Annotated in this window: 51 protein-coding genes and 3 pseudogenes (2 of these 54 running past the window's edge); 21 read left to right on the top strand and 33 right to left on the bottom strand. The window is 71.1% G+C overall.

What is annotated here, in order from left to right; genetic code table 11:
• The 7 genes and pseudogenes from ACYUED_RS43795 to ACYUED_RS43765 form a co-directional block, all read right to left on the bottom strand.
• Positions 1–453 carry the 5' portion of a 4Fe-4S dicluster domain-containing protein gene (locus ACYUED_RS43795; RefSeq protein WP_491289952.1) on the bottom strand. 375 nt of this gene lie to the left of the window's left edge, so only the first 453 of its 828 coding nucleotides appear in the window; its start codon is at positions 451–453; its stop codon lies off the left edge, out of view.
• Positions 450–3,695 (bottom strand): formate dehydrogenase, encoded by a 3,246-nt coding sequence (fdh, locus tag ACYUED_RS43790; protein WP_491289951.1) that lies wholly within the window; start codon positions 3,693–3,695, stop codon positions 450–452. Before fdh ends, ACYUED_RS43795 begins: the two co-directional genes overlap by 4 nt.
• An 18-nt stretch (positions 3,696–3,713) precedes the next feature.
• A complete protein-coding gene (locus tag ACYUED_RS43785; protein WP_491289950.1) occupies positions 3,714–3,947 on the bottom strand; it encodes a hypothetical protein in 234 nt (77 codons plus the stop codon).
• 348 nt (positions 3,948–4,295) lie between these two features.
• Complete coding sequence (locus ACYUED_RS43780; RefSeq protein ID WP_491289949.1) at positions 4,296–5,588, bottom strand: ROK family protein; 1,293 nt, start codon at positions 5,586–5,588, stop codon at positions 4,296–4,298.
• A gap of 91 nt (positions 5,589–5,679) precedes the next feature.
• Positions 5,680–6,663 carry a phosphotransferase family protein gene (locus ACYUED_RS43775; protein WP_491289948.1) on the bottom strand — a complete coding sequence of 328 codons (984 nt, stop codon included), beginning with the start codon at positions 6,661–6,663 and terminating at the stop codon, positions 5,680–5,682.
• 23 nt (positions 6,664–6,686) lie between these two features.
• Positions 6,687–7,643: pseudogene (locus ACYUED_RS43770) on the bottom strand (ferredoxin reductase domain-containing protein); the annotation flags it as partial.
• A gap of 113 nt (positions 7,644–7,756) precedes the next feature.
• Positions 7,757–8,809, bottom strand: coding sequence for a LacI family DNA-binding transcriptional regulator (locus ACYUED_RS43765; RefSeq protein ID WP_491289947.1), 1,053 nt, complete (start codon positions 8,807–8,809; stop codon positions 7,757–7,759).
• A gap of 515 nt (positions 8,810–9,324) precedes the next feature.
• Between ACYUED_RS43765 and ACYUED_RS43760 the strand changes: the two genes are divergently transcribed.
• Positions 9,325–10,968: a glycoside hydrolase family 13 protein gene (locus tag ACYUED_RS43760; RefSeq protein WP_491289946.1), complete on the top strand. Its 1,644-nt coding sequence runs from the start codon at positions 9,325–9,327 to the stop codon at positions 10,966–10,968.
• A gap of 196 nt (positions 10,969–11,164) precedes the next feature.
• Positions 11,165–11,743, top strand: coding sequence for a PAS domain-containing protein (locus ACYUED_RS43755; protein ID WP_491294715.1), 579 nt, complete (start codon positions 11,165–11,167; stop codon positions 11,741–11,743).
• On the opposite strand, the gene ACYUED_RS43750 is transcribed toward ACYUED_RS43755, so the two are convergent.
• Entirely contained in the window at positions 11,695–12,597 is a 903-nt protein-coding gene (locus tag ACYUED_RS43750; RefSeq protein ID WP_491289945.1) for a DUF3626 domain-containing protein, read from the bottom strand. The two genes, ACYUED_RS43755 and ACYUED_RS43750, sit on opposite strands and share 49 nt — an antisense overlap.
• A gap of 57 nt (positions 12,598–12,654) precedes the next feature.
• On the opposite strand from ACYUED_RS43750, the gene ACYUED_RS43745 reads away from it, so the two are divergent.
• Entirely contained in the window at positions 12,655–12,984 is a 330-nt protein-coding gene (locus tag ACYUED_RS43745) for a hypothetical protein (RefSeq protein ID WP_491289944.1), read from the top strand.
• Here ACYUED_RS43745 and ACYUED_RS43740 read toward each other — a convergent pair.
• Positions 12,915–13,511 (bottom strand): TIGR03086 family metal-binding protein, encoded by a 597-nt coding sequence (locus ACYUED_RS43740; protein WP_491289943.1) that lies wholly within the window; start codon positions 13,509–13,511, stop codon positions 12,915–12,917. The genes ACYUED_RS43745 and ACYUED_RS43740 overlap by 70 nt on opposite strands.
• Before the next feature lie 121 nt (positions 13,512–13,632).
• On the opposite strand from ACYUED_RS43740, the gene ACYUED_RS43735 reads away from it, so the two are divergent.
• The 3 genes from ACYUED_RS43735 (at position 13,633) to ACYUED_RS43725 (ending at position 17,677) form a co-directional block, all read left to right on the top strand.
• Positions 13,633–14,904 (top strand): FUSC family protein, encoded by a 1,272-nt coding sequence (locus ACYUED_RS43735; protein ID WP_491289942.1) that lies wholly within the window; start codon positions 13,633–13,635, stop codon positions 14,902–14,904.
• A 71-nt stretch (positions 14,905–14,975) separates the two neighbouring features.
• Complete coding sequence (locus ACYUED_RS43730; protein WP_491289941.1) at positions 14,976–16,022, top strand: hypothetical protein; 1,047 nt, start codon at positions 14,976–14,978, stop codon at positions 16,020–16,022.
• A gap of 416 nt (positions 16,023–16,438) precedes the next feature.
• The gene (locus ACYUED_RS43725; RefSeq protein WP_491289940.1) at positions 16,439–17,677 is read left to right on the top strand and encodes a lactonase family protein; all 1,239 of its coding nucleotides are present in this window, start codon (positions 16,439–16,441) and stop codon (positions 17,675–17,677) included.
• On the opposite strand, the gene ACYUED_RS43720 is transcribed toward ACYUED_RS43725, so the two are convergent.
• On the bottom strand, positions 17,645–18,370 hold the full coding sequence (locus ACYUED_RS43720; protein WP_491289939.1) for a DUF2470 domain-containing protein: 726 nt from the start codon (positions 18,368–18,370) through the stop codon (positions 17,645–17,647). The two genes, ACYUED_RS43725 and ACYUED_RS43720, sit on opposite strands and share 33 nt — an antisense overlap.
• 84 nt (positions 18,371–18,454) lie before the next feature.
• Positions 18,455–19,063 carry a TetR/AcrR family transcriptional regulator gene (locus tag ACYUED_RS43715; RefSeq protein ID WP_491289938.1) on the bottom strand — a complete coding sequence of 203 codons (609 nt, stop codon included), beginning with the start codon at positions 19,061–19,063 and terminating at the stop codon, positions 18,455–18,457.
• Positions 19,064–19,181: 118 nt separating this feature from the next.
• Between ACYUED_RS43715 and ACYUED_RS43710 the strand changes: the two genes are divergently transcribed.
• Positions 19,182–20,738, top strand: a complete 1,557-nt coding sequence (locus ACYUED_RS43710; RefSeq protein WP_491289937.1) for a cytochrome P450 — start codon at positions 19,182–19,184, stop codon at positions 20,736–20,738.
• Here the strand turns inward: ACYUED_RS43710 and ACYUED_RS43705 are convergent.
• Entirely contained in the window at positions 20,700–21,530 is an 831-nt protein-coding gene (locus ACYUED_RS43705) for a pentapeptide repeat-containing protein (protein ID WP_491289936.1), read from the bottom strand. The two genes, ACYUED_RS43710 and ACYUED_RS43705, sit on opposite strands and share 39 nt — an antisense overlap.
• 63 nt (positions 21,531–21,593) lie before the next feature.
• Entirely contained in the window at positions 21,594–22,394 is an 801-nt protein-coding gene (locus ACYUED_RS43700) for a phosphotransferase enzyme family protein (protein WP_491289935.1), read from the bottom strand.
• A gap of 49 nt (positions 22,395–22,443) precedes the next feature.
• On the opposite strand from ACYUED_RS43700, the gene ACYUED_RS43695 reads away from it, so the two are divergent.
• On the top strand, positions 22,444–23,184 hold the full coding sequence (locus ACYUED_RS43695) for a Clp protease N-terminal domain-containing protein (protein ID WP_491289934.1): 741 nt from the start codon (positions 22,444–22,446) through the stop codon (positions 23,182–23,184).
• Here ACYUED_RS43695 and ACYUED_RS43690 read toward each other — a convergent pair.
• Positions 23,090–23,641 carry a GIY-YIG nuclease family protein gene (locus ACYUED_RS43690; protein WP_491289933.1) on the bottom strand — a complete coding sequence of 184 codons (552 nt, stop codon included), beginning with the start codon at positions 23,639–23,641 and terminating at the stop codon, positions 23,090–23,092. The genes ACYUED_RS43695 and ACYUED_RS43690 overlap by 95 nt on opposite strands.
• 193 nt (positions 23,642–23,834) lie before the next feature.
• On the opposite strand from ACYUED_RS43690, the gene ACYUED_RS43685 reads away from it, so the two are divergent.
• Positions 23,835–24,035, top strand: coding sequence for a DUF5999 family protein (locus ACYUED_RS43685; RefSeq protein ID WP_266524268.1), 201 nt, complete (start codon positions 23,835–23,837; stop codon positions 24,033–24,035).
• 35 nt (positions 24,036–24,070) lie between these two features.
• On the opposite strand, the gene ACYUED_RS43680 is transcribed toward ACYUED_RS43685, so the two are convergent.
• From ACYUED_RS43680 to ACYUED_RS43635, 10 genes are all read right to left on the bottom strand, one after another.
• Positions 24,071–24,706, bottom strand: coding sequence for an FxLYD domain-containing protein (locus tag ACYUED_RS43680; RefSeq protein ID WP_491289932.1), 636 nt, complete (start codon positions 24,704–24,706; stop codon positions 24,071–24,073).
• Between the two features lie 74 nt (positions 24,707–24,780).
• Entirely contained in the window at positions 24,781–25,524 is a 744-nt protein-coding gene (locus ACYUED_RS43675; protein WP_491289931.1) for a PIG-L deacetylase family protein, read from the bottom strand.
• Positions 25,525–25,552: 28 nt separating this feature from the next.
• Positions 25,553–26,863, bottom strand: coding sequence for an alpha/beta fold hydrolase (locus ACYUED_RS43670; RefSeq protein ID WP_491289930.1), 1,311 nt, complete (start codon positions 26,861–26,863; stop codon positions 25,553–25,555).
• A 99-nt stretch (positions 26,864–26,962) separates the two neighbouring features.
• Positions 26,963–27,988: a LacI family DNA-binding transcriptional regulator gene (locus tag ACYUED_RS43665; protein ID WP_491289929.1), complete on the bottom strand. Its 1,026-nt coding sequence runs from the start codon at positions 27,986–27,988 to the stop codon at positions 26,963–26,965.
• 79 nt (positions 27,989–28,067) lie between these two features.
• Positions 28,068–29,480 carry a BNR repeat-containing protein gene (locus ACYUED_RS43660; RefSeq protein ID WP_491289928.1) on the bottom strand — a complete coding sequence of 471 codons (1,413 nt, stop codon included), beginning with the start codon at positions 29,478–29,480 and terminating at the stop codon, positions 28,068–28,070.
• Positions 29,481–29,515: 35 nt separating this feature from the next.
• Positions 29,516–29,836, bottom strand: a complete 321-nt coding sequence (locus ACYUED_RS43655) for an L-rhamnose mutarotase (protein ID WP_491289927.1) — start codon at positions 29,834–29,836, stop codon at positions 29,516–29,518.
• A 32-nt stretch (positions 29,837–29,868) separates the two neighbouring features.
• Entirely contained in the window at positions 29,869–30,948 is a 1,080-nt protein-coding gene (gene rhaS / locus ACYUED_RS43650; RefSeq protein ID WP_491289926.1) for a rhamnose ABC transporter substrate-binding protein, read from the bottom strand.
• Positions 30,949–31,062: 114 nt separating this feature from the next.
• A complete protein-coding gene (locus ACYUED_RS43645) occupies positions 31,063–32,046 on the bottom strand; it encodes an ABC transporter permease (RefSeq protein WP_491289925.1) in 984 nt (327 codons plus the stop codon).
• Entirely contained in the window at positions 32,039–33,079 is a 1,041-nt protein-coding gene (locus tag ACYUED_RS43640; protein ID WP_491289924.1) for an ABC transporter permease, read from the bottom strand. The genes ACYUED_RS43645 and ACYUED_RS43640 overlap by 8 nt, the downstream gene beginning before the upstream one ends.
• On the bottom strand, positions 33,076–34,593 hold the full coding sequence (locus ACYUED_RS43635; RefSeq protein ID WP_491289923.1) for a sugar ABC transporter ATP-binding protein: 1,518 nt from the start codon (positions 34,591–34,593) through the stop codon (positions 33,076–33,078). Before ACYUED_RS43635 ends, ACYUED_RS43640 begins: the two co-directional genes overlap by 4 nt.
• A gap of 271 nt (positions 34,594–34,864) precedes the next feature.
• On the opposite strand from ACYUED_RS43635, the gene rhaI reads away from it, so the two are divergent.
• Positions 34,865–36,025, top strand: coding sequence for an L-rhamnose isomerase (gene rhaI / locus ACYUED_RS43630; protein ID WP_491289922.1), 1,161 nt, complete (start codon positions 34,865–34,867; stop codon positions 36,023–36,025).
• A gap of 45 nt (positions 36,026–36,070) precedes the next feature.
• Here rhaI and ACYUED_RS43625 read toward each other — a convergent pair whose 3' ends face one another.
• Together ACYUED_RS43625 and ACYUED_RS43620 are read right to left on the bottom strand one after the other, a co-directional pair.
• Complete coding sequence (locus tag ACYUED_RS43625) at positions 36,071–36,364, bottom strand: YciI family protein (protein WP_491289921.1); 294 nt, start codon at positions 36,362–36,364, stop codon at positions 36,071–36,073.
• A gap of 36 nt (positions 36,365–36,400) precedes the next feature.
• A complete protein-coding gene (locus tag ACYUED_RS43620; RefSeq protein WP_491289920.1) occupies positions 36,401–39,040 on the bottom strand; it encodes a family 78 glycoside hydrolase catalytic domain in 2,640 nt (879 codons plus the stop codon).
• A 269-nt stretch (positions 39,041–39,309) separates the two neighbouring features.
• On the opposite strand from ACYUED_RS43620, the gene ACYUED_RS43615 reads away from it, so the two are divergent.
• The 6 genes and pseudogenes from ACYUED_RS43615 to ACYUED_RS43590 all read left to right on the top strand — a co-directional run.
• Positions 39,310–41,349, top strand: coding sequence for a bifunctional aldolase/short-chain dehydrogenase (locus ACYUED_RS43615; RefSeq protein WP_491289919.1), 2,040 nt, complete (start codon positions 39,310–39,312; stop codon positions 41,347–41,349).
• A complete protein-coding gene (locus ACYUED_RS43610) occupies positions 41,346–42,809 on the top strand; it encodes a rhamnulokinase (RefSeq protein WP_491289918.1) in 1,464 nt (487 codons plus the stop codon). Before ACYUED_RS43615 ends, ACYUED_RS43610 begins: the two co-directional genes overlap by 4 nt.
• A gap of 73 nt (positions 42,810–42,882) precedes the next feature.
• Positions 42,883–43,638 (top strand): (Fe-S)-binding protein, encoded by a 756-nt coding sequence (locus ACYUED_RS43605; RefSeq protein ID WP_491289917.1) that lies wholly within the window; start codon positions 42,883–42,885, stop codon positions 43,636–43,638.
• Positions 43,635–45,137 (top strand): LutB/LldF family L-lactate oxidation iron-sulfur protein, encoded by a 1,503-nt coding sequence (locus ACYUED_RS43600; RefSeq protein ID WP_491289916.1) that lies wholly within the window; start codon positions 43,635–43,637, stop codon positions 45,135–45,137. The genes ACYUED_RS43605 and ACYUED_RS43600 overlap by 4 nt, the downstream gene beginning before the upstream one ends.
• The gene (locus ACYUED_RS43595) at positions 45,134–45,802 is read left to right on the top strand and encodes a LutC/YkgG family protein (RefSeq protein WP_491289915.1); all 669 of its coding nucleotides are present in this window, start codon (positions 45,134–45,136) and stop codon (positions 45,800–45,802) included. Before ACYUED_RS43600 ends, ACYUED_RS43595 begins: the two co-directional genes overlap by 4 nt.
• Before the next feature lie 20 nt (positions 45,803–45,822).
• Positions 45,823–45,976: pseudogene (locus ACYUED_RS43590) on the top strand (ABC transporter ATP-binding protein); the annotation flags it as partial.
• Positions 45,977–46,019: 43 nt separating this feature from the next.
• Here the strand turns inward: ACYUED_RS43590 and ACYUED_RS43585 are convergent.
• A complete protein-coding gene (locus ACYUED_RS43585; protein ID WP_491289914.1) occupies positions 46,020–46,616 on the bottom strand; it encodes a hypothetical protein in 597 nt (198 codons plus the stop codon).
• A gap of 258 nt (positions 46,617–46,874) precedes the next feature.
• Here ACYUED_RS43585 and ACYUED_RS43580 point away from each other — a divergent pair, with 258 nt between their 5' ends.
• Together ACYUED_RS43580 and ACYUED_RS43575 are read left to right on the top strand one after the other, a co-directional pair.
• Positions 46,875–47,732 (top strand): AAA family ATPase, encoded by an 858-nt coding sequence (locus ACYUED_RS43580; protein WP_491294713.1) that lies wholly within the window; start codon positions 46,875–46,877, stop codon positions 47,730–47,732.
• Positions 47,729–49,084, top strand: a complete 1,356-nt coding sequence (locus ACYUED_RS43575; protein ID WP_491289913.1) for a vWA domain-containing protein — start codon at positions 47,729–47,731, stop codon at positions 49,082–49,084. Before ACYUED_RS43580 ends, ACYUED_RS43575 begins: the two co-directional genes overlap by 4 nt.
• Positions 49,085–49,175: 91 nt before the next feature.
• Here the strand turns inward: ACYUED_RS43575 and ACYUED_RS43570 are convergent, their stop codons facing one another.
• Positions 49,176–49,538, bottom strand: a complete 363-nt coding sequence (locus tag ACYUED_RS43570) for a cupin domain-containing protein (protein WP_491289912.1) — start codon at positions 49,536–49,538, stop codon at positions 49,176–49,178.
• A gap of 173 nt (positions 49,539–49,711) precedes the next feature.
• On the opposite strand from ACYUED_RS43570, the gene ACYUED_RS43565 reads away from it, so the two are divergent.
• On the top strand, positions 49,712–50,107 hold the full coding sequence (locus ACYUED_RS43565; RefSeq protein ID WP_491289911.1) for a nuclear transport factor 2 family protein: 396 nt from the start codon (positions 49,712–49,714) through the stop codon (positions 50,105–50,107).
• Positions 50,108–50,380: 273 nt separating this feature from the next.
• On the opposite strand, the gene ACYUED_RS43560 is transcribed toward ACYUED_RS43565, so the two are convergent.
• The gene (locus ACYUED_RS43560; protein ID WP_491289910.1) at positions 50,381–51,706 is read right to left on the bottom strand and encodes a competence protein CoiA family protein; all 1,326 of its coding nucleotides are present in this window, start codon (positions 51,704–51,706) and stop codon (positions 50,381–50,383) included.
• Positions 51,707–51,784: 78 nt separating this feature from the next.
• Positions 51,785–51,925, bottom strand: a complete 141-nt coding sequence (locus ACYUED_RS43555) for a hypothetical protein (RefSeq protein ID WP_491289909.1) — start codon at positions 51,923–51,925, stop codon at positions 51,785–51,787.
• 135 nt (positions 51,926–52,060) lie between these two features.
• On the opposite strand from ACYUED_RS43555, the gene ppk2 reads away from it, so the two are divergent.
• Positions 52,061–52,867, top strand: a complete 807-nt coding sequence (ppk2, locus tag ACYUED_RS43550; RefSeq protein WP_491289908.1) for a polyphosphate kinase 2 — start codon at positions 52,061–52,063, stop codon at positions 52,865–52,867.
• Between the two features lies 1 nt (position 52,868).
• Here the strand turns inward: ppk2 and ACYUED_RS43545 are convergent, their stop codons facing one another.
• The 3 genes and pseudogenes from ACYUED_RS43545 to ACYUED_RS43535 form a co-directional block, all read right to left on the bottom strand.
• On the bottom strand, positions 52,869–53,741 hold the full coding sequence (locus tag ACYUED_RS43545; protein WP_491289907.1) for a universal stress protein: 873 nt from the start codon (positions 53,739–53,741) through the stop codon (positions 52,869–52,871).
• A 14-nt stretch (positions 53,742–53,755) separates the two neighbouring features.
• Positions 53,756–53,881 (bottom strand): annotated as a pseudogene (locus ACYUED_RS43540) (zinc-dependent alcohol dehydrogenase); the annotation flags it as partial.
• Between the two features lie 27 nt (positions 53,882–53,908).
• Entirely contained in the window at positions 53,909–54,820 is a 912-nt protein-coding gene (locus ACYUED_RS43535) for a universal stress protein (RefSeq protein WP_491289906.1), read from the bottom strand.
• A gap of 295 nt (positions 54,821–55,115) precedes the next feature.
• Between ACYUED_RS43535 and ACYUED_RS43530 the strand changes: the two genes are divergently transcribed.
• Positions 55,116–55,417 carry the start of a SulP family inorganic anion transporter gene (locus tag ACYUED_RS43530; protein WP_491289905.1) on the top strand. 1,411 nt of this gene lie beyond the right edge of the window, so the window shows 302 of its 1,713 coding nt (coding positions 1–302); the start codon lies at positions 55,116–55,118; its stop codon lies beyond the right edge, outside the window.

The following is a 55,417-nucleotide window of genomic DNA, read 5'->3' as shown; positions in this document are numbered from 1 at the left end:
GCACTTGAACGCCCGCCCGTCCTGCGGGCGTTGCTCGATGACGCCGTACGGGCAGGCGGGGACGCAGTAGCCGCAGCCGTTGCAGATGTCCTCCTGGACGACGACGGTGCCGAACTCGGTGCGGAACAGCGAGCCGGTGGGGCAGACGTCGAGACAGGCGGCGTGGGTGCAGTGCTTGCACACGTCCGAGGACATCAGCCAACGCATGTCTCCGTCACCCATATCCCCTTCGGCCAGCGGGAGTTGGGTGCGCCCTTCCGGCCGGGGCTGCTCGATGAAGGCCACGTGCCGCCAGGTGGAGGCGCCGAGCGCCTGTGTGTTGTCGTAGGACATGGCGCTCAGGGAAAAGCCGTCCTCCGGGATGGCGTTCCACTCCTTGCAGGCGACCTCGCATGCCTTGCAGCCGATGCAGACGGAGGTGTCGGTGAAGAAGCCGACGCGTTCCTCGCTCACTTGTGCACCTCCGTCCCGGTGGCCGGCGTGATGCCGGCCCGCTTGCGGTAGTCGGCGACCAGTTTGGGCAGGTCGGGTCCGCGCGGGCGTCGTCCGGGACGGATGTCGGCGGTCAGGGCCTTGTCCTCCTGGATCTGGGCGTTGGGGTCGAGGGCGATGGCCGTCAGCTCGTTGGCGGCGTCACCCTTCGCGACACCGTTCGGGCCCCAGTGGAAGGGCAGGCCGATCTGATGGACCACGCGGCCCCGCACCCGCAGGGGCCGGACGCGCTCGGTCACCAGGACGCGCGCCTCGACCGCGTTGCGGGCGGTGACGATCGTCGCCCAGCCGCCGTTCTCCAGACCCCGCTCGCGGGCCAGGGCGGGTGAGACCTCGCAGAAGAACTCCGGTTGCAGCTCGGAGAGATAGGTGGACCAGCGGGTCATTCCGCCCGCCGTGAAGTGCTCGGTCAGCCGGTGCGTGGTGACGACGTACGGAAAGACGTCGGCGCCCTTCTCGTCGCCGCTGGGGTGGTAGCGGTTGCCCTCGCGGGGCAGCAGGTGGCGTACCGGGTTGCGCGGGGTCGAGGGGTGCAGGGCGTTGGCGAACGGGGAGTCCTGCGGCTCGTAGTGGGTGGGCAGCGGCCCGTCCTCCAGGCCTGCCGGGGTGTACAGCCAGCCCTTGCCGTCGGCCTGCATGATGAACGGGTCGTCACCGCGCAGCGCGTCGACTCCGACGGCGTCCTCGTCGGGTACGTAGTCGGGGGCACGGTCGGGCACGAAGTCGGGGACGTCGTGGCCGGTCCACTCCCCCGCCTCGGCATCCCACCAGACGTACTTCTTGCGTTCGCTCCACGGGGTGCCGTCGGGAGCGGCGGAGGCCCGGTTGTAGAGGATGCGCCGGTTGGCGGGCCAGGCCCAGGCCCATTCGGCGGCGACCCAGTCCTGTTCCCACTCGGGCTTCTTGCGGGCGGCCTGGTTGACGCCGTCCGCGTGGACGCCGCAGTAGATCCAGCAGCCGCAGCGGGTGGAACCGTCGTCCTTCAGCTCGGTGTAGGCCCCCAGAGGGCGCCCGTCGGGGCCGTGGCCGCTGATCTCGGCGAGCACGGCGTCGGCGACCGGCTCGTCGAGTGCGCCGCTGACCGGGTAGTCCCAGGCCAGGTCGAGGACCGGCCGGTCCATCGGGTCGCTCGAACCGGCCAGCTTCTCCCTGATGCGGCGGCCCAGGTGGTACATGAACCACAGGTCGCTGCGCGCGTCGCCCTGCGGTTCGACGGCGGCGTGGTGCCACTGCACCCAGCGGTTGGTGTTGGTGAAGGAGCCCGACTTCTCGGTGTGGGCGGCGGCCGGGAAGAAGAACACCTCGGTGCCGATGTCCTCGGTGCGCAGCTCGCCGGTGTCGATCTCGGGGCCGTCCTTCCACCAAGTGGCCGATTCGATGAGCGAGAAGTCGCGCACGACCAGCCACTCCAGGTTGGCCATACCGAGGCGCTGCAGGCGGGTGTTGGCGGACCCGACGGCCGGGTTCTCGCCGAGCAGGAAGTAGCCCTTGCAGTCGCCGTCGAGCTGGGCCATGACGGTGTCGTAGGTGGAGTGGGAGCCGGTCAGACGCGGCAGGTGGTCGAAGCAGAAGTCGTTGTCGGGCGTGGCGGCGTCGCCGTAGTAGGCCTTGAGGAGGCTGACGACATACGCCCGCATGTGGGACCAGAAGCCCTTCACGGTGCGGCTCGCCTCGACGAAGTTGTCCAGGTCCATGTCGGCGTGGGCGTGCGGCATCGGGATGTAGCCGGGCAGCAGGTTGAACAGGGTGGGGATGTCGCTGGAGCCCTGGATGGAGGCGTGCCCGCGCAGTGCCTGGATGCCGCCGCCGGTGCGGCCGATGTTGCCGAGCAGGAGCTGGAGGACGCTGGCGGCGCGGATGTACTGGGCGCCGGTGGTGTGCTGGGTCCAGCCGACGGCGTAGCAGAAGGCGCTGGTGCGCTCGGGCCCGGAGTTCGCGGTCAGCTCGTCGCACACGCGCAGGAAGATCTCGCGGGGAATGCCGCAGACGTCTTCGACCAGTTCGGGCGTGTAGCGGGCGTAGTGGCGTTTGAGGACCTGGTAGACGCACCGCGGGTGCTGGAGCGTCTCGTCGGTGGGCGCGCGGTGTCCGGTGCGGGCGCCACCGGAGCCGTGGGCCTCGGCGCCGGCCGCCTTGCGGGTGCGGTCCTCGTACAGTTCGTCGGCCTCGCCCGCGGGCTGCTGCACCTCCACGCCCTCGTACTGCCAGCTGGCGGGGTCGTAGTGCGCCTTCTCGTCGTCGAGGCCGGAGAAGACGCCGTCGAGGTCCTCGGTGTCGCGGAAGTCCTCGCTCACCAGGGTGGCGGCGTTGGTGTAGTTGAGGACGTACTCGCGGAAGTCCTTCTCCTCGGTGAGGACGTGGTTGATGATGCCGCCGAGGAAGGCGATGTCGGTGCCCGCGCGGATCGGGACGAACAGGTCGGCCAGGGCGCTGGTGCGGGTGAAGCGCGGGTCGACGCTGATGATGCGGGCGCCGCGCTTCTTGGCCTCCATCACCCACTGGAAGCCGACCGGGTGGCACTCGGCGAAGTTGGAGCCCTCGATGACGATGCAGTCGGAGTGCTGCAGGTCCTGCATGAACGTGGTGGCGCCGCCCCGGCCGAAGGAGGTGCCAAGGCCCGCGACGGTGGACGAGTGACACACCCGGGCCTGGTTCTCCACCTGGACCACGCCGAGGCCGGTCAGCAGCTTCTTGATGAGGTAGTTCTCCTCGTTGTCGAGGGTGGCGCCGCCCAGGCTGGCGATGCCCATGGTGCGGGCGGTGCGCATGCCCTCCTGTTCCCACTGCCAGGTCTCGCGCCGGGTGCGGAGCACCCGCTCGGCGACCATGTCCATGGCCGTGTCGAGGTCGAGCGGTTCCCAGTCGGTGCCGTGCGGGCGGCGGTAGAGGACCTGGTGTTCGCGGGCGGGGCCGGTGGTCAGCTGGAGGGTCGCCGAGCCCTTGGGGCACAGACGGCCGCGGCTGATGGGGGAGGCGGGGTCGCCCTCGATCTGGACGACCTTCTCGTCCCGCACGTAGACCTGCTGGCCGCAGCCGACCGCGCAGTACGGGCAGATGGACTGCACGACCCGGTGCGCGCTGTCGGTACGCGGGCGCAGGCTCTCGGTGTGCGGGGATTTCGCGGCGGCACCCCGGCCCGTACGGTCGGGGCCGGTGAGCTGTCGGTACACGGGCCAGGAACGGACCCGGTCGGCCATACCCATGATGGCTCCCTGTCACGGTCAGGCGGAGGACTCGTCCGGATCGGGATGCTCGGGGTGGACGGTGGCGGGGCGGGGGCCGCCCTCGCGGCCGGTGCCGGCCTCGTCCGTGTCCGGCACGTCGGCGTCGGACCGGTCCTCCTGGGCGTTCGGGCTCGGTATGTCCAGTGGATCCTCGCCCTCGCTGACCTGCTGGTCCGGCAGATCCCGCGGCACGGGCTCGCCGTCCTGGCCTGTATGACGCCGATCGGCCACGTCGTACTCCCTTCACGTCGTCCAGCGACGGGCGAGTACCTCCACCGGAGAGCGGCGAAACGTCGGTCTGCCATCACCGCCCGGACCCTCGGCTCCGCGATGCGCCTAGGGCCCGCTGCGAAAGCGGCGTCTGCCGCGCGACGCCCGGCACACTCCCCCACTGCCTCAAGGACGTGGGGGGTGCCCCACTCGCCGCACCGCCCGAAAGCCCGAGTACGCCCAGTACGAGGGCTTCCGGACGGCACTCCCCAGCCTCCGGCCGGGGGACCCCCAGAGCACGCACCGACGGTGACACCAGCCGCTGCCGCTGCCGCCCTTCGGGCGACGACGCCGCTTTCGCAGCAGGCCCTAATGCGGAGCGCGCTCCTCCAACGCCGTCCGCCAGGCGGGAGCCGGCCCCTCGGGCTCCGGCTCCGGGCGACGCCCGCCACGGGTGAAGAAGTCGGCCAGAGGAAGAATCGCGGCACCGACGGTGACCGCGTCGGGACCCAGGCGGCCGAGGTCGATGGTCACCTTCTCCGCCGGGTGCCGCAGGGCGTACGAGGTCGCGTGCCGGCGCACGGCGGGCAGGAACCGCGCACCGAGCTGAAGCCCCGCCCAGCCCCCGATGAGAATGCGTTCGGGCTGGAAGAGGTTGATCAGGTCGGACAGCCCCGCGCCCAGATACTCCGTGGTCTCCTCCAGCACCGCCCGCGCCACCGGATCGGCCGCCTCGACGCCGGAGGGATACGCGGCGGCCAGCATCGCCGTCAGCGCCGTCTCCTCGTCGACGCCCCGCGGCGGTCGCCCGCCCTCCTCGCGCCAGCGGTCGAGAAGCGACTCGGCCCCCGCGTACGCCTCCAGGCAGCCGAGCGCACCGCACCGGCAGCGGCGCCCCCTGACCCGTACGGTCAGATGCCCCCACTCGACGGCCCGGCCGTGCTCCACCTCGGGGGTGACGAGGCAGGCGCCGACTCCGGAGCCGAACAGGACGACGACCGCGTTGCGCGCGCCGCGTCCGCCGCCGAACCACATCTCGGCCTGGCCGAGGGTCTTCGCGCCGTTGTCGATGAAGTACGGGACGGTGTCGGGGAGTTGGGAGGTGGAGCGGAGCAGGTCTTCCAGGGGGACGGCTTCCCAGCCGATGGTCTGCCCGTGTACGACGGCGCCGCGGTCCGGGGTGCGTTCCACGATGCCCGGGACGCCGATGCCGACTCCGAGGAGCTGCTCGGGGGCGATGCCGGCGCCCATGAGCACCTCGGCGATGCCGTCGCGGATGTGGCCGACGATGACGTCGACCTCGTAGCGCTGTGTCTCCAACGGGCGCTCGGTGCGGGCGAGTTCGGTGAGCGTCAGGTCGAACAGCTCGATCCGCACCCGGGTCTCGCCGACGTCGACGCCGATCATGTGGCCGCTGGCGGGTGCCACACGCAGCAGGGTGCGGGGGCGGCCGCCGTCGGAGTCGACGCTGCCGGCCTCCTCGAGAAGACCGTCCGCGACCAGGTCCGCGACGACGTTGCTCACGGAGCCGGAGCTGAGCCCGGTCGCCGGGCCGAGCTCGAAGCGGCTGAGGGGGCCGTCGAAGTAGAGCCGCTGCAGCACGGCCGTGCGGTTGGCCCGCCTGAGGTCGCGTACCGTGCGCCCGTTCCGCCCCGTAGCCATGTGGCCCCCTTCACACCCTGTTCGACCTGCAACATACCTCCGGGTGCGGGCGTGGCGCGATATTCCTCCAACCCTTAGTTCACGATGTGAGCTAAGACGCGCCCAGGTCCTCGATCTCGTCGAGGGCCGCGACGAGTTCCGGGGCGACGACTTCCTGGACCCAGCGGTCGTGGTCCGCACCGGTCCCCCGTGGGATCGTCTCGGTGAGCATGATCAGGTAGAGGTAGGTGCGGTAGAGGGCGAGGCGGAGCAGGGCCGGGGTGTCGAACACGGCGCGTCCGCCGGCCTCCCGGTAGCCCGCCAGGAACGCCTCGTCCTTCTTGATGTCCCCGAGCAGCGCGAGAGAGACGAAGTCGGCCAGCGGGTCGCCCCAGAACATGCGCTCGCCGTCGATGAGTCCGCCGATGCGGGGCTCCCCCGCCGAGCGGTCCAGCAGGATGTTGCCCCTCCACAGGTCGAAGTGGACGAGGTTCGGGACGGTGACGTCGTCGAGCGCGGGGTAGGCGGACCGGACCGTGCGGGCCACGTCGTCGGCGGGGCGGGGCAGGCGGGCCCGGTAGTCGCGCGCGTCGTCCAGTACGGCGCCAAGTATGGCGGTGAACGCGGTGCGCCAGTCGTCGGCGAGCGGGCCGAGCGCCCCGGAGGGATAGCCGTAGCCCGGCCCTCTCACGCGGTGCAGGCGGGCCACCTGCCGACCCAACTCCGTGCGCAGGGGCACCTGTTCGGCCTCCGTGACCGAGTCGTCCCATGGTTCGCCCGGGCAGGCCGTCATCAGCAGATGACGTGCTGCGCCGTCGCCGTCGCCGCCGCCGACGGCCACGACCCGCGGGGCCGGTACATCGGCCTCGGCGGCGCCACGGTAGAACTCGGCCTCCGACAGCAGCAGGCCACTCTCGTAACGCAGTCCCGGAGCGTCCGGCGCGACCTTGAGCACATAGCGGCTGCCGTCGGTGAGCCGGAGTTCCTCGACGGCGTTGTAGGTGCCGCCGCTGAGGGGGCGCCGGTGCGTGAGACGTTCGGGAGGTATCTGCGAGCCCTCCAGGATGCGTCGGGCTCTTTCCCAGGAGTCCACCACCGTGCGCCCACCCCTCACCTCGGTCAGCCGGCCGCGTACACGTCCTCGATGTAACGCCCGTCCGCGATCAGTCCGTCCAGCCAGGCATCGGCCGCCGGGCCGTCCGCGTCCGGCGTGCGGTCCCGGTACAGCGTACGAAACGCGTCCCGCACTCCGGGCGCCATTCGCGAACCGTCGCCGCAGACGTACACCCGGGCCCCGCACCGAGCAGTTCCCACACCTCGTCGGCCTCGGCGACGACGCGGTGCTGGACGAACGTGCCCGCGGTGCTGAACGCCGGGCGCAGCGAAACGGCTCCGGCGGCCTCGGCGGCGCGCAGCTCCCCGGCGTGCAGGAAGTCGGCGTCCGGCGCGTCGCAGCCGAAGTAGCAGAGCGCTGGGGCGAGTTCGGCTCCCTTGGCGAGGGCGGCCGTGGATGTCGAGGAGCTGCGGCCAGTCGAGGGTGCCGCGCAGGGCGGGGTGGTCCTCGATGACCTCGATGAGGGTGAGCGGTTCGTCGCCGGTCAGGGCCGCCAGGGCCGTCCGCCCGGGCGGGCAGGGGTTGGCGGCGGCCAGCTGGGCTGCGGTCGGCCGCTCCTGCAACTCGACGTGGTGTGCCGGGAGTTGGCGTGCCGTCAGGGGCCGGTCGACCGCGAGGCCGTCGCGGCGGGGACGGGTGGCGCGGATGTCCAGGACGGTGGCGGGGTCGATGCCGAGTGCGGTGGCGACGCGGTCGACCAGGGCCGGGGCGTTGACGGGGAGCACGGTGAGGTGGTCCGCGGTGCGGTAGGCGGTGCCGGCGGGGAGGGCGACTCGGACGAAGCGCTTGCGGCGCGGGTGGCCGGGTGCGGTGAGGTCGTGGGCCTCGGTGACCGTCATGGGGACGAGCCCGTGCCGCTCGGTGAGTGCGTCCAGGGGGCCGCCGGTGAGGGTGCGCACCTCGTACGACGTGGTGCGCTCGGCGGTCGTCGGGGCGGTCGCGTCCGGGTCGCCGTACCGCTCCGGAGTACTGCGATCAAGGGTGGTCGAGCGGGCCCGGCCGCCCGCGCCACGGGACTACACGATCGTGTAGTCAAGAGGCCCGCGGGGGCTTGCGCAAGTCCCCGACCTGCGACTCACTCGGGTTTCGGGAGGTCGGTGCGCTGTCCGGGGGCGGGAGCGGTGGTGGCCCGCGGGATGAGATGTGTCGGCAGGACGATGTGCCGCGTGGGGTCCGCGTCGGGGTCGTTGATCAGTTCCAGGGCCAGTTCGCCGACCATGCGGCCCATGTCCGAGGGCGACTGGGCGACCGTGGACAGGTCGAACCACTCGGCGACCGGCTGGTCGTCGAAGCCGAGGACGGACATCCGCTCGGGGACCTCGATCCTGGACTTGCGCAGCGTCCAGATGACGGAGGCGGCGAGTTCGTCCTGCTCGGCGAAGAGCGCGGTGGGCGGCTCGCGCAGGCTGAGCAGTTTCCCGAGCGCCTCCGTGACACCGCGCTTGTAGGGGAACGGGGTGGCCACGACGAGGGAGTCGTCGAGGGGAACGTCCGCCTCGGTGAGTGCCTGCTGGTAGCCGAGCAGCCGCTCGTGCGAGCTGAAGGAGAAGCCGGTGGCGCCGGCCGTCTGGACGAAGGCGATCCGGCGGTGTCCCAGGTTCAGCAGGTGCCGGGTGCCGTGGCGTGCCCCGGCCACGTCGTCGACGTACACGCTCGGCCGCTCGTCGGCGTGCTGGCTGGCGTAGATGACGGGCATGCCGAGGTCGTCGAGGCGGGCGCTCTCCTCGTCGGTGAGGTCGAAGGAGAACACCAGCAGTGCGTCGGCGTTGCGCCGGGCCGGCAACTGCTCGAAGAACGAGGCGCGTTCGGCGAGGTCGGGTATCACGTAGACGGCCAGCTCCAGGCCCGCCGCCCGCAGCAGCGGGGCCAGGCTGGACAGGGCCGAGCCCATGAACCACGAGTTGAGCGTGGGTACGAGCACCGCGACGACGCCCGTCCTGCCGGTCACCAGGCTCGACGCGTGCCGGGAGATCGCGAAGTTCAGCTCGCGCGCGGCCTGTTCGACCCGGACGCGGACATCCGGCGACACGTTCGACAGTCCCCGCAGGGTGCGCGAGACGGTGGATGCGGAGACCCCGGCCCGTTCGGCGACATCGGCCATCGTGGGGTGCCGTCGAGCAGCTGGCATGCGCGGACGCTAGCACAAGCGTGCACGCATCCACACGGTCCGGTGACAGCGCTGTCAGCGAATTACCGGCGTGTAACGCATTGACGTGTCCTCGGCCTGGCTCCTAGCTTGCAAGCGTTGTCTCGCTGAGCCGAGGGATGCTTCGATCATTGCCCCGGGGGTAGTCATCAGATGCTCTGAACTGCGCGGCGCAACCATCGTTGCAAGCAGCATGACAGCGCACCCATTGCCTCGGTTCCGTTCGACCCGGGAGCGACAGTGAAGATCGGAACGACCGAAGCATTGCGGCGCTCTGGCGCCTTGTGCGCAGCGCCGGCCGCGCGCGGCTCGGGCGGCGGCTCGATGTCGAGCGGGGGCGGGCCGTCCGGGCACTCCTCCTTCGAGGGCGGGGCCCCGTCACCTATGCCGCCGGTGCGGACAAGACCGGCACGGTGCGGGCGGTGACACGGCCGGCGCGGCGAAGCAGCCCTTTCGGCCCACGTATTCCCACACCAATCCGAGGAGCAGACAGCACCATGTCCACCAGCACCGCACCTTGGTGGCGCGACGCCGTCATCTACCAGGTCTACATCCGCAGTTTCGCCGACGGGAACGGGGACGGCGTCGGCGACATCGCCGGCATCCGCTCCCGGCTGCCGTATCTCAAGTGGCTCGGCGTGGACGCGATCTGGATCAATCCCTGGTACAAGTCACCGATGGCCGACCACGGTTACGACGTCGCCGACTTCCGGGAGATCGACCCGCTGTTCGGCACGGTCGCCGAGGCGGAGCAGCTCATCGAGGAGGCGCACGCGCACGGGATCCGTGTCATCCCCGACATCGTACCCAACCACACCTCCGACCGGCACGCCTGGTTCCGGGCCGCGCTGGCTGCCGGGCCCGGCAGCCCCGAGCGCAGGCGCTACGTCTTCCGGCCCGGCCGCGGGCCCGACGGCGCCGAGCCGCCCAACGACTGGGTGTCCTGCTTCGGCGGCCCGGCCTGGACACGGTTGCCCGACGGCGAGTGGTACCTGCACCTGTTCGCCCCCGAGCAGCCGGACCTCAACTGGGAACACCCGGACGTACGGGCGGAGTTCGAGTCGGTCCTGCGCTTCTGGTTCAGCCGGGGCGTGGACGGATTCCGTATCGACGTCGCGCACGGTCTCATCAAGCACCCCGAGCTGCCGGACCTGCCGCCCCGCCCGGAAGTGGCGCCCGAGGGGGCCCGCCGGCACGTCGACCATCCGCACTGGGACCGGGACGAGGTGCATGACATCTACCGCGCGTGGCGCCGGGTGGCGGACGAGTTCCCGGGTGACCGCTCGTTCGTCGCCGAGGCGTGGGCGGACACCCCGGAGCGACTCGCCGCGTACGTCCGCCAGGACGGCCTGCACACGGCGTTCAACTTCGACTTCCTGATGTCGAGTTGGGATGCGCAGGACCTGCGTGCCGTCATCGACGACTCCCTCGCCATGCTCGGCGCGGTGGGCGCGCCGGCCACCTGGGTGCTGTCCAACCACGACGTGATGCGCCACCCCAGCCGGTACGGCCGCAAGGTGGTGAAGCGGTGGGTGGCGGGCGAGACCTACCGGCCCGAGGGCCCGCTGGATCTGGAACTGGGCACGCGGCGGGCCCGTGCGGCTGCCCTGCTGATGCTCGCCCTGCCCGGCGGCGCCTATGTCTACCAGGGCGAGGAGCTCGGGCTGCCCGAGGTCGAGGACCTGCCCGAGGCGGTGCTGCAGGACCCGGTCTGGGAGCGGTCCGGGCACACCGATCGCGGGCGCGACGGCTGCCGGGTGCCGATCCCGTGGTCGGGGTCGAGCGCGCCGTACGGCTTCAGCGCCGAGGGCAGCGAAGCCGCGCCCTGGCTGCCGCAGCCGGCCGGGTGGGCCGGCCTCGGGGTGGCCGAGCAGACCGGCGCGGAGAACTCGACGCTGGAGCTGTACCGCAGCGCCCTGCGTCTGCGCCGCGAGCATCCCGCCCTCGGAGACGGCGCCCTGACCTGGCTCGACTCCCCCGCCGGCGTCCTCGCCTTCGGACGCGACCCCGGCTTCCTGTGCGTGGTGAACCTGTCGGCCGACGCCTACCGGCTGCCCGAGCACTCCTCGGTTCTGCTGGCCTCCGGGCCCGTGCCGGACGGACTGCTGGCACCGGACCACGCGGTCTGGCTCGCGGTCTAGCGGGCGCCGTACGGGGAGGTCAGGGCAGGTCTGCCACCGGGCGGGGCCTCCCCGTCACCGCCGCCCGGGAATTCACCCCCGGCCCGCGCCGCATGATTGTGTGGTGCACGCAGTGAGCTCCCCTCGCGCGGGGTGGCAGGAGGGGTGGGTGGAAGAGGCCAGCCGGGAGGCCGTGGTGTCGCGCAATCGCGCCCTCATGCTCTTCGACCGGGTCGCCGTGCCCGTCGCCGTGTGCGATGCGCACGGAGTCGTCCTGCTCGCCGATCCCGCGATGGCGGCCGAGTGCGGTACGGCCCCGGGGCGGCTGCGCGGCCGTGCCGTGCTGGAGTTGTTCCGGCCGCAGGAGACGACGCAGGTGGAGCGGATCGCGCAGGCGCTGCGGCTGCGACACCGGTCGCGGTACGAGGTGTCGGTGCGGTGGGAGGCGCCGGGCGGCACCGAGCGGTTCGGGGAGCTGACGGCCGATCCGGTGAGCGACACCGTGGAGGACACGCCCGCCCTGCTGGTGATGCTGCGGGTGCAGGGCGAACGCGACGAGCCACTCCCGGACGCGTCCGCGCCCGTCGCACCGGTGGAGGCCCGCATCCTGGCGCTGCTCGCCGCCGGTGCCACCACGGCCAGGACCGCCAAGGAGACCGGCCTCAGCACGGACGGAGTCACCTATCACCTGCGGCGGCTGTCGGCACGCTGGGGCGCGTCGAACCGTACCGAACTGGTCGCCCGGGCCTACGCGCTCGGAGTTCTCACATCCGGAGTGTGGCCGCCCGGCAGGTAGGCGGTGCCCGCTCCCTCGGGTGCGCCGAAGCGGGCGAGCGTGTGCCACACCATCTTCAGGTCCTGCGGCGCGTGCCGGCCGGTGCGGACCGCGTCTCCGATGATCCGCGGGTCCAGGTGGCCGTCCTCGGCGATCCGGGCGCCCAGCTCCACGTACTCCTGGCCCCGGTAGTCCGCGTGGCGCCGCAGCTGCGGCACGGTGAGCCGGTAGCCGGGGTGCCACTCGACGGCGCAGGGCAGGAGACGGGCGGCGGCCTCGACCGATGACCCGCGGTAGCTCTCGTCCAGGACGAGCGCCTCCACGTGCGCGGCGAGGAGGACGCCCCCGTGGACCTGGGCCTCGACGTAGTCGTTGAGGGCGTCCTGCTCGTCGGCCTCGGCGAGGGCGATGAGCGACATGCCCGCGGCGACCCCGAAGTCGGTCGGCTCGGCCGCACTGTCCGGATAGCAGAAGGTGGCGCGGGCCACGGCGTCCGCGCCGAGCCTGAAGTGCGACGAGCCGAACCTCGGTGCCGCGCCGACCACTTGGCGCCGGAAGTTCAGCGCGCCGTACACGGGCCGGTCGTGCGGGTCCGCGGCGTCGTAGGCACCGCCGAAGATCCGGGTCTCCCAGCGATGGCGATCGCCGCCGGGGTGTGCGGTGAGGCCGCCGTTGCTGGTGCCGGTGACGAACTGGGAGTGGTAGGCACCGTCCTGGGCCAGTGCCCGGAGGATGGGCAGCCCGCCGATGAGCCGGTCGGGATGGAAGTTCAGCGTGATCCGAAGGTCCTGGCCGACGGCCGGGCCCGTGGAGCGGGCGGCGACGTGACGCAGCGCCGCCCGTGCCCAGGGCGTCCGGGCGTTTACGAAATCCACTGGCTTCCCTCCACGGGATTCTTGGTGTCCGGCGGGCGCGGGCCCCTGAAGGACCTCGTGACCTCCCCCAGGAGATCGCTCACCGGGCAGCGCCTCCGCAACTCCTTTGTCGCCGGCCCGAACCTACCGGTCACGGAGCCGGGCGGCCACCACCCGGTGACGATGCATCAGGACGTCCTGAACGGGAGCGAGTTCGGCCGGGACGTGGCGGCCGGGCAGCTCTTCGGCTTCGCCGTCAGCCAGTTCTCGGCGGTGGCGAACGGGTTGATCGGGCTGTGTCTGCAGACCGTCGTCACCGTCGCCCTGCGCCACGGGCGTCAGACGCCCGCCGGGGTCCAGTGCGGGTCGCGGCCCAGGAAGGCGAGCAACGCCTCGGCCCTGTCGTAGCCCTGTGCCGGCTCCAGCGCGGGCGCGAACACCCGGTAGGAGTCGCGGAGATGGTCGACGAGCCGCTCCGCCACCGGCCAGATCCCCTCGGCCAGTTCCCCGGACAGCGGTCGGTCCTGGCCGGTCGCGACCGCGATGTCCCAGGCGTGCACGGCCGCGTCCATGGCGGCTGCCGCGGCGGCGAACGGCAGGGGCAGCGGGCCGAGCGGCGTCGGCACCTGCTCGGCGTCGGCGGGCAGGCCGGTATACGCGTCCGCCACCGTGCGCAGCACCTTGTCGAGCTCCGCCACCGGATCCCCGTCGAGGGCGTCGTCCGGGTGGAAGGGGTCGGAGTCCGGGCGGCCGCCGGTGATCGCGAACCCGTAGCCCTGCTGGTCGATCCGGGCGTGGTTGAGGACCTGCCGGACCGTCCACGCGCTGCACGGCGTCGGCGCTCCCCACGCCCCGTGCGGCACCGCGGCGACCACCTCGGCGAGATAGTGGTGCGCACGCGTGAGAACCTCGATGCCCTGGGAGTTCTCCATCATTGTTCCTCTCCTGTCACCCTTTGACCCACACCAACAATCTAGGCTTCCTTGCGGACAGTTACGGTCCTCAATGGCAGTTCGGGCCACACCGGCCGCGTCCTGGAAGGAGTACGCCCCGCGCATGCGAGTGATAAGTGAGTGGACGGCGTCCCTGGCGCTCCAGGTGAAACGACGCCGGGACCCGGTGGTCGTACAGACACTGCGGTCGGCGGTCGCCGCGACGGTGGCCTACGTCGTCGCGCTGCGCCTCAGCCCCGAATCCGCGCCGCTCACCGCGCCGCTGACCGCTCTGCTGGTCGTCCAGGTCACGCTGTACGCCACGCTCACCAACGGGATCCGGCGGGTGAACGCCGTGGTGGCGGGCGTCCTGGTCGCCATCGCCTTCAGCATGCTGGTCGGTCTGACCTGGTGGAGTCTGGCCCTGCTGATCGTGGCCTCGCTGGTGGTCGGGCGTCTGGTGCGGGTCAACGAGTACGTGCCCGAGGTGGCGATCAGCGCGATGCTGGTGCTCGGGGTCACGACCGTCGGGGACACGGCCTGGGCGCGGATCGTGGAGACGCTGATCGGCGCGGTCGTCGGGTTCGGCTGCAATCTGCTGCTCGCGCCGCCCGTCTGGGTGGACGAGGCGGGCGAGTCGATCGAGGGGCTGGCCCGCCGGGTGCGGCAGCTGATGCTGCGCATGGGCGAGGAGGCGGCAGGCCGCACGCCGGTCGAGCGGGCGACGGAGCGGCTGCACGAGGCACGCAGGCTCGACCACGACATCGTCGAGGTGGACGCGGCGCTCAGACAGGCCGAGGACAGCCTTCGGCTCAATCCCCGCGTGAGTGAGGGCCTGCTGCACCGGGTGGTGCTGCGTACGGGGCTGGACACGCTGGAGATCTGCACGGTCGTGCTGCGGGTGCTGGCGCGGACCTTCACCGACCTCGCCAAGGAACGTGAGCCCGAGCGGCTGTTCGCGCCCGAGACGGGTGCCGCCGTGGAACGGTTGCTTTCCGAGATCGCCGACGCCGTGGTCAGCTTCGCGGTGCTGGTCACCAGCCATGTCAGTGCGAGCGCCGAGTCCGCGGAGTCCCGGCTGGCGGCCGAGCTGCGGCAGGCCGCGGCCACCCGCGACAAACTGGCTCAGCTGCTCCTGGAGGACGTACAGCGGGACGCCCGTACCTGGCAGCTGTACGGGGCCGTGCTGACCGAGGTCAACCGCATCCTCGACGAGATGGACACCGAGCACCGCTCGCGGCGCCTCTTCGAGGAGCTGGACCGCACGTCCCGCGAGCAGCGCGAGCGCATGCCGCGGCTGACCAGGCTGCGGGAGGGGCTGCGCGACTCCGAACGGTTGCGCGTCCCGGACGTGCTGCGCCGGAACCGCGGCGACGCCGCCCGTCGTTCCAAGTGACGAGGGGGCCGGGGCGGCGTACGTTTCCGGCACCGGAGGCGAAGGGGCGGGCTGGGATGAAGGGGGCGGGGATGACCGACTCGACTGTGCGGATCGACGGGAACACACTGCGGTTGCCGGGCGGGGTGGCGGTGCGGTTCGTGCGTACACTGCGGCTGCCCGAGACGGGGACGCATCCGCTGCCGCCGGGTCTGGGCGAGTTCCCGGTCCGCCGGGTCACCGACTACCCGGACACGGTGCCCGAGCAATGGCGTGCGCGGGGCGGTGTGATGCTGCCGGTGTATCTGCGCGAGGCGATGTGGCTGAGCTTCGCGGGCACGGCGGAACCGGCCGCGCTGCAGGTCGGCGTGGGCAAGGTGTGCGCGGTCTCGGGCCGGAAGTGGAGCGACCGCCTCTCCCGTGAGCCTCAGAACTACCTCGTACTGCCACGCCAGCCCTGGCTCGACGGAATCAACTCGGGAAAGGGCACGGTCCGCCAGTTCGTGGCGGTGCCGCTGGGCCTGGGGGCGACCGTCGAGGGCCAGGTCACCGGCGAGGAGACCTGGGGCGGCGTACAGCTGCAGTCCTTCCCACTCGTCGAGCCGAGGCTGGCCGAGTGGCGGGAGGAGGAACGGCGCCGCTCGGAACTGCAGCGGATGAGCTTCACGGGCGGGGGCTACGGCGCGGCGATGCCGATGGCGGCGCCCGCGCCGGGGCCGGCGCCAGGGGCCGCTCCTGCGGGTCGTCCGCGGCCCGCGGCGGCCATGGGTCTCGGTGTCGGCGGTTCGATGCGCCAGGAGGTCTACCGGGACGACCGGCCACTCAAGGACTGGGCCGAGCAGCCGGCCGGGCGGGTCTTCGTGCACCTGGTGACGCCTCCGGAGTGGCGCCGCATCACCGGCGAGGCTCCCCCTCCGTCGCCCGTGGACCGCGCGGCGTACACCCGGGCCGGACTGCCCTGGTACGACTACTTCGACCAGGAGGCCGAGGACCTCGCGCCCACGGAGGCACTGGAGGGCGTACAGCCGGTCGGCGACTGGCTCGGCGACGACCACGAACCGTGGCAGAATCCCGCGCCCCACCAGGTGAAGCCGCTGAAGGACGCGCCGGGCAAGGCGGTCGAGGACGGCGACTGGTAACCGGCCGCGACGACGGCTGCAAACCGGCGGACGGACGCTGGTAACCGTTCGAGGACGACGGCCGGCAAGCCGAGACCCCGAACAACGCCTCCGAGCACGTCGGGCTGAGCGGCCGTCGAGCGCACCCGGCTGACCGGCCGTCGGCCACGTTGCTCGGCAGTCGCGCCAGGCCTGGCCCGGATCTCCCTCTCCGCCACCGCCGCCAGGCCGGTCAGCGACGAGGGCTCCTCGGGCATCCGCGATGCCCGGTCCGCTCGCCCTCGTCGTGGTGCCGGTCCTGGTCTCGGTGGGCGGGGTGGGCGGGGTGGTCACCCATTGCACCCTGCGCAACGCCCGTTGCCGGTCTTGCGTGGAGCGGCGGCGCGCGTCATGGTGGCTTGTCACGAGCGCGGCGAGCGACTACCGGAGGTGCGGACATGGGCAGTGGGGCAGGCGCGACGGGCGGCGGCCTGAGCAGGCGCCGCTTCGTCGGCACGCTCGCGGGAGCGGCCGCGGTGACGGCACTGCCGGCACCCGCGCCACCCAGGTCCGCGTCCGCTCCCACGGCCCCCGAGCTCGCGGCGGCCGATACCGGACAACCGTCCGCCGGGCGGTCCGCACCCCGCCCGTCGGCGAAGCCTTCCTCCGGGCCCCGCCCGCTCTACCTCGGCACCTACACCACCGTCGAGGGCGGCGGCACGGGCATCGGCCTCGCCACCTACGACTCAGCGACCGGACGTGTCACCGGCACCGGCACCCTCACCGGCGTAGCCAACCCGTCGTACCTCGCTATCCATCCGAACGGCGGCACGGTGTACGCGGTGAACGAGCAGGACAACGGCGCCGTGACCGGCGTACGTCTCGCCGACCGCAGGATTCTGGGCGCCCGCAGCACCGGAGGGGCGGGTCCCTGCCATCTCTCCGTGCATCCGAGCGGCCGCTGGCTGCTGAGCGCCAACTACACGTCGGGCAGTGTGGCCGTGCATCCGATCGACGGCTCGGGCGCGCCGGGCGAGCGCACGGACGTGGTGACGCACTCGACTCCGTCGCCCGGCCCCGGTCAACAGGGGCCGCACGCCCACCAGTTCATCACCAGCCCGGACGGCGGCCATGTGCTCGCCGTGGACCTGGGCACGGACACCGTCTACACGTACCGGCTCGACGAGCGCCGTGGCACCCTCACCGAGGTCGCGCAGGCGCACACCCGGCCGGGCGCCGGCCCGCGCCACCTCACGTTCCACCCCGGCGGCCGGCACGCCTATCTGGCCAACGAGGTGGACGACACGGTCGCGGTCTGCGCGTACGAGGCCTCCACCGGCCGTCTGACGATCGGCGAGCCGCAGTCGACGGGCTCCGGCTCGGGCACCAACTACCCGGCGCAGATCCTGGTGACGGCGAACGGCTCCTACGCCTATCTCGCCAACCGCGGCCACAACAGCCTCGCCCGCTACGCCGTCGAGGCGGACGGCGCGAAACTTCGGCTGCTCGACACGGTGCCGGTGTCCGGCGACTTCCCCCGCCAGATCGCCTTCTCGCCGGACGGCACGCTGCTGTTCGCGGCGAACCAGAAGTCCGGCACTGTCAGCGTCTTCCACGTGGACGGCAAGAGTGGTGAACTGCGGCTCGCGGGCAAGCCGTTCGCCTCACCCGTCGCCGTCTGCGCGCTGCCGCTGTAGGGCGCGCGGACAGGAAGCGGCGCCGGCCTGCGCGAGCAGGACGTGCATGCGCTCGGTGAGCCGGCCGACGTCGTCGGCGGGAGCGTGGAACGGCAGTCGTACGTCGCCGTGGGCGCGGTTGCGCTCGATGCGCAGCGTCAGTCCGTGCCGGTCGACGGCGAGGGGCTGGACGCGGACCGCGCCGTGCAGGCCGGCATGGTCGACGAGCCGGGTGAGTCGTTCGACGGCGTCGGCGTGGCAGTCGGCGAGATGGGTCAGCAGATGGGCCTCGGCGAGGGCCAGCGGGTCGGGCTCGGCCGCGGCGAACTCGTCGAGGTCGACGACCACCGCGCCGGACGACTGCCACAGCACGATCCTGGTGGCCCGCAACGCCAGATGGCCCTCCTCAGGGATGAAGTACCCCGCCAGCCACAACCGGGCCCGGATCCGGCTCCGAACCGGGACGGGTGCCACGTCGGCGAACTCCAGCACGGCGTGCGGCTCTCCGCGGGGCGCACAGATCGCGGCCGCGAGCAGGGCGCTGTCCTCGGGCACGCGCAACAGAACCCGGCCCTCCTCGTCCACGCTGTGCGCACCGACGAACTCCTCGCGGCCGCCGTCCCCGGTCACCGCGCAGGACCATGCGGCGGCGAGCACCGAGCGGGCCCGTTCGGCCGCGGCAGGCACGACCGTCCCGCTGGGGCTGTCACCCATCCCAAACCTCCTTAGGTAAGCCTTGCCTAACCTACCGAAGATCGGGGTGGACGCCAACCATGGGGTCGCGGAAACAAGCACGCCTCAGGGCGCGATGGCACCCAGCAGCGTCCGGGCGCACAGATCGCGCACCTGCTCCCGGGTCAGGTCCGAACCCCGCAGCCACTCCAGACAGACGGCCGTGGTGAAGGCCAGCCAGCCGCGGACGGCCAGCCGGAGGTCGGGGCGCTGCTGTGCGAGAAGGCCCAGTTCGGGATCGGCGGCGAGGGTCGCCAGGATCTGTCGTTCCTGCGCGGCCACCGCCAACTGGTAGACCCTGCGGACGGCCTGGTCCCCCGCCGCGTCCGCGCGGTGGAAGGCGCGGAAGCCGTGCGCGTGGGCGTGGACGTACTCCAGGAAGGTGTCGAGACCGGCGGCCAGTTGCTCCCGCGCCGGGACCCCGGGCACAGCCGCCGTCATTCGCAGCATCCGCCCGCTCTCGCGCTCTACGACCGCCGCGAAGAAGTCCCGCTTGGTCGGGAAGTAGTGGTACAGCAGCCCGCGTGAGACACCGGCGATCTCGGCGACCTGCTCGATCCACACCTCGTCGTAGGGACTCTCCGAGAACAGCCGGGCCCCCACCGACAGCAACTGCTCCCTGCGCTCCTCGGTGCTGAGCCGACGCCGTGTGCGCCCGCCCTGGTTCGCGGCCATCCCAGCACTTTACTTGACGTCGGTTCAACGACGGGACCAGACTGGGGATCGCTATTGAACCCACGTACAACAGCTGTACGACAGCTCAACCTGCCGCTGATTCAAGGGAGATCGCGTCATGGCGCAGACGACGTCAGGGGCCGGACCGGCGACGGAGGCCGCGCTTCCCAAAGGCTTCCGGGGCGCCGAGCTGGGCTGGCCCGAGCTGCACCGCATCCCGCATCCCCCGCACCGGCTCCCCCTCCTCGGCGATGTGATCGGTGCCGACCGGCGCACTCCCGTCCAGGACTCCATGCGCCACGCCCTGCAGCTGGGGCCGGTCTTCCGGCGCAAGGCGTTCGGCAAGGAGTTCGTGTTCGTGTGGGGCGCCGGGCCGGCGGCCGACCTGGCGGACGAGTCGCGCTTCGCCAAGCACGTCGGTCTCGGGGTCGCCAATCTGCGGCCGGTCGTCGGGGACGCGCTGTTCACGGCGTACAACCACGAGCCCAACTGGCAGCTGGCGCACGACGTCCTGGCCCCGGGTTTCAGCCGGGAGGCCATGGAGGGCTACCACCCGATGATGCTGGCGGTGGCCGAGCGGCTCACCGACCACTGGGACCGCGAGCTGAGTGCGGGCCGGGCGGTGGACGTGCCCGGCGACATGACCAAGCTGACGCTGGAGACGATCGCGCGCACCGGATTCGGGCACGACTTCGGTTCCTTCGAGCGCTCCCGGCCGCATCCGTTCGTGTCCGCGATGGTGGGCACCCTGTCGTACGCCCAGCGCCTGAACACGGTGCCGTCGCCGCTGGCCCCGTATCTGCTGCGCCGGGCCTCTCGCCGCAACGAGGCCGACATGACCTGTCTCAACCGCACGGTCGACGACCTGGTCCTGGCGCGCCGGGCCGCGGACGGGGGCGGGGACGGGGATCTGCTGGACCGGATGCTGGAGACCACCCACCCGCGGACCGGGGAGCGGCTGTCGGCCGAGAACGTGCGCCGCCAGGTCATCACCTTCCTGGTGGCCGGGCACGAGACGACCTCGGGCGCGCTCTCCTTCGCCCTGCACTACCTCTCCCGGCATCCCGAGATCGCCGCCCGTGCCAGGGCCGAGGTGGACGCCGTCTGGGGCGACACCGCGGTGCCCGGCTACGACCAGGTGGCCAAGCTGCGGTACGTGCGCCGGGTCCTGGACGAGTCGCTGCGGCTGTGGCCGACGGCGCCGGCCTTCGCGCGGGAGGCCCGCGAGGACACCGTGCTGGCCGGGGACCATCCGATGAAGCGCGGTGCGTGGGCGCTGGTCCTGACGATGATGCTGCACCGCGACCCCGAGGTGTGGGGCAGCGACGCCGAGCGGTTCGACCCGGACCGCTTCGATCCGAAGGCCGTACGGGCCCGCGCGCCGCACACCTTCAAGCCGTTCGGGACGGGGGCGCGGGCGTGCATCGGACGGCAGTTCGCCCTGCACGAGGCCACGCTGGTGCTGGGACTGCTGTTGCGCCGCTACGATCTGCGGCCCGATCCGGACTACCGCCTGCGGGTCACCGAGCGGCTCACGCTGATGCCCGAGGGACTGCGGCTGCACCTGGAGCGGCGCCCGGTCCCGGCCGGCGCCGACGGCGTGGCCGCCCCCGCGGCGACCGTCGACGAGGCTCCCTCAGGTCCGCGCTGTCCAGTGCAACGGGCGGGTGAATGAGTCCGGCAGCCGGGTGCCAGCACTGCCGCGGGCGGCGTTGAGCTGGGGCTGGGTGAGGAAGAAGGCGCCGGTCAGGTCGGCATCGGTGAGATCGGCGTCGCGCAGGTCCGCACCGATCATGTCCGCGTCGCGCAGGTCGGCGCCGGTCAGGTCGGCGGCTATGAGATAGGCGCCGCGCAGGTTCGCACCGCGCAGGTCGGCTCCCTTGAGGCGGGCGCCCATCAGATCGGCACCGCGGCGGTCCTTCCTGCGGCCGCGGGTGCCCGACCGCACCAGCTCGCTGGTCTTCAGCAGGAGCACGTTGACCTCCTGACGGTGCGCGCGCACGTCCAGCGCGGCCAGCTGTTCATGAGTTCCACGGGTGATGTCCTCGGTCTTCTCCAGGGCGCGGCGCAGATCGTCGTGGACCGGGCGGGCCGGGGACAGGGCGAGTGCCTCGGTGAGATACCAGAGCAGTTCGTGCAGCTGCCGTACGACCGGGAAGACGTCGAACATGCGCCGGGCGTCCTGCGCCGGGCCCATGCGCCAGTCCTGCCCGCCGAAGGTGACCTGCGAGACCTTCTGTCCCGCGCCGAAGCAGTCGTAGACCGTGCAGCCGGTGAAGCCCTTGTCCCGCAGGCGGGCGTGGATGCCGCAGCGGTGGTCCTCCCGCAGGTTCGGGCAGGGCTTGCCGGCCTGCTTGTCGATCGCGAAGTCGGCGGAGGCCTGGAAGGGCAGGGCGACACAGCACAGCCCGAAGCAGCTCTCGCAGTCGCCGCGCAGGCCGGCACGGTCGGCTATGTGATCTGGCATGCGGCCCAGCCTATCGAGGTACGGCAGACCGCCTGTCCTGCGGGGATCACCGGCGTACCGTGTTCAGGCCGAGAGGAGGGCCCGCTCCCACTGGTCTTCCCGCTGCTCGATGTACTCGGCGTCACCTCGCCAGGCGTCGCCGTGGCCCTGGGCCCACAGGGTCGACCAGGGCTGAACGCCCAGGGCGGACCGGTCGCGCAGGAAGTCGTGCATGGCGCGGGTGCGACGGCCCAGCATCGGCACGAGGGCACGGCGCTCGGTCTCGTCCAACCCGTACGCGTCCGCGAAGACGCGCAACCGGTCAGCGGCGTCGGGGCACTGCCAGTCGGGGTGCGCGGACAGCGGCACGAAGCCGCGGATGGCGTAGGCGACGTCCCACAGGCGGGAGCCGGGGGCAGCGGTGTCCCAGTCGATCAGGGACAACTCGTCCCCCTCCGCGACCACGAGGTTCCACGGCGCCAGGTCCTGATGGGCGATGATGTCGGCTCCCTCCGCGGGAACGAGCACCTGCCAGCACGCGTCCGACGGCGGAGTGAAGTCCCGTACGGCATCGTGGAGATCCCGGACCAGACGGGCCACTCGGGCCAGCTGCTTTCGGGGTTCCACCACGGCGAACCGGTCCGGCCAGATCACCTCGCCCGGCATGAAGGTCAGCACCTCGCGGCCCTGCTCGTCGATCCCCAGAGGGCGGGGGGCGGCACGGAAGCCGGCCTCGTGCAGATGGGTGAGCAGCGCGTGCACCGCCGGTGTCCAGGGACCCGCGGGCCGCCGGACCGTGTCGCCGACGCGGACGACGCCGGCACTGACGTTGCCACCCGACAGCGGCTGCTCCTCCTCGTGTGCCGGGTTCTTCTCAACTCCCATGAGGCAAGTGCACGTTGACAAATCCATTTTGTCAACGTGCACTTGCCTCATGACGCTTCCCGATCTGGATGAACTCATCGCCGAAGTGGACCGCACCTGTGCCACCGCCCACCGCCCCGGCGGCGAGGATGAACAGCCCGACTGGCTGGCCCTGTTGACCGTCGCCTCCCGGATATCGGGACGCCTCCAGGCCCTGGCCGACGATCTGGTCGAGGACTACGTCGAGCACTGCCGGATGCACGGCTCCTCGTGGACGGACGTCGGTGCCGCTCTGGGCGTGACCCGGCAGGCGGTGCAGCAGCGCTTCCAGGCACCCCACAAGCGCTACGCCCCCGAGACGATGACCGAGGACCTGCGGCAGGCCATGGCCCACGTCAAGGAGGCCGCCGTGCGACACCACAACAACTACATCGGCACGGAGCACCTGTTGTGGGGGCTGACCGTGCGGGACAACAGCGCCACCCGTCTGCTGCGGGCATCGGGTGTCTCGCCCGATGCCGTGCACCGCGCCGTCGGCGACCGGTTCGGCATGGGCGCCTCCCGGGCGGCCGAGCGGATCGCGTGGACTCCCTACTCCCGCAAGGCGATCGCGCTCGCCGAGGCGCGCGCCGCGCAGACCGGCTCCGAGCTCATCGACTGCGCCGACCTGCTCATCGGCCTCGCGCAGGTGGGTCGCGGAGTCGCGGCAGCGGTACTCAGGGAGAGCGGCGCGGAACTGGGCGCGGCGCGCCCGGATCCGGATCCAGGTCCGGTTCAGCCGTCCGCGCGGGCAGCGCCTCGACCCCCCTGACCTCCTCGGTCAGCTTCGCGATCCTGGCCCGCTTCGCCCTGATCCCGCGCTCGATGAGGCGCAGATGGGTCGGCGACACGGGGACCGCGGCCTCGAACTGCTCCAATCGCCGCCGTTCCACGGCGAGTTCGGTCCGGAGCCGGGAGGCGGGGTCCGGGGGCGGGGATGGGTTGCGGCCGTTGAAGACCACGTTGTACTTGGGGCGCTCGGTGAAGACGGCCTCCCGTTCGGCGGCCTCGGGGTCATCCGGATAGTCGATCCGTATCGCGATGACGCTGGGCCCCCACGGCTGCTCCCGCAGATGCGTCCGCACGCGCGTCAGGGGCGAGACCGAGATCCCGACGTAGAGAAGCCCCTCGATACCGTGCAGCCGGTACAGCGCCGTCCGGCCCCGGGTGTACAGGCTGCCCTCCTCGTCGAACAGGCCGCGCAGGAACTGCGCGTCGACGTCGCCCATGTCGCCGCCCCCCTTTGCTCGTCCCTGTCCTCACGCTCCCACGCGGGTCTGACATCTACGGCCACGGAACCAAACCTCACCGATGAGTTTCCGGCCGTGTGGGGGTCTGCTCATTCAACGGAAAACAAGCTCGGGTACCACAGATACAAGCCCCACTTAAGGCGGGAGCCCGGACGGATCGAGGAGACAGATCATGTGCAGTCACCGGCCTTCGTGCCCCACCGCAGACAGCCCGGAACACCATCTGGCAGTGATCGTGTCGGCCCACCCCGAACAGGGCTGGAGCCTGCTGTGCAACGGGACGATCGTGTTCGACGACTCCGGTGAACTGCTGCCGGACGGTCGCGTCGTGAACCCGCACCGCGCCCTGGGCCCGCTGGCCGTCGCCGCCTGATCCCCGGCCGCCGACGGGCCCGAAGAGCCGCCGGGTCAATACCGTTGCGCCTTGGCGAGGTTCGGGGTGAGTACGGGCTCGGGGGGCTTGCGGCTGATGGCGATCGGGTGGGCCTTCTCGCCGGGGGCGAGGTCCTCGGCGCCGACGTACCGGGTCTCCACCACCTTGCCGGAAGAGTCCTCGAAGTCGACCTGGACGGCGTAGGACGCCTTCTTGTCGGTCTGATTGGTGATGGTGACCAGGACGGCGAGCAGTCCGCCGGTCTGGGAGCGCGGCTTGCCGATCATGGAGACGTCGGACATCGCGTTGCCCTGCCCCTTGACGTTCTTCAGTTCGTTCTCGGCGGCCCTGTTGGCGCGCTCCACCTCGGCCGACACGGAGGCTTCGAAGGACGAGGCGGCGGCGGAGGCCGACGCCGCTGCCGCGGAGGCCCTGGCACGCGCCGATGCGGCCGCCGACGCCAGCGCCGAGGGTGCCGTACCCGAAAAGGATGCCGTGTCCGGAGCGGTGGGCCGTCCGGTGGAGGGTGTGCTGGAACTGCCGCCGCCGTCGTCCGAGCTGCATGACACCAGAGTGAGGGTGCTCGCCATGGCCGCGGCGAGGGCCAGCGAGGCGACGGCCGGCCGAGGCCGCACCGCTCGGCCTGTGCGGCGAGAAGGCCTCGTGTTCATCGGGCCATGTCCTTTCACGGCATCCGGGCAATGAAATGAACCTTATGCCGGAACAATCCGCGGGGCATGTCGTGCTAGCGGCTGAACACCTCGAAGGCCACGGCCGGCCTGCCCCCGAACTGCTCGGCCATCCGCTCGGCGTTCGCGGTGAGGAATCGGCGGACGTACGTCTCCGGGTCCTCGTCGGTCAGTGCCTCGATGTAGGAGCGGTGTTCGAGCAGCGAGCGCACCGCGCGCTCAAGGCCGGCCGACGCGTCCGCCGCGTGTGTGGGCGAGGAGGAGCCGGCGATGGCGACCCAGCGAACGCCGTTCCAGGGTTCCAGGCCCTGCTCGACGAGCTCGGGGAAGATCCACCGGTTGCCGGCGTCACCCGCCGCGTCGAGCGTGGCGCGCCCGACGGCCACGTGGTCCGGCGTGTTCCATGCGACGCCACCCCAGGTGTCCCGGTGGTTGAGGGTGATGACCAGCTCGGGCCGGTAGCGGCGGATCGCGGCGGCGATGTCCCGGCGCAGGGCGGGGCCGTACTCGACGACTCCGTCCCTGTGGTCGAGGAACTCCACCTCCGACACCCCGACCACGGCCGCGCTCGCCCGCTGTTCCCGCTCACGCACTGGTGCGCACTTGGCGGGCTCCAGTGTGTCGATGCCCGCCTCGCCGCGCGTCGCCAGCACATAGGCGACCTCTCGGCCCTCGTCGGTCCAGGTGGCGACGGCCGCCGAGCAGCCGTACTCCAGGTCGTCCGGGTGTGCGACGACGGCGAGGGCGCGCCGCCAGTCGACAGGCATGGGCTGGAGCTGGGTGGTCCGCGGCTCGGTCATGACCGCAGACTAGCCCGTGACGGTGACATCACGCCTCGTCACGGGCGAGGGCGAGCAGCCGGTCCAGCACCCGGGGTCCGCCGGCCCGCACACCGTCGTGCTCGAACTCGTCGGTCACCCAGGTGCGCAGGCCGCGGATGGTGCGGGCCGTCTCCAGAGCGTGGGCCGTGTCGACGTACATGTCGTCGTGATAAACGGCCGCCGCGACGGGAACCTCGTTGGCGGCGAGGCGCGCGGGGTCGTAGAGGGGCGGCCAGTCGGTGCGGGCGGCGAGGAATTCAGCCGTTTCGCGCAGGGGGCGCAGGGCCGGGTCGCAGTCGAACATCCAGGGGTGGACCGACTCGCCCGTGAACAGCAGCGGGCTGTCACCGGCGAGCGTCTTGGCCGCGTCGAACTGGGGGAACTCGGCGCGGACTCGTTCGGCCGCCCAGGCGGTGGGGCGCTCGTCCTGGCCGTAGATCGCCTCGTGGACGAGGGCGTACAGCGGATGGCTCGCGTACGACAGAAGGCCCTGGACCTCCTCCTGGAAGGCGTCGGAGAGGACCGGGCCGTGCGGAGCGCGGACGAAGGCGTCTTCCAGCAGGTAGTGCAGGCGGTGGCTGCCCTCGCTGCCGCCGAGGACGATGCCGAGGGATTGGCAGGCCTCGACGGTGAGGCGGTAGCCGTTCGGCAGGGTCACCTCGTGGGTGAGGAGGTGGTCGGCGATGCGGCGGGCGCGTTCGACGTCCTGCGGGTAGCGGGCGTAGTGCGTGGTGACCTTGCGCTCGATACGGGGATAGGCGGCGCGGTAGACCTCGTCGGCGTGGGCGTCGAGGGAGGGCAGGCCGCCGGCGATCACGGCGGCGGTCAGGCCCTCGGGGGCGCTGGAGAGGTAGTTCACCGTGCAGAAGCCGCCGAAGCTCTGGCCGAGGGCGGTCCAGGGGGCCCCGCCGGTGACCTGTGGCCGGATCGCTTCGCAGTCGCGGACGATCGCGTCGGCGCGGAAGTGCGCTAGATAGGCGGCCTGTTGCGCCGGGCCGCCGCGCAGCGGGAGGGTCTGACGGTTGGCGGGGGTGGAGTGGCCGGCGCCGCGCTGGTCGAGGAGCAGGACGCGATACTCCTTGAGGGCGCGGCCGAGCCAGGACGACTTGCCGACGAAACGGTTCGCCCCGAAGCCGGGACCGCCCTGGAGGTAGACCAGCCACGGCAGGTTCTGCTGGGTCCTGTCCGCCCTGTCGCTCGCGACGACCTCACGGGCAAAGAGCTCGATCGTCTCCCCCGCCGGGTCGTCGTGGTCGAGGGGCACGGTGAAGCGACGGTCGGTGAGGACGACGCCGGGCTGACGGTACGTGGCGGTCACAGGTCTCCAGGGACGGACGGTTTTCGGGTCGCGTCCCACTTCATCACAGGTTCGTCCGGTGGCCGACCCCTGGGATCATGAAACCTACTGAACCGACGATCAGCGGGCGGACAGACTCGAACGCCGTACGACCAGCTCCGGCTGGAGCACGACACGCCGGTGTTCGTGACGCTTCGTCCCGGTCTCCGCGTCCGTCTCCTCCAGCAGGAGCTCGGCGGCCAGGGCTCCCATGGTGACGGCCGGCTGCCGGACCGAGGTCAGCGGCACGGCCGCGGCGGCGGCGAACTCGATGTCGTCGTAGCCGACGATGGCAAGGTCGTCGGGAACGGCGACGCCCGCCGCGAACATGGCCTGCAGGACGCCCAGCGCGAGGAGGTCGTTGGCACAGAAGACCGCGGTGGGGCGGTCCACGAGGCCGAGGAGACGGGCTCCGGCGTCGCGGCCGGCGGCCACGTCGAGCCGCTCGGTGGGCAGCTCGCGCAGGGCGTCGGGGCCGAGGCCCGCCTCGGCGAGCGCGTTCAGGGCGCCCGTGCGGCGGTCGCGCACCTGGTTGAAGCCCGGCGGTCCGCTGACGTAGGCGATGGTGCGGTGCCCTGCATCGACCAGATGGCGCACGGCCAGCGCGCCGCCTGCCACGTCGTCGACGGAGACCGAGCACTCCGTGGTGCCCTCAGCGACCCGGTCGACGAGGACGAAGGGGATGTTGTGCCGCCGGAACATCTCGATGTTCCGGCCGGTCGCGTCGGCGGGCGTCAGCAGCACGCCCCGCACCCTCTGCTCGGCGAACAGCGACAGATAGTCGGCCTCCTCGCCCGCGCTCTGCGCGCTGTTGCAGACCATGACACCCAGGCCGGCGTCGCGCGCGGCGCGCTCGGCGCCGCGTGCCACATCGACGAAGAAGGGGTTGCCCATGTCCAGCACGAGCAGCCCCATGATCCGGCTGCGGCCCGCGCGCAGCTGGCGTGCGGACTCGCTGCGGACGTAGCCGAGCCGGTCTATCGCGGACTGCACCCGCGCCCGGGTCTCCGTGGCGACCGTGTCCGGGCGGTTGATCACGTTCGACACCGTGCCGACGGAGACTCCGGCGGCGCGGGCGACATCCTTGATACCCACCGACTGGGACATCAGGCAGGGACCTCCAGGGGGGCGCGGGACGGCCGGAAGGTCTTCACATTACCGTCAACATCAGGTGTATCCGGCCCGGTCACCCGGGCAGTGCGAAGTCGGCGACATGCAGCGCCGAGGGGGTCGTACCGCTCGACTTCTCCTGGTACATGAACGACAGCACGTTGTCCGCCGCGACCCGCAGTTCGTCGATCACGACCTCGCCGAAGGCGTTCAGGTCGCTGCCGTCGTACAACAGCGTCCAGTCGGTGTGGCCGGAGGACTTGGACGCCCCTGCGATCCGGCCGAAGGGGAGGATCGCGTAGGCGTTGTCGTACTTGTCCAGGACCAGCTTGGTGCGCTGGCTGGAGCTGAGCGCGATCGGGATCTCCGTCTTGGTCCAGGTGCCCGCGGAGTTCTTGCGGAGGTGGAACGCGCGGCCGTTGGCGGTGCGGTCGCTGACGTAGTTCGTGGTGCACTGGCCGAAGCGGCCGGGCACGTAGCTGATGATCGCGTGCGGGAGGCCCGAGGAGTCGGTGGTCTGGCTCTCCTGGTTCATCAGCGAGTGGTCCGGGTTCAGCGAGTCGACGACGAGTCCGCTGTCCGTGACGGCCACCGTGTCGGAGCTTCCGGTGGTGCCCACGACGGTGCCGGCGTCGTTGCGCCAGGTGCGGCCGCGGTCGGCCGAGTGGACGTAGCCCGTGTCGTGGTTGGTGATGCCGCCGCTGTTGCACATCACGGCCGCGTTCTGCTCGCGCCAGGTGAAGAAGGAGTGCAGTCGGCCGCCCGTGTCGTAGTCGATGCCGTGCAGGTACATGTTGCGGGCGGTCGAGGAACCGTGCGTGCTGGTGTACGTCCCCGTGGAGCTGGACCACTCCCCCAGTGCCGTCCAGCTCGAACCGTCGTACTCGGCAAGGGCGTTGCGGCCGTTGCCGGAGATTCCGACCCGGTAGCTGAGCTGCAGCCTGCCCTCGGGGGTGGAGATGAACTGGGGGTAGGTGAACTGGGTCGTGAGCGCCAGTCCGTCGAGCGAGGTCTGGACGGAGCCGAAGACCGACGACGTCCAGGACGTGGTCGCCGGGTTGTCCAGGAGTCCGGCGATCGACTTCACGTAGAAGTAGCCGTCGCTGTGGGAGTCCATGGTGATGTGCAGGCGGCCGTCGACCTTGGAGATGCCCATGGAGATGACGTTGTGGGAGTCGCTGCTCTTGAGGGTGTGGGAGAGCGTGACCGTCGACCAGCCCGACCCGCCGAGGACACGGCGGGCGATCACGGCCCTGCCCGTCGACGTGTACCAGGCGGCGTACTGGTGGCCCTTGTACGTGAACAGGCCGTTCTTCTGGAACGAGTTGTTGTTGACCAGGCCGTCGTAGGAGACGAAGAAGACGGCCTGGGAGTCGAGTCGGGTGGTGCTCTTCTTGCTGACGGACGGGCCGGGGACTGCGGCCCGTGCGATGCCCGGTGTTGCCACAGCGGCCAGTATGGCGGTCGCGAACACGGTGCGTCTTCTCATGAGCGGCTCCGGGGAGGGAGGTCGGGCAGAGCGGGTCAGGCGAGGTGGAACACTTCGGCGAGCGGCTTCATGGCCTCGTCGGGCCGGGCGCCGTCCAGCGACTCGAAGAACGGCGCCATCTCGGCCTGCCAGCGGGCGTTGACCTCGGTGGCCTCCATTCCGGCGACGGCGGCCTCGAAGTCCTCCGTCTCCAGGTAGCCGACGAGCAGGCCGTCGTCGCGCAGGAAGAGCGAGTAGTTGTGCCAGCCGGTGGCGGAGAGCGCTTCGAGCATCCGGGGCCACACGGCGGCGTGGCGTTCGCGGTACTCGGCGAGCCGGTCGTCACGGACCTTGAGGAGGAAACAGACCCGCTGCATGACGTACCAGCTTCCCAAGGGGGCGAAGGAGCCTAGAAGTTGAACTGGTCGATGTTCTTCGCGTCGAACACGGTCGGCTTGCCGAGGGTGATCACGCCGTCCTTGCCGATGGTGTACTCGGTGGAGCCGGCCTTGAAGGTCTCGCCCTCCCTGCCGGTGATCTGGCCCGAGGCCAGCGCGACGGCGGTGCGAGCGGCCAGGTCGCCCAGCTTCGCCGGGTCCCACAGCTCGAAGCCGTCGACGGTGCCGTTCTTGACGTACTTGCGCATGTCGTTGGGGGTGCCGAGGCCGGTCAGCTTGACCTTGCCCTTGTACTTGGAGCCGGACAGGTACTGCGCTGCCGCCTTGATGCCGACGGTGGTCGGGGAGATGATCCCCTTCAGGTTCGGGTACTGCTGGAGCAGGCCCTGGGTCTGCTGGAAGGACGCCTGGGCGTCGTCGTTGCCGTACGCGATCTTCACCAGCTTGACGTTCTTGTACTTGGGAGCCTTCAGCTCGTCCTTCATGAACCCGATCCAGGTGTTCTGGTTCGTGGCCGTCTGGGCGGCGGACAGGATCGCGATCTCGCCCTTGTAGCCGATCTGCTGCGCGAGCAACTGCACCTCGGTGCGGCCGAGGTCCTCGGCGCCGGCCTGCGACACGAAGGCGTTGCGGCAGTCGGCCTTGGTGTCGGAGTCGTAGGTGACGACCTTGATGTTGTTCTTCATGGCCTGCTTGAGCGCGGTGCACAGGGCGCCCGGGTCCTGCGCGGAGACGGCCATGGCGTTGACCTGCTGCTGGGTGAGCGTGTTGACGTAGCTCACCTGGCCGGCGGTGTCGGTGGCGCTGGACGGACCGACTTCCTTGTACTTGTTGCCCAGCTCGGTCAGCGCCTTCTCGCCGCCCTTGTCGGCGGAGGTGAAGTACGGGTTGTTGACCTGCTTGGGCAGGAACCCGACGGTCAGGCCCTTCTTGAGGGCGGCGTTCGGGTCGGCCTTGCCCGCGGAGGCGGCCGAGCCGCCGTCGTCCTTGACGTCGTTCTTGGTGGTGCCACCGCAGGCGGTCGCGGCAAGGGCGAGCGAGGTGACGGCGGCGAGGGCCGCACAGGTCCGGCGGAGGGATGACTTACGCATGGCGGTTCCTTATGACGAAGGGTGAGTGCAACGCGCCCTGCGAGGGGCGCGGGACTGTAAGGAATGTGCGGCTCCGCCGCGTGGACGCGACCAGCCACATCCGGCCTGCAGCCTTCAAACGGTCTGTCCAGCGGAGCGTGCCGCCCTCGCCACGCCGATCTGCCGTGCGACCCGGGGCCCGAGCACGGAGATCACGAGCAGTACGCCGGTGACGACGATCTGCGACTGCGCCGAGACATTGAGCAAACTCATCACGTTCTGCAACGCCCCGAGCAGAAACACCCCGGCGATGGCGCCGCCCAACGTGCCCCTGCCGCCGTCGAAGTCGATGCCGCCGAGCAACACGGCCGCGACGACGGAGAGTTCGAGGCCGGTGGCATTGTCGTAGCGGGCGCTGGCGTAGTGCAGGGCCCAGAAGACGCCGGTGAGGGAGGCCATCAGGCCGGTCACCGTGAACAGGATCAGCTTGTGCCGCTTGACGCGGACGCCCGCGAACCGCGCCGCCTCCTCACTGGCGCCGATCGCGAACAGCGAGCGTCCGAACGGGGTGGCGTGCAGGGCCACGACGGCGATCGCGAGCAGCACGAGGAAGGGCAGGAAGGCCTGCGGGACGAAGGTGTTCCCGATCCGTCCGGCCGCGAAATCCAGGTACTGCGTGGGGAAGTCGGTCACCGCGTCGGAGCCGAGCACGATCTGTGCGATGCCCCGGTAGGCGGCGAGGGTGCCGATGGTGACGGCGAGGGAGGGCAGCCCGAGGCGGGTGACGAGGAGGCCGTTGACCAGTCCGCAGACGACTCCGAGCAGCAGGCAGATCGGGATGATCGTCTCGATCGCCATGCCGTCGTTCCAGAGCTTGCCCATCACCGCGCCCGACAGACCGGCCGTGGAGGCGACGGACAGGTCGATCTCCCCGGCGACGACCAACAGGGTCATCGGCAGGGCGATCAGGGCGATGGGCAGGGTGTTGCCGATCAGGAAGGACAGGTTGAGGGCGTTGCCGAAGCCGTCGACCGTCCCGAAGGACAGCAGCAACAGGACGATCAGGAGGGCGCCGACGACCGTGTCCCAGCGGACCACGCGCGTCAGGGAGTCAGGCATGGCGGGCGTTCCTCTTCTTCAGGGCCGAGGCGACGCGCAGCGCGACGACCCGGTCGACCGCGATGGCGAGGATGAGCAGGATGCCGTTGATGGCGAGCACCCAGACGGAGCTGACGCCGAGGGCCGGCAGCACGCTGTTGACGGAGGTCAGCAGCAGGGCGCCAAGGGCGGCCCCGTAGACACTTCCGGAGCCGCCGGTGAAGACGACGCCGCCGACCACGACCGCGCTGACGACGGTGAGTTCGTAGCCGCTGCCCGTGCTGGAGTCGACGTTGCCGAAGCGGGCCAGATACATGGCACCCGCGAGTCCGGCGAGGCCCCCGCAGAAGGTGTACGCGGCCAGGATCCGCTTGCGCACGGGGATTCCGGCCAGCCGCGCGGCCTCCGGGTTGGAGCCGAGCGCGTACAGCTCGCGCCCGCTGCCGAAGTGCTTGAGGTAGTACGCCGTCGCCACCAGCACCGCCAGGGCGATCAGCGCCGGCCACGGCACCGCGGAGATGCCGCCGGAACCGAAGTCCACGAAGCCGCCGGGGAGATCGGCCGCCGTGATCTGGCGGGAGCCGACCCAGATGGAGTCGACGCCGCGGATGATGTAGAGCGTGCCGAGGGTGACGACGAGCGCGGGCACCTGGCCGAGGCTGACGAGCAGGCCGTTCACCAGGCCGAGGCCGATGCCGAGCAGGACGGCCAGGACGACGGATACGACCGGGTTGCCACCGCCGTGCAGATAGTCGCCCGCGGCGAAGGCGGTGATGCCGAGGGTCGAGCCGACCGACAGGTCGACGTTCCTCGTGATCACCACCAGGGACTGCCCGGTGGCGACCAGGACCAGGATGGTCGCGTTGAGGAGCAGGTCCTTGATTCCCTGCTCCGACAGGAACTCGCTGTTGCCCGCCTGGGTGATGCCGATCATCACCAGGAAGACGGCCAGGATGGCGAGTTCGCGCATCTTGAAGACGCGGTCGACGAGCCGGGTGCCGCTGGACCGCGGTACCTCGGCGACGGGGGTCTCTTCGGAGGTGGTCACCGTCATGCGGCGGCCCTCCCCGTGGCTGCGGCCATCACGGTTTCCTCGGTGGCGTCGGCGCGTGGGATCTCGGCGGTGAGGCGTCCTTCGTGCATGACGAGCACGCGGTCGGCCATGCCGAGGATCTCGGGCAGGTCGGAGGAGATCATCAGGACGGCCACGCCGTCGGCGGCCAACTCGCTGAGGAGCCGGTGCACTTCGGCCTTGGTGCCGACATCGATGCCGCGGGTCGGCTCGTCGACGATCAGCACTCTGGGGCCGGTGGCGAGCCACTTCGCCAGGACGACCTTCTGCTGGTTGCCGCCGGACAGGGTGTTGACGGTGTCGGCGATCCGGGCGTACTTGACCTGGAGCTTCACGGCCCAGTCGAGGGAGCGGCTGCGTTCGGCGCCGCGGTCCATCAGAGCGCCCTTCACGGTCGTACGAAGCCCGGTCAGACCGATGTTGCGCTCGATGGACATGTCCATCACCAGGCCTTGGGCCCGCCGGTCCTCGGGGACGAGGGCGAGACCGGCGGCCATGGCCGTGGAGGGGGCGCCGTTGGTGAGCCTGCGTCCCTGGACCTCGACCTCGCCGGCGTCCCAGCGGTCGATGCCGAAGACGGCCCGCGCGACCTCCGTACGGCCGGCGCCGACGAGTCCGGCGAGACCGACGATCTCCCCGTGCCGCACGTCGAAGGAGACGTCGGTGAAGACGCCCTCCCGGGTCAACCGCCGTACGCTCAGGGCGACTTCGCCGGGTTCGACGTCCTGCTTGGGATACAGCTCGTCGAGGTCGCGGCCCACCATGCGCCGCACCAGGTCGTCTTCGGTCATGCCCTCGGTCGGCTCACTGGAGATCCAGGCGCCGTCGCGCAGGGTGGTGACCCGCCGGCAGATCTCGAAAATCTCCTCCAGCCGGTGCGAGATGAACAGCACCGCGGCTCCCTGTTCGCGCAGGGTGCGTACGACGCCGAAGAGGCGGGCCACCTCGCTTCCGGTGAGCGCGGCCGTCGGCTCGTCCATGATCAGGACGCGGGCGTCGAAGGAGAGGGCCTTGGCGATCTCGACGATCTGCTGGTCGGCGATCGACAGACCACGGGCCGGACGGTCGGGGTCGAGTTCGACACCGAGGCGCTGCATCAGCGCCAGGGTCGCCGCGTGCGTGGCCTCGTGGTCGATGCGGCCGAGGGCGCGCCGGGGCTGGCGGCCCATGAAGATGTTCTCGGCGATCGAAAGGTCGGGGAAGAGCGTGGGCTCCTGGTAGATGACGGCGATGCCGGCGTCGCGTGCGTCGCCCGGCCCGTGGAAGACGACGGGCTCACCGTCGAGCAGGACCCGGCCGGCGTCGGGCCGGTGCACACCTGCGAGGGTCTTGATCAGGGTCGACTTGCCCGCGCCGTTCTCTCCGGCGAGCGCGTGCACCTCGCCGGGGAACAGCTCCAGAGAGACGTCCCGCAGGGCGCGCACCGCGCCGAAGGACTTCGAGATGTCCTCCAGCGCCAGCACCGGGGCCGGACCCGGGTCGGACGGGTGGGTCATGAGGGGCTCCTCGACAACGCCGACAGGGGGCTCACGACGTCATGAAAGGTTTCAACCTGGTTGCCGGGACGTTAGGCGCGCAGCCCATGTCACGTCAATGGGTCCGCCTCGAAAAAATTTCGAGAGCCCTTCGAGAGCCAAAGGTCACGGCCGAGCCACGGGCAACAGCCTCTGCCGGAACGCTTGACACCCCTACGGGGAGCCCTAAGCTTCGTCTACTGAATCGATTCATCCGTATGCCGTTCCGGCCTGACGTCACAGGAGCCCTGAAGTGACCGAGCTCGCCGCGGTGAAGGCCGCGCTGAAGACCCAGGCAGTCGAGACGCCGTCGTGGGCGTACGGGAACTCGGGGACCCGTTTCAAGGTGTTCGCACAGCAGGGCGTTCCACGCACGCCGCAGGAGAAACTGGCCGATGCGGCGCAGGTGCACGCGTTCACCGGCGTCGCCCCGACCGTCGCCCTGCACATTCCGTGGGACAGGGTCGACGACTACGGCGCCTTGGCGAAATACGCCGAGGACCACGGCCTGAAGCTGGGAGCGATCAACTCCAACACCTTCCAGGACGACGACTACAAACTCGGCAGCATCTGCCACCCCGACCCCGCCGTGCGCCGCAAGGCCCTCGACCATCTCATCGAGTGCGTCGACATCATGGACGCCACGGGCTCCCGGGATCTGAAGCTGTGGTTCGCCGACGGAACCAACTACCCCGGGCAGGACGACCTCCGCGAGCGTCAGGACCGGCTCGCGGAAGGCCTGGCTGCCGTCTACGAACGGCTGGGCGAGGGGCAGCGCATGCTCCTGGAGTACAAGTTCTTCGAGCCCGCCTTCTACGCCACCGACGTCCCCGACTGGGGCACCGCATACGCCCACTGCCTCAAGCTCGGCGAAAAGGCACAGGTCGTCGTGGACACCGGACACCACGCACCCGGCACCAACATCGAATTCATCGTCGCCACCCTCCTGCGCGAAGGGAAACTCGGCGGCTTCGACTTCAACTCCCGCTTCTACGCCGACGACGATCTGATGGTGGGTGCCGCCGACCCCTTCCAGCTCTTCCGGATCATGTACGAGGTGATCCAGGGCGGCGGTTTCACCTCCGACGTCGCCTTCATGCTCGACCAGTGCCACAACATCGAGGCCAAGATCCCCGCCATCATCCGCTCCGTGATGAACGTGCAGGAGGCGACCGCGAAGGCCCTGCTCGTGGACCAGGACGCGCTGGCCGCGGCTCAGCACGAGGGTGATGTGCTCGCGGCGAACGGCGTGCTCATGGACGCCTACAACACCGACGTACGACCGCTGCTCGCCGAGGTGCGCGAGGAGACGGGACTCGACCCCGACCCCATGGCCGCCTACCGCCGCTCCGGATGGGCCCAGAAGATCGTGGAGGAGCGGGTCGGCGGGGAGCAGGCCGGCTGGGGAGCGTGAGGGCCTCTGCTCGTCGGCCGGGTTCGGCCTCGCGCAGGCTGCGGGTCAGCCGTCGGCCATGCCGAAGAAGTCGTGGATCGGGCGCACCTCCACCGCCACGACGTGGAAGTCGAGGACGCGTTCGGCGATCTCCCTCGCCCGCTCAGGGGTCGCGCAGTCGATCACGTAGTAGGCCGTCAGCTGTTCGGTGGTGTCCGTGAGCGGTCCGTCCGGCGCGGCGAACGGATGCCGTGTCGCGGCCGGCGGCCAGACCGGTGCGGTGTACGGCAGCCGGAAGGTCCGTTGCTGTACGTCGCCCGGTCCCACCGGCTTCCGGCAGTGGTGCGAGGAGGTGCTCAAGCCGGCCGTCCTGGCCTGAGCACCTCCGCCGCACGGTCACTCCGGCGCGGCGAACGGATGCCGTGTCGCGGCCGGCGGCCAGACCGGTGCGGTGTACGGCAGCCGGAAGGTCCGTTGCCCCGAGCCGACCTCGAACGGCTCGCTGTCACCGGGGAGTTGGACCTCGGTCCGGGTGTTCGGCGGCAGGAGGACCTCGACGACCAGCGTGTCGTCCTCGATCCGCCAGCCCGCCTCGGCACGGCCGTACGGTGTGTCGTGCGTCGCCTTCGCGAAGGTGAGATCGCCGCCGGGAACCGGCGCGATGCGCAGTCGGCGCCATCCCGGTTCGGCGGCTTCGAGGCCGGCGACCGTGCGGTGCAGCCAGTCGGCGACGGCACCGAGCGCGTAGTGGTTGAACGAGGTCATCTCGCCCGGGTTGACGCTCCCGTCGGGCAGCATCGAGTCCCAGCGCTCCCACACGGTGGTGGCGCCCATGGTCACCGGGTAGAGCCAGGACGGGCAGCCCTCTTCGAGGAGCATGCGGTACGCGAGCTGCGGCTCGCCGCCCGCGCACAGGGCGTCGCAGATCAGCGGCGTACCGGCGAATCCGGTGGCGATCTTGAAGCCTGCCTTGCGCACGATGAATGCCAACCGCTCGGCAGCGCCCACCCGTTGACGCTCCGTCGGCAGCAGTGCGAAGCACAGAGCCAGTGCGTACGCGGTCTGTGCGTCGCTCGACATCCGACCGCTCGGAGTGACGAACTCATCGGCGAACGCCACCCGTACGGACCGCGCGAGTTGCTCGTACCGTACGGCGTCGTCCTTCTCCCCCAGCAGCCGAGCCGTCTCGGCGAGCACGTCGGCCGAGCGGGCGACGTAGGCGTTGGCGACGAGGTCGCCGTCCGTGCGGGCATCTCCCGGGGCGTCCGGCGGGGCGGCCGGGTCGAGCCAGTCGCCGAGCTGGAAGTCCTGCCGCCACAGTCCGCCGCCCTCCTCGGTGAGGCGGGCGGCGGTCTCCACCCACGCGCGCATGCTCGGGTATTGGGTGCGCAGCACCTCCAGGTCGCCGAAGCGCCGGTAGAGGGTCCACGGCAGCAGCACGGCGACGTCGGCCCACACCGCGTGCGGGGTGCCGCCGAAGTCGACGGGCAGGACGTCGGGGACGACCAGCGGCGGTGCGCCGTCGGCACGGGCGAGTTGTTCCGCGGCGAGGTCGCGCAGCCAGCCGCCGAGCATGCCCGAGCAGTCGTAGAGGAAGGAGGCGGTGGGGGCGAAGACCTGGATGTCGCCGGTCCAGCCGAGGCGTTCGTCGCGCTGGGGGCAGTCGGTCGGGATGTCGAGGAAGTTGCCGCGCATGCCCCACACGACGTTCTCGTGCAGGCGGTTGACCAGCTCGTGAGAGGACTCGAACCATCCCGTGCGCGTCATGTCGGTGTGCAGGACGACGGCTTCGACCGCGGCCGGGTCCAACTCGCCGGGCCAGTTCTCGATTTCGGCGTAGCGGAAGCCGTGGAAGGTGAAGCGGGGTTCGTACGTCTCCACGCCCGCGCCGGCGAGCGTGTACGTGTCGGTGGCGGCGGCCTGACGCAGGGGCCTCACGCCTAGTTCGCCGTGCTCCAGCACCTCGGCGTGCCGCAGGGTGACCGTGTGGCCGGCCGGTCCCGAGAGTCGGATGCGCAGGCGTCCGACCAGGTTCTGGCCGAAGTCGAGAACGGTCTTCCCGGAGGGTGTGGTGATGACGTCGACCGGGGCCAGGGTCTGGGTGCGGCGCACGGGCGGGCCCGTCGGTGCCACCAACTCGGCTTCGGGAAGCGCGAGTTCGGTGACCGTCGGCCATTCGGAGATGTCGTGGCCCGGTTCGGACCAGCCGGGGCGGGCCAGCCGGGCGTCGTACGCCTCGCCGTCGTAGATCTCGGAGCGCAGGACCGGTCCGGTGGTGGCGCGCCATGTCTCGTCGGTGGCGACGGTGGTGACGGTGCCGTCGGGATGGGTGACCTCCAACTGGGCGAGCAGCGCCCGGCGCTCGCCGTAGAGGTTGCGCCGGCCCCCGTTGAAGCCGAGCCGGCCCGTGTACCAGCCCTCGCCCAGGAACGCGCCGATCGCGTTGTCGCCGCCGCGGAGCAGACCCGTCACGTCGAAGGTCTGGTAGCGCAGACGGTGGTGATACGACGTCCAGCCGGGGGCGAGGACGTGGTCGCCCACACGGGTGCCGTTGATCTCGGCCTCGTACACGCCGTATGCGGTGATGTGGAGGCGGGCCGAGGTCACCGCCTTGTCGAGGGTGAAGGTGCGGTGCAGCAGCGCCACGGGGAGCGGGGTGTGGGCGTTGGCACGTTCGCGGTCAGGGGTGACGGGTCGGGCGGTCCAGTCGGCACGGGCGAGCAGTCCCGTCTCGGCCCGGGTGAGCGGCGACCAGGCGGACGGTTCGGCGCCCTCGCCCCACACCCGCACGCGCACCCCGACCCGGCTGCGGGAGCCGAGCGCCTCGCCGGGCCATTCCACCAGCACCGAGTCTGCACCCTCGACACGTCCCGTGTCGGTCAGTACGGCGCCGTCGGGGCCGGTGATCTCCAGCCGGTACGCGTGCTGCGTCCAGTCCGGCGTGTCCGTCTCGGTGCGCCAGCTCAGGCGCGGGCGGGGCTCGCCGATGCCGAGTGGTTCGCGGTGGTGTTCCAGTACGGGAGCGGTGACGCGCATCAGATCGCTTCCTTGACGTCGACACGTGCAAGTGGCCGAAAGAGGGATGTGAATCGTTTCACCGCATCGTGAAGCCGGCCGGGCGCACCGTCAAGGCTTCCGGCGCGGACGGAGTCACTTCTTTCGAGCCGACCCGGACACGGATGCGCCGACATCTTGACGGCGTCGCCACGCTGGAGCTACGTTGCCTGAAACGATTCAAACGGTTTGCAAACAGTGATGTGCTCGCGGCGAACGCCGTTCCGACGACGCAAGGAAGAGACCCGCTCATGGCACCCCACCCCGAAGCCGCCGCCCTCCTGGCACGCTCCCGTCGGCTCGGTTCCGACCCCCGCAACACCAACTACGCAGGCGGGAACGCCTCCGCGAAGGGCACCGACACCGACCCCGTCACGGGCGGTGACGTCGAGTTGATGTGGGTGAAGGGGTCCGGCGGCGATCTCGGCACGCTCACCGAGGCGGGGCTGGCTGTCCTGCGGCTGGACCGGCTCCGGGCGCTGAAGGGGGTGTACCCGGGCGTCGAGCGCGAGGACGAGATGGTCGCCGCCTTCGACTACTGCCTGCACGGCAAGGGCGGCGCGGCTCCCTCCATCGACACGGCCATGCACGGGCTGGTCGAGGCGGCTCACGTCGATCATCTGCACCCCGACTCCGGGATCGCGCTCGCCTGCGCGGCCGACGGGGAGAAGCTCACCGCCGAGTGTTTCGGCGACACGGTGGTGTGGGTGCCGTGGCGGCGGCCGGGGTTCCAGCTGGGGCTGGACATCGCAGCGGTCAAGGAGGCCAACCCGCAGGCCATCGGGTGCGTTCTGGGCGGGCACGGCATCACGGCGTGGGGCGACACGTCCGAGAAGTGCGAGCGCAACTCCCTGCACATCATCCGCACCGCCGAGGCGTTCCTCACCGAGCGAGGGAAGGCCGAGCCCTTCGGGCCTGTGATCGAGGGGTTCGAGGGTCTGCCCGAAGCCGAACGGCGGGAGCGGGCCGCGGCGTTGGCACCGTACATCCGTGCCGTGGCCTCTCAGGACAAGGCGCAGGTCGGGCACTTCGACGACTCCGGCGTCGTGCTCGACTTCCTCGCCCGCGCCGAGCACCCGCGGCTCGCCGCGCTCGGCACGTCCTGCCCCGACCATTTCCTGCGTACGAAGGTACGGCCGCTCGTGCTCGACCTGCCGCCGGCCGCTCCCCTGGAGGAGGCGATCGAGCGGCTGAAGGAGCTGCACGCCGAGTACCGCGAGGAGTACGCCGCCTACTACCAGCGGCACGCCCTGCCCGACTCCCCCGCGATGCGCGGCGCCGACCCGGCGATCGTGCTGGTCCCGGGGGTGGGCATGTTCAGCTTCGGCAAGGACAAGCAGACGGCGCGGGTGGCGGGCGAGTTCTATGTCAACGCCATCAACGTGATGCGCGGCGCCGAGGCCGTCTCGACGTACGCGCCGATCGAGGAGTCGGAGAAGTTCCGGATCGAGTACTGGGCGCTGGAGGAGGCCAAGCTTCAGCGGATGCCGAAGCCCAGGCCGCTGGCGACCCGGGTGGCACTGGTGACGGGTGCGGGCAGCGGGATCGGCAAGGCGATCGCCCACCGCTTGGCCGGTGAAGGCGCGTGTGTCGTCGTCGCCGACCTCGATGCGGAGAACGCCGCTGCCGTCGCCGAGGAGTTGGGCGGCCCGGACAAGGCCGTGGCCGTCACCGTGGATGTGACGTCCGAGGAGCAGATCGCCGCGTCCTTCAAGGCGGCCGTGCTCGCCTTCGGCGGTGTCGACCTCGTGGTCAACAACGCGGGGATCTCCATCTCCAAGCCCCTGCTGGAGACTTCGGCCAAGGACTGGGACCTGCAGCACGACATCATGGCCCGCGGATCCTTCCTCGTGTCGCGTGAGGCGGCCCGGGTGATGACCGCGCAGGAACTGGGCGGCGATATCGTCTACATCGCCTCCAAGAACGCCGTGTTCGCCGGGCCCGACAACATCGCCTACTCGGCCACCAAGGCCGACCAGGCCCACCAAGTACGGTTGCTGGCAGCCGAGTTGGGTGAGCACGGCATCCGAGTCAACGGCGTCAACCCGGACGGCGTGGTGCGCGGTTCCGGCATCTTCGCGGGCGGTTGGGGTGCCCAGCGGGCGGCCGTGTACGGGGTGCCGGAGGAGAAGCTGGGCGAGTTCTACGCCCAGCGGACCATCCTCAAGCGGGAGGTGCTGCCGGAGCACGTGGCGAACGCCGTCCTCGCGCTGACCGGCGGGGAGCTGACGCACACCACCGGGCTGCACATCCCGGTCGACGCCGGCGTCGCGGCCGCCTTCCTGCGATGAGTACGGGCGTGAAGTCGTACGCCGCGGTCGACCTCGGCGCGTCCAGCGGGCGTGTCATCGTCGGCCGCGTCGGCCGCGACAGCCTGCGGCTGACGGAGGCCCACCGCTTCCCCAACCGGCCCGTGCGGCTTCCCGAGGGGCTGCGATGGGACATCCTCGCTCTGTACGGGGGTGTCCTGGACGGACTGCGGGCCGCGGGTGCCGACTGCGGTGGACGGCTCGACTCGGTCGGCATCGACAGCTGGGCCGTGGACTACGGGCTGCTGGACGCGGACGGGGCGCTGCTCGGCAATCCGGTGCACTACCGGGACACGCGCACCGAAGGCGTCGCGGAGAAGGTGTGGGCGACCCTGCCCGCCGAGGAACTGTACGCGGCGACCGGACTGCAGTACGCGCCCTTCAACACGCTGTACCAGCTGGTCGCGGCTTGTGGGTCCGGTCAACTACCGTCCGCGGAAAGGCTGTTGCTCATTCCGGACCTGTTGTCCCACTGGCTCACGGGCGAGCAGGGCACCGAGCTCACCAACGCCTCGACCACCCAGCTGATCGATCCCCGGACGCGGGACTGGTCGTACGAGATCGCCTCCCGGCTGGGTATCGACCTCGGCCTGTTCGCGCCGCTGCGCCGGCCCGGCGATCCGGCGGGCGTGCTGCGGTCCGAGGTGCTGGAGGAGACCCGGCTGTCGGGCCCGGTGCCGGTGACGACGGTCGGTTCGCACGACACGGCGTCCGCGGTGGCCGCCGTTCCGGCCGACGGCGAACGGTTCGCGTACATCTGCACCGGGACCTGGTCGCTGGCCGGTCTGGAGCTGCGCGCGCCCGTGCTGACCGAGGAGAGCCGGGCGGCCAACTTCACCAACGAGCTGGGGCTGGACGGCACGGTCCGGTATCTGCGGAACATCATGGGGTTGTGGCTGCTCCAGGAGTGCGTGCGGGCCTGGGGCGAGCCGGAGCTGGGCGGGCTGCTGCCGGCGGCCGCCGAGGTACCGGCGCTGCGGTCGGTGGTGGACGCGGGCGACGCCACGTTCCTGGCGCCGGGTCGGATGCCGGAGCGGATCGCCGAGGCGTGCCGCGCCTCGGGGCAGCCGGTGCCCGTCTCGCCCGCCGAGATCACGCGCTGCATTCTCGACTCGCTGGCCCTGGCCCACCGCAGGGCGGTCGAGGACGCGCAGCGGCTGGCCGACCACCCCGTGGATGTCGTGCACGTCGTGGGTGGCGGTACCCACAACGCGCTGCTGTGCCAGCTGACCGCCGACGCCTGCGGGCTGCCCGTGGTGGCGGGCCCGGCGGAGGCGGCGGCGCTGGGCAATGTGCTGGTCCAGGCCCGGACCCACGGGCTGGTCGGCGACCTCGCGGGAATGCGGCACCTGCTCGTCCGTACCCAGCCGCTCACGCGGTACGAGCCGCGCGGCGACACCGCGCGGTGGCGTGCGGCGCAGGCCCGGATCGTCGGGGAATGAGAGCGGTCTCCCCCAGGCCCTCGTACTCGGACTACTCTGCACTCATCCGATGATCGATCCACAAGGAGCCGCGATGCGTGTCGCCCTGTTCCTGACCTGCGTCAACGACACGCTCTACCCGGACACCGGGCGCGCCGTGGTGAAACTGCTGACCAGGCTGGGCGTCGAGGTCGATTTCCCGATGGCCCAGACCTGCTGCGGGCAGGCGCACTACAACACCGGCTATCGGCATGAGGCGGAACCACTGGCCAGGCACTTCTCCGATGTCTTCGGGGAGTACGAGGCGATCGTCACACCGTCCGGGTCGTGCGGGGCGATGGTGCGGGAGCTGTATCCCCGGATGGGCGAGCGGGCGCGGGCAGAGGGGCGCGGGGACACCCTCGCCGCGACGCTGGCGTCGGTCGTCCCGAAGACGTACGAGCTGACGGAGTTCCTGGTGGACGTGCTGGGGGTGACGGACGTCGGCGCGTACTACCCGCACCAGGTGACCTACCACCCGACCTGCCACGGTCTGCGCGGACTGGGACTCGGCGACCGGCCGCGGCGTCTGCTCCAGGCCGTGCGGGGCCTGGAGCTGGTGGAGCTGCCGGGCGCCGAGGAGTGCTGCGGCTTCGGCGGCACCTTCGCGCTGAAGAACGCGGACGTCTCCGCGGCGATGGGCGCGGACAAGGTACGCAATGCCGAGTCGACCGGCGCCGAGGTGCTGTGCGCGGCCGACAACTCGTGCCTCATGCACATCGGCGGCACGATGACGCGGGCCGGCAGCGCCATGCGGCCGGTGCACCTCGCGGAGATCCTGGCGAGCACGGAGGAGGAGCCGGCGGCATGAGCGGGACATTCGTAGGGATGCCGGCCTTCCCCAAGGCCGCGCACGACGCCGTGCACAACGAGACGTTGCGCGGCAATCTCCGGCACGCCACCCACACCATCCGCGCCAAACGGGCGAACGCGGTGGCGGAGCTGTCCGACTGGGCAGAGCTGCGGGAGGCGGGCAAGCGGATCAAGGACCATACGCTGCGTCATCTCGACCGCTATCTGGTCCAGCTGGAGGAAGCGGTCGCGGCCGCGGGCGGCACCGTGCACTGGGCCGCGGACGCCGACGAGGCCAACCGGATCGTGGCCGGCCTGGTGAAGGCGACCGGCGAGTCCGAGGTCGTCAAGATCAAGTCGATGGCCACGCAGGAGATCGGCCTCAACGAAGCCCTCGAAGCCGAGGGCATCCGCGCCTACGAGACCGATCTCGCCGAGCTGATCGTGCAGTTGGGCAAGGACCGGCCCTCCCACATCCTGGTCCCCGCCATCCACCGCAACCGCGGCGAGATCCGCGACATCTTCAGCAGGGAGATGAGCGAGTGGGGCCGCCCGGCCCCGGACGGCCTCACCGACACGCCCGCCGAACTCGCCGAGGCGGCCCGTCTGCACCTGCGCGAGAAGTTCCTGCGCGCCAAGGTGGGCATCTCGGGCGCCAACTTCATGATCGCGGAGACCGGCACGCTGGTGGTCGTCGAGTCCGAGGGCAACGGGCGGATGTGTCTGACCCTGCCCGAGACACTGATCTCGGTCGTCGGCATCGAGAAGATCCTGCCGACCTGGCGGGACCTGGAGGTGTTCCTGCAGACCCTCCCCCGCTCCTCCACGGCCGAGCGCATGAACCCGTACACCTCCATGTGGACCGGCACGAGCGGCGGTAGCGCCGGGGAAGGAGACGGCCCGCAGCACTTCCATCTCGTCCTGCTGGACAACGGCCGCACCGACACCCTCGCCGACGAGGTCGGCCGGCAGGCCCTGCGCTGCATCCGCTGCTCGGCGTGTCTCAACGTCTGCCCGGTGTACGAGCGGGCGGGCGGCCATGCCTACGGGTCGGTCTACCCGGGCCCCATCGGTGCCATCCTCAGCCCCCAGCTCCGGGGCACGGCAAGCGACATCGACGCCTCGCTGCCGTACGCCTCGTCCCTGTGCGGCGCCTGCTACGAGGTGTGCCCCGTCGCCATCGACATCCCCGAGGTCCTCGTCCATCTGCGGGAACGGGTCGTGGAGGGCGGGCCGGTGACCCGTCAGGGCAACAAGGTGGTGCTGCAGCCCGCGAAGGGGCATGCCGCGGAGCGGGCGGCCATGCGCGCGGCGCGCTGGGCGTTCACCCGCCCCGGCGTCCTGCGCTCGGGCCAGCGGCTCGCCTCGCGAACCCGTCGCCTGCATCCACGGACGCTGCCCGGCCCGGGCCAGGCGTGGAGCGGCAGCCGGGACCTTCCGGCGGTGCCGGCGGAGCCGTTCCGCGACTGGTGGCAGCGCACGAACGGCGGGAACACCGAAAAGGGGACCTCGAAGTGAGCAGCAGGGAACGGATCCTGGGCCGGGTGCGGCGCGCACTGGCGGACGTGGCACAGGACGACACGCCGTACGAGCAGGCGGTTCCTCGGGAGTATCTGCGCGAGCACGGCGAGCGCGGTGTCGAGCAGACCGTGGATCTGCTGGCCGAGAACCTGGCGGACTACCGGGCGATCGTGCACCGCTGCACGGAGGGCGAACTGGCGGCGGTGATCGGCCGGTTGCTCGCCGGGCGAAGCTCCAGGACGGTGCTGGTGCCGGCGGGGCTGGACGAGGAGTGGCTCGGGGCGACGGATGCCGAGCGGGTCCCGGATCGCGGTGAGAGCACTCCGCACGAGCTGGACCGGGTCGACAGCGTGGTCACCGCGTGTGCGGTGGCCGTCGCCGAGACCGGGACGATCGTGCTGGACGGCGGCCCGGACCAGGGCCGCCGCCGCATCACGCTCGTACCCGACCACCACATCTGTGTCGTACGGGTGCCGGACCAGGTGGTGTCCGGCGTGCCCCAGGCCCTCGAACGCCTCGACCCGGCCCTCCCGTTGACATGGATCTCCGGCCCGTCGGCGACCAGCGACATCGAGCTGGACCGGGTCGAGGGGGTGCACGGTCCGCGCTCCCTGGAGGTGGTGCTGGTGGGCGGCCGACCGGACGTCGAGGTCACCTCGTAGCGGGCCGGCGGGGCCGGTGCGACAGCGGCCGGATCGCGTTGCTGGACGGGGCCCTTCCCTGGCGTCCTGACCACGGCGAAGCCGCACGAGGCGCTGCGGCGGTCGGTGGACGCGGACGCGCCCGGCGTGTCCCGGGCGGGGAAGTCCGAGTTCGACTCGGTGGCGGGCGCGTGATCGGAGGCCCGGTCGGAGGCGTGATCGGACGCCTCCGGAACGATCAGGAGTAGACCATCGGACAGCCTCGCCGCAGCGAGTGCTGTGCGGCCCGAAGATACAGGGCCACATAGAACGCGGCGTCCAGGTCCTCGCTCCACGGTCCGGGCCGGGCGACCGCCACGTCCTTGGCCGGGCCGTCCAGGAACCACATGGTCAGATCGAGGTTGTCGCAGGCGGCCGGTATCGCGTCCACCGGCAGTCCTACGGCCGCCGCCAGCCGCTCGACGAGACCGAGCACCTGAGGAGCGCCGGCGACCATCGTGGCGTCCGTGTACGCGGAGCCGAGGGGCAGCCAGATCTCCTCGTCGAGCGAGAGTGGCACCAGCACCGACCAGCCGCAGAGCACCTCTTCCTCCTCTCGTGACAGATGCGTCCGGCACAGCGCGCTGAAGCCGTCCATGGGAGGCACCAGCTTCTCCTCGAACGACATTCCGGAACCGCGTACCAGGTCCGCCGCCTCGGGCACCGACTCGTACGGCGGCAGGCCGCGCCGTCTCAACTCCTCGCCGAGCGCGGAGGCGAGGGCTCCTCGGCCGCCCTCGTCCTCGTCGTCGTCGAACCACTCCTGCGCACCGACACTGACCAGATAGATCCCCATGCCCGAAACGTACAGCGCACCACTGACATCGCCCCGGGCCGTTTCTTTGAGCCTGCCGGGCACCTTGGCGGGGGGCGTGCCGCCCGCACGAGAGCGGTTGACGACCGGGACGACGTGGTCGGCGTTCCGGAAGCCGAGCGGGTCTCACTCACGGAGGAGCCTCGGTTCGCGTGACAGAGGGGTGAACAAGCGCTTAGATAGTGGATCCGATCCGCGTTCCGATCCGCACCGATCCGTGTCGAGCTGGAGGCTCCGTTGCTGTTCACATCCGTCGACGACGTCTCCGCGCGTCTCACCGCCACCGGATATCTCGCCTCGCCCGCGGTCGCCACGACCGTCTTCCTCGCCGACCGGCTGGGCAAGCCGCTGCTGGTGGAGGGCCCCGCCGGGGTGGGCAAGACCGAGCTCGCCAAGGCCGTCGCCGAGGTGGCGCAGGCGCGGCTGGTCCGGCTGCAGTGCTACGAGGGCGTGGACGAGTCCCGGGCGCTGTACGAGTGGAACCACGCCAAGCAGCTGCTGCGCATCAGCGCGGGCCGCGACGAGACGTGGGACGAGGCGCGTACCGACATCTTCAGCGAGGAGTTCCTGCTCACACGGCCGCTGCTCACCGCCATCCGCGGTGACGACCCCAAGGTGCTGCTGATCGACGAGACCGACAAGGCGGACGTGGAGGTGGAGGGCCTGCTCCTGGAGGTGCTGAGCGACTTCCAGGTCACCGTCCCCGAACTGGGCACGATCACCGCGACCCGGCGTCCCTTCGTCGTCCTCACCTCCAACGCCAGCCGCGAGCTGTCCGAGGCGCTGCGACGCCGTTGCCTCTTCCTCCACATCGGCTTCCCCGACGAGGAGTTGGAGCGTCGCATCGTACGGCTGAAGGTGCCCGGTCTTGATGAGGCACTGGCGACTTCGGTGGTCCGCGTGGTCGGTGCCCTGCGGGCGATGGACCTGCGCAAGGTGCCCTCGGTCGCCGAGACGATCGACTGGGCGCGCACGCTTCTAGCGCTGGGCGCCGACACCCTCGACGAGACCGTCGTACATGACAGCCTGGGCGTTCTGCTCAAGCACCAGGACGACGTCCTCAAGGCGGCCGCCAAGCTCGACCTGGACGCCGTGTGACCGCCCCCGGCGTGGCGGATCGCCTCACGTCGCTCGTCGGGGCGCTGCGGGCGCACGGCATGCGGATCGGCACCGGCGAGACCGTGGACGCGGCGCAGGCTGTGGCGGAGCTGGGCCTCGCCGACCGCGAACTGCTGCGGGAGGGGCTGGCCGCGACGCTGCTGCACGGGCCGGCCCAGCGGCAGGTGTTCGACCCGGTCTTCGACCTGTACTTCCCGCGCGGCATCGGCGCGCCCCAGGGCGAGTCGGCGGGCCGTGACGAACTGCGGGACCGGCTCGCGGGGGCACTGGCCGCGGGCGACGAGATGCTGATGGCACGACTGGCGGCCGAGGCGGTGGACGGCTTCGGCGGATACGGCTCCTCCCCCGCGTCGGACGGTTGGTCCTCGCACCAGACGCTTGACCGGCTCCGCCCGCAGACGCTGTTCGCCCGTGTCCGCGACAGTGTCCGGGCGCAGGGCGGCGCGTCCGGGTTCACCGACCGGCTGCTCGAGGACGAGATCCGGCGGCGTATCGAGACCTTCCGCCGGCAGGTGGCCGCGGAGGCGCGGCGCCGGATCGCCGAGCGGCGCGACCGGGACGAACTCGCCCGGCGCGCGGTGGCCACGACGCCCGACCGGGTCGACTTCCTGTACGCCGGCAAGCTCCAGCTCGCCGAACTGCGCAGGACGGTTCAGCCGCTCGCCCGCAAGCTCGCCACCCGGCTCACGGCACGCCGGCGCCGCGCCTCCCGCGGCAGCATCGACCTGCGCCGCACCCTGCGCGGATCGCTGTCGACGGGCGGGGTGCCGATGAAGCCGGTGCGGCGCAGACGCCGTCCGGTACGGCCCGAACTGGTGCTGCTGTGCGACGTGTCGGGGTCGGTGTCCGGGTTCTCGGACTTCACGATGCTGCTGGTGCAAGCGCTGCACGACCAGTTCAGCAAGGTGCGGGTGTTCGCCTTCGTCAACCGGCTCGACGAGGTGACCCCGCTCCTTGAGCACGGCGCGGCCGACCCGGAGGGGCTGGGCGCACGCATCCGTGCGGAGGCGACGCTCACGGGCTGGCACGGCAGCAGCGACTACGGCGTCGCGCTGGGCGAGTTCGCGGAGCGCTACGGCGAGGCGGTCGGCCCGCGCACCACGGTGTTCGTCCTCGGTGACGCCCGTACGAACAGGAGCGATCCGAACCTGGCGGCGGTGGGGCGTGTCGCCGAACGGGCCCGGCGCGTCTACTGGTTGAACCCCGAGCCGCAGGCCCTGTGGGGAACGGGCGACTCCGCCGCACCCGGGTACGCCGAGCTGGTCGAGATGCACGAGTGCCGCACCGCCCGCCAGCTCAGCGCACTGATCGCACGTCTGCTGCCGGTCTGACCGCCCCGGCACGCGCAGCCGGACACCGTGCCCTTCCTGGCCCTGCTTCCCCGTACGTCTTCCGGGCGCTTCGGCTTCCGAGCCCTTCTTCCTAGTCCTTCGCCTTCGCGTAGTCCGTTGCCATGCCGCCCGCGAAGTCGTAGACCACGCACGGTTCGTCTCCGACCACCCAGGCGTCGTGGCCGGGCGGGATCACGAAGGCGTCGCCCTCTGCGACCTCGCTCTCGCCGCCGTCGTCCATGCTCACCCGCATGCGCCCTTTGACGCAGTAGCCGTTGTGATGGACCTGGCAGGTGTCCGTGCCGGCGATGGGCCCTACGGACTCGGACCAGCGCCAGCCGGGTTCGAAAGTGGCCACGGCGAAGTCGAGCCCCGTCATGTGGACCGCTTCGAGGTGTCCGCGCGGGAAGTCGCGCCGCTCGTCGGGCTTGTCCACGGCCTTGATCTCGATCATGTCGGCTCCCTCCATTGCGAGCCCCGTCCACCACACCATCGTCGACCCGTCCACCCGGGGGCGCCATCCGGGGAACGCGGCCTTCGCCGAACAAGCGGACAAGTGGGTCGAACAGGCGGAGAATGGTGCGCGGAGGCCGCCATCGCCGATCCACCAGAAAGGTGGCGATCATCGTGGCTGAACACCCCCACGCACTGCTCGTCCGCAAGGGCTACGAAGCCTTCTCAAAGGGTGACATGGACACCCTGCGCTCGATGATGACGAGCGACGCCACGCACCACGTGCCCGGGAGCCACCCGCTGTCCGGAGACTGCAAGGGGATCGATGCGGTCCTCGACTACTACCGCCGGCTGTTCGAGGAGACGGGCGGCACGTTCAAGGTCGAACTGCGCAGCATCCTGGTGGACGGCCGCGGACATGCGGTCTCCCTCCACCACGCCACCGCCCGCCGTGGCGACAAGAGCATGGACGAGGACGGAGGCATCGTCTTCCGGATCGTCGGAGACAAGATCACCGACCTCGACGAGTGCGTGGAAGACCTCGACGCGGGCAACGAGTTCTGGTCATGACGCCGTCGCCCGGCCGCGCAGCCGGGCGAAGCGGGCCGCATCCGCCATCCCGCCGGAGTCGATGACTCCGCTGCGGCACGGCCCGACACACCCTATGCCCGGCGAGCAGGATGTCCGCCGAGCGGCATGTCCGACGGGGCCGCCCCGTGCGCCTCGACGACGATCTGCGGCAGCTCGAAGCGCGACAGCTCGCCGGGTGTGTTCAGGGCGTGCCCATCGGTTGGGCATGTCGGTAGGCCGTGTCGGCAGTGATGCACGGCGATCGGCCAGAGCTCACGTGTCGTGGGTGGCCGCGTGCGTCAGCGCCTCCCGAGCCGCGTGCCGGTCACCGACCGTCTCCCACCACGGGTGGGTGTGCATCTCCTCGGCCAGACGCCTGCACCGCTCCCGCGCGTCCCCCAGACGGTCACGCTGGTTGTCGGAGATCTCCGCGCGTCCCGCCGCGATGTCCGCGCCGCTCGGCAGGTGCGAGGCGATGTCCGTGCAGTGTTCGAGCGCCCGGGTGAAGGTGCGCCGCGCGGCGACCAGATCGCCGGGTATGACGAACTCACCCACCGTGAAGGGACGGGAGAATTCGGACGGGCCCGGCTCCGTGTGCCACAGGGAGGCATCGATGGGCTGCCCGTCGTCGAGCGCCCGGGTGAGTTCGCTCCGAACTCCCGTCCCCATGCCGTCGCCTTCCCGCAGACCCGCGGGTCCTGGAAGCGGAAGGGGCTGTCCTGCCCGGGGCGCGGTCCGCTCCCCCGGAACGGGCTCGGGGCGGCCTTCGAGGAACTCCTCCTTGTCCGTCGGGGTGACCCACATGTGCCAGCCGCGGCGGCCTGCCGGATGCGGCATGTAGAGCGAGACGAGTTCGCCCGCGCCCGTGCGCCGGATGACGTCGTCGTAGTAGAGGCCGCGCACCGGTTCCCACAGCCCGTGCCGTCCGCCGCACCGTCCGGCGCGCTGCCGGGGACAGGGCACCGGGTTGCTCCAGTCGCAGCGCGACATGTGCAGTTGTTTGACGCCGCCGCGCACCGACAGTGCAGCGCGGTCGGTCACGTCGCGCCAGCTCTGTACGTTCAGTCGGGCCCAGGGAGCGCGGTCGATGGGTATCGCGTTCTCGTTGTTGACGAGCCACAGGGGGGTGAGGCCCTCCCGGTGTGCGCTGCGGGTGCGCTCGTCCACGGAACCGCCGGCTATCGCCGCGAGCTGTATTTCGTATGCCAGTCGGTGCCTGTCGGCGCCTTCCACCGTCACATCCGTACGGTGCTTTCCGTGCGCGGCCGCCTCCGCTCGCGTCACATGGAAACCCTCCCCCGAGGCGATGTCGGCGGTGTATTCCCCGAGCGCTTTGTGGAGATCGCTCTCGGCCTTTGTCTCGGGGCGTTCGCCCTTTGCCACATGCATGGCGTGCGGTCGGCCGCTGACCTTGCGGATCGCCATGAAGCCGGGGCAGATGAACCCTTCGTCCTCATGGGCTTCCAGGCAGTACAGAAGATCCGGCTGGTAATGGCCGTAGATCTCGTCGAGCAGCCGCGGGTATTCGGGGTGTCCGAGATCCGCCTCGGTCAGATCGAGCGTGATACCGAGGCCCCTGTGCCAGACGCTGTAGGTCATATGGCGAGAGTAGGACGCACCACTGACAATCCACTCGGGCGGTGATCGGGTGCCCGGAGCGGTGGCCGCCGCCTGCGATCACTGCCCGAGGGCGCGCAGGCCGTGCGGATCGGCGAAGCACGGAGACGATGCCGACGAGCCGGTCCGCCTCGTCGAGGAGGGCGGCCGCTCCGCGCGGTGCTGGGCGTGTACCGGGGAGCCGGGCGTGTCGTCCTTCATCGCGATTCTCCTCCGGGTTTCCTTACACTTCGAGCGTCCAGCGGAACGGGGCGAGTCCCCACGGGCTGACCGGCGTTGAACCGAGGGCCGGTCGGCCCCCGGTGTCCGCATGTCGGTGACGGGAAGGGCGGCGCCATGGCAGGCAAGAAGGCGGGGGCGGCGCTGCCGCGCAAGACGTACGAGAAGGAACTGCTGCGCCTGCAGACGGAACTGGTGAAGCTCCAGGAGTGGGTGCGCGCCGAGCGCGCCCGGCTGGTGGTCGTCTTCGAGGGCCGGGACGCGGCGGGCAAGGGCGGCACCATCAAGCGGGTCGCCGAGCACCTCAACCCGCGTGTCGCGCGGATCGCGGCGCTGCCGACGCCCACCGAGCGCGAGCGCACCCAGTGGTACTTCCAGCGGTACGTGGAGCATCTGCCGGCCGCCGGGGAGATCGTACTGTTCGACCGGTCCTGGTACAACCGGGCCGGGGTCGAGCATGTCATGGGCTTCTGCACGAAGGAGGAGTACCAGCTCTTCCTGCGCCAGTGCCCGATCTTCGAGCGGATGCTCGTCGAGGACGGCATCCTGCTGCGCAAGTACTGGTTCTCGGTGAGCGACACCGAGCAGCAGGACCGTTTCCGGCGCCGGCTGCAGGACCCGGTACGGCGCTGGAAGCTGTCGCCGATGGACCTGGAGTCGATCACCCGCTGGGAGGCGTACTCCCGGGCCAAGGACGAGATGCTGGTGCACACCGACGTCCGTGAGGCGCCGTGGTACGTGGTGGAGAGCGACGACAAGCGCCGGGCACGGCTGAACATGATCGCCCACCTGCTCGGCTCCCTGCCGTACCACGAGGTGCCGCCGCCGGTGCTGGAGCTGCCGGACCGGCCGGCGTCGACCGGCTACGTGCGTCCGCCGCGCGATCTGCAGAACTACGTTCCCGATCACGCGGCGAACCTGTGACTCACCCGTACTGCGGTACGACCGCCACCGGGCAGGCGGAGTGGTGCAGCACCGCGTGGGCGACCCGCCCGAGCTGAAGCCCGTGGTGTCCCTCGCGCCGCCTGGCCCCGACGACCAGGAGGTCGGCATCGTGGGAGACGTCGGCCAGCACCCGGCGCGCGTGGCCCTCCAGGGTGCGCCGGCGCACCTCGACGTCGGCCGGGGCGTCCCGCAGTGCCGTCTCCAGCGCCTCGGCGGCCTCTTCCTGGCGCAAACGGGCGGGCTCACCGGCCATCAGGGGATGGCCGGTGGTCTCGTGCGCGGGGCACCGCCAGGCGCGTACGGCGTCGAGGGGCACACCGCGCAACCGGGCCTCCTCGTAGGCGAAGCGGACGGCAGCCGTCTGCCTCGCGTCCTCTCCGACACCCACCACGACCCGGCCGTGGACCGGTGTCCGGGCCTGGTTGTCGTGGCTGCCGCGTACCACGATCACCGGGCAGTGCGCGTGTGCGGCCACCGAGAGACTCACGGAGCCCAGCAGGGCCTCGGCCAGTCCGCTGCGTCCGCGGGTACCGACCACGACGGCGGTGGCCTTGCGGCTCTCCCTCGGCAGCACGTAGTCCGGTTCCTCGGGAACGGCTTCGGCGCCCACCTCGAGATCCCGGTGCCGGTCGCGCGCCCGTCGGGCGGCGGCCCCGACGATCTCGGCGGCCGACACCTCCTCGTCCGGCTTGCCCAGGTCCCCCGCGAGGGACTTGCCCTCGTAGCGCTCCCACAGCGAGGCGTACACGATGCGCAGCGGCACGCCGTGCATGGCGGCCTCGTCGGCCGCCCAGTCGACGGCGCGCAGACTGGGTCCGGAGCCGTCCACGCCTACCACCAGGGGCAGTTCCATGGTGTTCACCGTTGGCACAGCCCAGAGGCCTCGACGCGGACCCGGACCTGCCCGGGTCCGGGTTCGGGGTCGGGGTCGGGGTCGGGACGTTCCCCGATGACCAGGTGCTCGCCGAGGGCTCGTACGACGGCTGCCTTCATGGGGGCAACTCCTCAAGGCGGGACGGGTCAGCCGTGTGCGATGACGGCGACGGGGGTGGGCGCATGGTGGAGGACGGCATGGGTAACGGGTCCGGTGTGCGTGCCGACGGCGCTGCGCCGGATCCGGCGGCCGACGACGACCAGCGAGGCCTCGCGGGAGGCGTCGACCAGGTGATGGGCGGCGCTGCCGGAGCGGGACTCCGCGATGACGTCGACGGCCGGGTGCTTCTCCCGCCAGGGACGGAGGGTCTCGGCCAGGCCGACGGCCTGCCGGCGGCTGATCTCGTTGTGGAAGCCCGCGTCGGCGGACAGGCCGTAGGTGTAGTAGGGCGGCAGGTTCCAGCCGTGCACGACCCGCAGGGACGTGGCGCGCCGAGCGGCCTCCTCGAAGGCGAAGTCGATCACCGAGTTGTCGGGGGCCGCGACGTCGAGGCCGAGGAGGACGGGCCGGTAGCGGGTGGCTGCCGACGGGATGCCCGTCGGGTCGGGCTCGTGCTCGTGCTCGTCGGAGGCCTGCTCGCCGGCGTGGACCAGAACGACGGGGCGTTCCGTGTGCGCCACCACGGCCAGACCGACGGAGCCGATCATGAAGCCGCCGATCCCGCTGAGGCCGCGACATCCGAGGACCAGCAGTTCGGCGTCCTTCGCCCGCTCCCTGAGGACGTCCGCGGGCCGGCCGGCGACCTGCTCCGTGACGACCTCCAGGCCGGGGTGACGCAGCCGGATGCCCTCCCCGGTCTCGCGGGGGATCTTGTCGCTCCAGTGCTGCAGGGTCTCCCCGCCCACGAGCGGTGCCTGGGCGACCGGCTCCGGGACCGGCTCCCGGACGTGGAGCAATTTCAGCGGCAGGCCGCGCAGCTTCGCCTCGCGGGCCGCCCATTCGGCGGCGGCCCGGCTTTCGGGGGAACCGTCGAGACCTGCGACAACAGTGCGGGCCATGGTTCTGCCTCCTGATCAGGGGGTCTGCTTTCAGCCTCGTCACCCGGGGCCTGTTGCAGCAGGGGCCGCTGGTCCCGCACCGGGACCGACCGGCCCCATCCGCAGCGCGCCGGCCGGGGCCGGTCGCCCTGGCCGCCCTGGCCGCCCGGGCTGTTCGTGCTGAAGGCCGTCGGCGACTACGCCCGCTGGGCCGAACGACCTCCACCGCGGGATCCGTTGGGCCGTACCGGCAGGTCGGCCCTCGCCCGCGCGGGTGGCTCGGTGGATCCTTGAGGCACCCTGCGGAAGGAGTCCCATGTCCCACCGCCCGGACCGGCACGCCCCGCGCCGACGTGATCTGGTGCCGGGCGCCGCGGTGCTGAAGGGCTACCGCCGCTCCTGGCTGCGCGGCGACCTGCTGGCGGGAGCCACGGTCGCGGCGTATCTGGTCCCGCAGGTGATGGCGTACGCGGGCGTGGCCGGGCTGCCGCCGGTCGCCGGACTGTGGGCGATCCTGCCCGCGATCGCCCTGTACACGCTGCTCGGTTCGTCACGGCTGCTGTCGGTGGGACCCGAGTCGACGACGGCGCTGATGACGGCGACCGTGGTGGCCCCTCT

The organism is Streptomyces sp. DF42 (assembly GCF_058267695.1).
This window is presented reverse-complemented; position numbering and strand designations above follow the sequence as displayed.

Bases quoted from the DNA above. Each gene is read 5' to 3' on its own strand.
- ACYUED_RS43735 (WP_491289942.1), top strand. From the start codon at position 13,633: ATGCGAGTGATAAGTGAGTGGACGGCGTCCCTGGCGCTCCAGGTGAAA.
- ACYUED_RS43685 (WP_266524268.1), top strand. From the start codon at position 23,835: ATGTGCAGTCACCGGCCTTCGTGCCCCACCGCAGACAGCCCGGAACAC.
- ACYUED_RS43535 (WP_491289906.1), bottom strand. From the start codon at position 54,820: ATGGCCCGCACTGTTGTCGCAGGTCTCGACGGTTCCCCCGAAAGCCGG.
- ACYUED_RS43740 (WP_491289943.1), bottom strand. From the start codon at position 13,511: ATGATGGAGAACTCCCAGGGCATCGAGGTTCTCACGCGTGCGCACCAC.
- ACYUED_RS43655 (WP_491289927.1), bottom strand. From the start codon at position 29,836: ATGCAGCGGGTCTGTTTCCTCCTCAAGGTCCGTGACGACCGGCTCGCC.
- ACYUED_RS43570 (WP_491289912.1), bottom strand. From the start codon at position 49,538: ATGATCGAGATCAAGGCCGTGGACAAGCCCGACGAGCGGCGCGACTTC.
- ACYUED_RS43660 (WP_491289928.1), bottom strand. From the start codon at position 29,480: ATGAGAAGACGCACCGTGTTCGCGACCGCCATACTGGCCGCTGTGGCA.
- rhaS (WP_491289926.1), bottom strand. From the start codon at position 30,948: ATGCGTAAGTCATCCCTCCGCCGGACCTGTGCGGCCCTCGCCGCCGTC.
- ACYUED_RS43560 (WP_491289910.1), bottom strand. From the start codon at position 51,706: ATGACCTACAGCGTCTGGCACAGGGGCCTCGGTATCACGCTCGATCTG.
- ACYUED_RS43600 (WP_491289916.1), top strand. From the start codon at position 43,635: ATGAGCGGGACATTCGTAGGGATGCCGGCCTTCCCCAAGGCCGCGCAC.
- ACYUED_RS43780 (WP_491289949.1), bottom strand. From the start codon at position 5,588: ATGGCTACGGGGCGGAACGGGCGCACGGTACGCGACCTCAGGCGGGCC.
- ACYUED_RS43715 (WP_491289938.1), bottom strand. From the start codon at position 19,063: ATGGCCGCGAACCAGGGCGGGCGCACACGGCGTCGGCTCAGCACCGAG.
- ACYUED_RS43645 (WP_491289925.1), bottom strand. From the start codon at position 32,046: ATGCCTGACTCCCTGACGCGCGTGGTCCGCTGGGACACGGTCGTCGGC.
- ACYUED_RS43675 (WP_491289931.1), bottom strand. From the start codon at position 25,524: ATGACCGAGCCGCGGACCACCCAGCTCCAGCCCATGCCTGTCGACTGG.
- ACYUED_RS43725 (WP_491289940.1), top strand. From the start codon at position 16,439: ATGGGCAGTGGGGCAGGCGCGACGGGCGGCGGCCTGAGCAGGCGCCGC.
- ACYUED_RS43695 (WP_491289934.1), top strand. From the start codon at position 22,444: ATGACGCTTCCCGATCTGGATGAACTCATCGCCGAAGTGGACCGCACC.
- ACYUED_RS43665 (WP_491289929.1), bottom strand. From the start codon at position 27,988: ATGTCCCAGTCGGTGGGTATCAAGGATGTCGCCCGCGCCGCCGGAGTC.
- ACYUED_RS43755 (WP_491294715.1), top strand. From the start codon at position 11,165: ATGCTCTTCGACCGGGTCGCCGTGCCCGTCGCCGTGTGCGATGCGCAC.
- ACYUED_RS43760 (WP_491289946.1), top strand. From the start codon at position 9,325: ATGTCCACCAGCACCGCACCTTGGTGGCGCGACGCCGTCATCTACCAG.
- ACYUED_RS43680 (WP_491289932.1), bottom strand. From the start codon at position 24,706: ATGAACACGAGGCCTTCTCGCCGCACAGGCCGAGCGGTGCGGCCTCGG.
- ACYUED_RS43765 (WP_491289947.1), bottom strand. From the start codon at position 8,809: ATGCCAGCTGCTCGACGGCACCCCACGATGGCCGATGTCGCCGAACGG.
- ACYUED_RS43620 (WP_491289920.1), bottom strand. From the start codon at position 39,040: ATGCGCGTCACCGCTCCCGTACTGGAACACCACCGCGAACCACTCGGC.
- ACYUED_RS43720 (WP_491289939.1), bottom strand. From the start codon at position 18,370: ATGGGTGACAGCCCCAGCGGGACGGTCGTGCCTGCCGCGGCCGAACGG.
- ACYUED_RS43700 (WP_491289935.1), bottom strand. From the start codon at position 22,394: ATGGGAGTTGAGAAGAACCCGGCACACGAGGAGGAGCAGCCGCTGTCG.
- ACYUED_RS43640 (WP_491289924.1), bottom strand. From the start codon at position 33,079: ATGACGGTGACCACCTCCGAAGAGACCCCCGTCGCCGAGGTACCGCGG.
- ACYUED_RS43585 (WP_491289914.1), bottom strand. From the start codon at position 46,616: ATGGGGATCTATCTGGTCAGTGTCGGTGCGCAGGAGTGGTTCGACGAC.
- ACYUED_RS43605 (WP_491289917.1), top strand. From the start codon at position 42,883: ATGCGTGTCGCCCTGTTCCTGACCTGCGTCAACGACACGCTCTACCCG.
- ACYUED_RS43615 (WP_491289919.1), top strand. From the start codon at position 39,310: ATGGCACCCCACCCCGAAGCCGCCGCCCTCCTGGCACGCTCCCGTCGG.
- ACYUED_RS43690 (WP_491289933.1), bottom strand. From the start codon at position 23,641: ATGGGCGACGTCGACGCGCAGTTCCTGCGCGGCCTGTTCGACGAGGAG.
- ACYUED_RS43610 (WP_491289918.1), top strand. From the start codon at position 41,346: ATGAGTACGGGCGTGAAGTCGTACGCCGCGGTCGACCTCGGCGCGTCC.
- ACYUED_RS43635 (WP_491289923.1), bottom strand. From the start codon at position 34,593: ATGACCCACCCGTCCGACCCGGGTCCGGCCCCGGTGCTGGCGCTGGAG.
- ACYUED_RS43545 (WP_491289907.1), bottom strand. From the start codon at position 53,741: ATGGAACTGCCCCTGGTGGTAGGCGTGGACGGCTCCGGACCCAGTCTG.
- ppk2 (WP_491289908.1), top strand. From the start codon at position 52,061: ATGGCAGGCAAGAAGGCGGGGGCGGCGCTGCCGCGCAAGACGTACGAG.
- ACYUED_RS43555 (WP_491289909.1), bottom strand. From the start codon at position 51,925: ATGAAGGACGACACGCCCGGCTCCCCGGTACACGCCCAGCACCGCGCG.
- ACYUED_RS43710 (WP_491289937.1), top strand. From the start codon at position 19,182: ATGGCGCAGACGACGTCAGGGGCCGGACCGGCGACGGAGGCCGCGCTT.
- ACYUED_RS43730 (WP_491289941.1), top strand. From the start codon at position 14,976: ATGACCGACTCGACTGTGCGGATCGACGGGAACACACTGCGGTTGCCG.
- ACYUED_RS43705 (WP_491289936.1), bottom strand. From the start codon at position 21,530: ATGCCAGATCACATAGCCGACCGTGCCGGCCTGCGCGGCGACTGCGAG.
- fdh (WP_491289951.1), bottom strand. From the start codon at position 3,695: ATGGGTATGGCCGACCGGGTCCGTTCCTGGCCCGTGTACCGACAGCTC.